54 protein-coding genes, 1 tRNA gene, 2 pseudogenes and 2 other annotated features (1 of these 59 running past the window's edge) are annotated in these 57671 nt (G+C 42.3%); of the genes and pseudogenes, 47 read left to right on the top strand and 10 right to left on the bottom strand.

All coding sequences use genetic code 11. From position 1 onward, the window contains the following. The 6 genes from cysS to ACYQ5K_RS14310 form a co-directional block, all read left to right on the top strand. On the top strand, window positions 1–226 hold the final stretch of the coding sequence (gene cysS / locus ACYQ5K_RS14335) for a cysteine--tRNA ligase (protein WP_459777812.1). The gene continues 1181 nt to the left of window position 1, outside the view; the window shows 226 of its 1407 coding nt (coding positions 1182–1407); its start codon lies beyond the left edge, outside the window; the stop codon is at window positions 224–226. After that, the gene (locus ACYQ5K_RS14330; RefSeq protein ID WP_173687854.1) at window positions 211–678 is read left to right on the top strand and encodes a Mini-ribonuclease 3; all 468 of its coding nucleotides are present in this window, start codon (window positions 211–213) and stop codon (window positions 676–678) included. The genes cysS and ACYQ5K_RS14330 overlap by 16 nt, the downstream gene beginning before the upstream one ends. Window position 679: 1 nt before the next feature. Beyond that, window positions 680–1429 (top strand): 23S rRNA (guanosine(2251)-2'-O)-methyltransferase RlmB, encoded by a 750-nt coding sequence (rlmB, locus tag ACYQ5K_RS14325; protein WP_173687855.1) that lies wholly within the window; start codon window positions 680–682, stop codon window positions 1427–1429. A 12-nt stretch (window positions 1430–1441) separates the two neighbouring features. Next, window positions 1442–2080 (top strand): RNA polymerase sporulation sigma factor SigH, encoded by a 639-nt coding sequence (sigH, locus tag ACYQ5K_RS14320; protein ID WP_173687856.1) that lies wholly within the window; start codon window positions 1442–1444, stop codon window positions 2078–2080. A gap of 72 nt (window positions 2081–2152) precedes the next feature. Then, window positions 2153–2225: transfer RNA gene (locus tag ACYQ5K_RS14315), tRNA-Thr, on the top strand. Between the two features lie 203 nt (window positions 2226–2428). After that, the gene (locus ACYQ5K_RS14310) at window positions 2429–4093 is read left to right on the top strand and encodes a glutamine--tRNA ligase/YqeY domain fusion protein (protein WP_173687857.1); all 1665 of its coding nucleotides are present in this window, start codon (window positions 2429–2431) and stop codon (window positions 4091–4093) included. Window positions 4094–4245: 152 nt separating this feature from the next. On the opposite strand, the gene ACYQ5K_RS14305 is transcribed toward ACYQ5K_RS14310, so the two are convergent. Beyond that, window positions 4246–4575: a hypothetical protein gene (locus tag ACYQ5K_RS14305; protein ID WP_195230636.1), complete on the bottom strand. Its 330-nt coding sequence runs from the start codon at window positions 4573–4575 to the stop codon at window positions 4246–4248. A gap of 249 nt (window positions 4576–4824) precedes the next feature. Here ACYQ5K_RS14305 and cls point away from each other — a divergent pair, with 249 nt between their 5' ends. Both cls and ACYQ5K_RS14295 read left to right on the top strand, forming a co-directional pair. Beyond that, entirely contained in the window at window positions 4825–6411 is a 1587-nt protein-coding gene (gene cls, locus ACYQ5K_RS14300; RefSeq protein WP_195230634.1) for a cardiolipin synthase, read from the top strand. A 219-nt stretch (window positions 6412–6630) separates the two neighbouring features. Further along, on the top strand, window positions 6631–7914 hold the full coding sequence (locus tag ACYQ5K_RS14295) for an adenylosuccinate synthase (protein WP_173687860.1): 1284 nt from the start codon (window positions 6631–6633) through the stop codon (window positions 7912–7914). An 83-nt stretch (window positions 7915–7997) separates the two neighbouring features. On the opposite strand, the gene asnA is transcribed toward ACYQ5K_RS14295, so the two are convergent. Then, the gene (gene asnA, locus ACYQ5K_RS14290) at window positions 7998–9008 is read right to left on the bottom strand and encodes an aspartate--ammonia ligase (RefSeq protein ID WP_173687861.1); all 1011 of its coding nucleotides are present in this window, start codon (window positions 9006–9008) and stop codon (window positions 7998–8000) included. Window positions 9009–9371: 363 nt separating this feature from the next. Here asnA and ACYQ5K_RS14285 point away from each other — a divergent pair, with 363 nt between their 5' ends. Beyond that, window positions 9372–9530 carry a hypothetical protein gene (locus ACYQ5K_RS14285; protein WP_173687862.1) on the top strand — a complete coding sequence of 53 codons (159 nt, stop codon included), beginning with the start codon at window positions 9372–9374 and terminating at the stop codon, window positions 9528–9530. Between the two features lie 4 nt (window positions 9531–9534). Here ACYQ5K_RS14285 and ACYQ5K_RS14280 read toward each other — a convergent pair whose 3' ends face one another. Beyond that, complete coding sequence (locus tag ACYQ5K_RS14280) at window positions 9535–9756, bottom strand: hypothetical protein (RefSeq protein WP_055260855.1); 222 nt, start codon at window positions 9754–9756, stop codon at window positions 9535–9537. A gap of 136 nt (window positions 9757–9892) precedes the next feature. Here ACYQ5K_RS14280 and ACYQ5K_RS14275 point away from each other — a divergent pair, with 136 nt between their 5' ends. The 11 genes from ACYQ5K_RS14275 (at window position 9893) to ACYQ5K_RS14225 (ending at window position 20929) form a co-directional block, all read left to right on the top strand. Beyond that, window positions 9893–10402 carry an SEC-C metal-binding domain-containing protein gene (locus ACYQ5K_RS14275; protein WP_022220547.1) on the top strand — a complete coding sequence of 170 codons (510 nt, stop codon included), beginning with the start codon at window positions 9893–9895 and terminating at the stop codon, window positions 10400–10402. A 70-nt stretch (window positions 10403–10472) separates the two neighbouring features. Continuing rightward, window positions 10473–10682: a binding site (T-box leader), on the top strand. Window positions 10683–10732: 50 nt separating this feature from the next. After that, window positions 10733–11596: an aldo/keto reductase gene (locus tag ACYQ5K_RS14270; protein ID WP_173687865.1), complete on the top strand. Its 864-nt coding sequence runs from the start codon at window positions 10733–10735 to the stop codon at window positions 11594–11596. 37 nt (window positions 11597–11633) lie between these two features. After that, a complete protein-coding gene (gene thrS, locus ACYQ5K_RS14265; protein WP_173687866.1) occupies window positions 11634–13565 on the top strand; it encodes a threonine--tRNA ligase in 1932 nt (643 codons plus the stop codon). A 76-nt stretch (window positions 13566–13641) separates the two neighbouring features. Continuing rightward, the gene (locus ACYQ5K_RS14260) at window positions 13642–13962 is read left to right on the top strand and encodes a DUF1540 domain-containing protein (RefSeq protein ID WP_173687867.1); all 321 of its coding nucleotides are present in this window, start codon (window positions 13642–13644) and stop codon (window positions 13960–13962) included. Window positions 13963–14214: 252 nt separating this feature from the next. Then, window positions 14215–14361: a hypothetical protein gene (locus ACYQ5K_RS14255; RefSeq protein ID WP_173687868.1), complete on the top strand. Its 147-nt coding sequence runs from the start codon at window positions 14215–14217 to the stop codon at window positions 14359–14361. A gap of 37 nt (window positions 14362–14398) precedes the next feature. Then, window positions 14399–15781, top strand: a complete 1383-nt coding sequence (locus tag ACYQ5K_RS14250) for an AI-2E family transporter (protein ID WP_173687869.1) — start codon at window positions 14399–14401, stop codon at window positions 15779–15781. A gap of 6 nt (window positions 15782–15787) precedes the next feature. Further along, a complete protein-coding gene (metA, locus tag ACYQ5K_RS14245; protein WP_173687870.1) occupies window positions 15788–16714 on the top strand; it encodes a homoserine O-acetyltransferase MetA in 927 nt (308 codons plus the stop codon). Window positions 16715–16828: 114 nt separating this feature from the next. Next, window positions 16829–17458 (top strand): cyclodeaminase/cyclohydrolase family protein, encoded by a 630-nt coding sequence (locus tag ACYQ5K_RS14240; protein ID WP_173687871.1) that lies wholly within the window; start codon window positions 16829–16831, stop codon window positions 17456–17458. A gap of 25 nt (window positions 17459–17483) precedes the next feature. Next, entirely contained in the window at window positions 17484–18356 is an 873-nt protein-coding gene (locus ACYQ5K_RS14235; RefSeq protein WP_173687872.1) for a bifunctional 5,10-methylenetetrahydrofolate dehydrogenase/5,10-methenyltetrahydrofolate cyclohydrolase, read from the top strand. A gap of 390 nt (window positions 18357–18746) precedes the next feature. Continuing rightward, entirely contained in the window at window positions 18747–20069 is a 1323-nt protein-coding gene (locus tag ACYQ5K_RS14230) for an MATE family efflux transporter (protein WP_173687873.1), read from the top strand. Between the two features lie 8 nt (window positions 20070–20077). Then, entirely contained in the window at window positions 20078–20929 is an 852-nt protein-coding gene (locus ACYQ5K_RS14225) for an AraC family transcriptional regulator (RefSeq protein WP_173687874.1), read from the top strand. Window positions 20930–21048: 119 nt separating this feature from the next. Here the strand turns inward: ACYQ5K_RS14225 and ACYQ5K_RS14220 are convergent, their stop codons facing one another. Further along, on the bottom strand, window positions 21049–22053 hold the full coding sequence (locus ACYQ5K_RS14220; RefSeq protein WP_173687875.1) for a LacI family DNA-binding transcriptional regulator: 1005 nt from the start codon (window positions 22051–22053) through the stop codon (window positions 21049–21051). A gap of 270 nt (window positions 22054–22323) precedes the next feature. Between ACYQ5K_RS14220 and ACYQ5K_RS14215 the strand changes: the two genes are divergently transcribed. From ACYQ5K_RS14215 to ACYQ5K_RS14180, 8 genes and pseudogenes are all read left to right on the top strand, one after another. Next, the gene (locus ACYQ5K_RS14215; protein WP_173687902.1) at window positions 22324–23568 is read left to right on the top strand and encodes an extracellular solute-binding protein; all 1245 of its coding nucleotides are present in this window, start codon (window positions 22324–22326) and stop codon (window positions 23566–23568) included. A 12-nt stretch (window positions 23569–23580) separates the two neighbouring features. Beyond that, a complete protein-coding gene (locus ACYQ5K_RS14210) occupies window positions 23581–24960 on the top strand; it encodes a carbohydrate ABC transporter permease (RefSeq protein ID WP_173687876.1) in 1380 nt (459 codons plus the stop codon). 2 nt (window positions 24961–24962) lie between these two features. Next, the gene (locus ACYQ5K_RS14205; RefSeq protein WP_173687877.1) at window positions 24963–25835 is read left to right on the top strand and encodes a sugar ABC transporter permease; all 873 of its coding nucleotides are present in this window, start codon (window positions 24963–24965) and stop codon (window positions 25833–25835) included. A gap of 8 nt (window positions 25836–25843) precedes the next feature. Continuing rightward, window positions 25844–27781 carry a type I pullulanase gene (pulA, locus tag ACYQ5K_RS14200; RefSeq protein ID WP_173687878.1) on the top strand — a complete coding sequence of 646 codons (1938 nt, stop codon included), beginning with the start codon at window positions 25844–25846 and terminating at the stop codon, window positions 27779–27781. 20 nt (window positions 27782–27801) lie between these two features. Then, on the top strand, window positions 27802–29757 hold the full coding sequence (locus tag ACYQ5K_RS14195) for an amylo-alpha-1,6-glucosidase (RefSeq protein WP_173687879.1): 1956 nt from the start codon (window positions 27802–27804) through the stop codon (window positions 29755–29757). A gap of 1 nt (window position 29758) precedes the next feature. Beyond that, window positions 29759–31513 carry a glycoside hydrolase family 13 protein gene (locus ACYQ5K_RS14190; protein ID WP_459777811.1) on the top strand — a complete coding sequence of 585 codons (1755 nt, stop codon included), beginning with the start codon at window positions 29759–29761 and terminating at the stop codon, window positions 31511–31513. A 20-nt stretch (window positions 31514–31533) separates the two neighbouring features. Continuing rightward, window positions 31534–31647: pseudogene (locus ACYQ5K_RS14185) on the top strand (alpha-amylase family glycosyl hydrolase); the annotation flags it as partial. Next, window positions 31625–32361: pseudogene (locus ACYQ5K_RS14180) on the top strand (transposase); the annotation flags it as partial. The pseudogenes ACYQ5K_RS14185 and ACYQ5K_RS14180, both read left to right, overlap by 23 nt. A gap of 156 nt (window positions 32362–32517) precedes the next feature. Here ACYQ5K_RS14180 and ACYQ5K_RS14175 read toward each other — a convergent pair. Further along, the gene (locus tag ACYQ5K_RS14175) at window positions 32518–32865 is read right to left on the bottom strand and encodes a helix-turn-helix domain-containing protein (protein WP_173687881.1); all 348 of its coding nucleotides are present in this window, start codon (window positions 32863–32865) and stop codon (window positions 32518–32520) included. Between the two features lie 123 nt (window positions 32866–32988). On the opposite strand from ACYQ5K_RS14175, the gene ACYQ5K_RS14170 reads away from it, so the two are divergent. The 7 genes from ACYQ5K_RS14170 (at window position 32989) to ACYQ5K_RS14140 (ending at window position 39945) form a co-directional block, all read left to right on the top strand. Beyond that, window positions 32989–33282: a hypothetical protein gene (locus tag ACYQ5K_RS14170; RefSeq protein ID WP_173687882.1), complete on the top strand. Its 294-nt coding sequence runs from the start codon at window positions 32989–32991 to the stop codon at window positions 33280–33282. 71 nt (window positions 33283–33353) lie between these two features. Beyond that, window positions 33354–33604, top strand: a binding site (T-box leader). 174 nt (window positions 33605–33778) lie between these two features. Then, entirely contained in the window at window positions 33779–34798 is a 1020-nt protein-coding gene (locus ACYQ5K_RS14165) for an ABC transporter substrate-binding protein (protein WP_459777810.1), read from the top strand. A 30-nt stretch (window positions 34799–34828) separates the two neighbouring features. Beyond that, on the top strand, window positions 34829–35716 hold the full coding sequence (locus ACYQ5K_RS14160; protein ID WP_173687884.1) for an ABC transporter permease: 888 nt from the start codon (window positions 34829–34831) through the stop codon (window positions 35714–35716). Further along, window positions 35703–36476: an ABC transporter ATP-binding protein gene (locus tag ACYQ5K_RS14155; protein WP_173687885.1), complete on the top strand. Its 774-nt coding sequence runs from the start codon at window positions 35703–35705 to the stop codon at window positions 36474–36476. Before ACYQ5K_RS14160 ends, ACYQ5K_RS14155 begins: the two co-directional genes overlap by 14 nt. Before the next feature lie 339 nt (window positions 36477–36815). Then, window positions 36816–38948: an anaerobic ribonucleoside-triphosphate reductase gene (gene nrdD / locus ACYQ5K_RS14150; protein WP_459777809.1), complete on the top strand. Its 2133-nt coding sequence runs from the start codon at window positions 36816–36818 to the stop codon at window positions 38946–38948. Continuing rightward, window positions 38949–39446 carry an anaerobic ribonucleoside-triphosphate reductase activating protein gene (nrdG, locus tag ACYQ5K_RS14145; RefSeq protein WP_173687887.1) on the top strand — a complete coding sequence of 166 codons (498 nt, stop codon included), beginning with the start codon at window positions 38949–38951 and terminating at the stop codon, window positions 39444–39446. Further along, window positions 39430–39945 (top strand): dCTP deaminase/dUTPase family protein, encoded by a 516-nt coding sequence (locus tag ACYQ5K_RS14140; protein WP_173687888.1) that lies wholly within the window; start codon window positions 39430–39432, stop codon window positions 39943–39945. The genes nrdG and ACYQ5K_RS14140 overlap by 17 nt, the downstream gene beginning before the upstream one ends. A 330-nt stretch (window positions 39946–40275) precedes the next feature. Here the strand turns inward: ACYQ5K_RS14140 and ACYQ5K_RS14135 are convergent, their stop codons facing one another. Then, window positions 40276–41634: a spore germination protein gene (locus ACYQ5K_RS14135; RefSeq protein ID WP_173687889.1), complete on the bottom strand. Its 1359-nt coding sequence runs from the start codon at window positions 41632–41634 to the stop codon at window positions 40276–40278. A gap of 255 nt (window positions 41635–41889) precedes the next feature. On the opposite strand from ACYQ5K_RS14135, the gene ACYQ5K_RS14130 reads away from it, so the two are divergent. Next, the gene (locus ACYQ5K_RS14130; RefSeq protein WP_173687890.1) at window positions 41890–42756 is read left to right on the top strand and encodes a DegV family protein; all 867 of its coding nucleotides are present in this window, start codon (window positions 41890–41892) and stop codon (window positions 42754–42756) included. A 157-nt stretch (window positions 42757–42913) separates the two neighbouring features. Here ACYQ5K_RS14130 and ACYQ5K_RS14125 read toward each other — a convergent pair whose 3' ends face one another. After that, window positions 42914–45082 (bottom strand): TaqI-like C-terminal specificity domain-containing protein, encoded by a 2169-nt coding sequence (locus ACYQ5K_RS14125; RefSeq protein WP_459777808.1) that lies wholly within the window; start codon window positions 45080–45082, stop codon window positions 42914–42916. A 115-nt stretch (window positions 45083–45197) separates the two neighbouring features. On the opposite strand from ACYQ5K_RS14125, the gene ACYQ5K_RS14120 reads away from it, so the two are divergent. Continuing rightward, entirely contained in the window at window positions 45198–45320 is a 123-nt protein-coding gene (locus tag ACYQ5K_RS14120; RefSeq protein WP_459777807.1) for a hypothetical protein, read from the top strand. A 140-nt stretch (window positions 45321–45460) separates the two neighbouring features. Here ACYQ5K_RS14120 and ACYQ5K_RS14115 read toward each other — a convergent pair whose 3' ends face one another. Continuing rightward, window positions 45461–46477, bottom strand: a complete 1017-nt coding sequence (locus ACYQ5K_RS14115) for a sugar kinase (protein WP_195230628.1) — start codon at window positions 46475–46477, stop codon at window positions 45461–45463. A gap of 53 nt (window positions 46478–46530) precedes the next feature. On the opposite strand from ACYQ5K_RS14115, the gene ACYQ5K_RS14110 reads away from it, so the two are divergent. The 7 genes from ACYQ5K_RS14110 to ltrA all read left to right on the top strand — a co-directional run bounded on the left by ACYQ5K_RS14110 (window position 46531) and on the right by ltrA (window position 53740). After that, window positions 46531–47061 (top strand): IclR family transcriptional regulator, encoded by a 531-nt coding sequence (locus tag ACYQ5K_RS14110; protein ID WP_195230627.1) that lies wholly within the window; start codon window positions 46531–46533, stop codon window positions 47059–47061. A gap of 77 nt (window positions 47062–47138) precedes the next feature. After that, complete coding sequence (gene dgoD / locus ACYQ5K_RS14105) at window positions 47139–48287, top strand: galactonate dehydratase (RefSeq protein WP_195230626.1); 1149 nt, start codon at window positions 47139–47141, stop codon at window positions 48285–48287. Window positions 48288–48302: 15 nt separating this feature from the next. Then, entirely contained in the window at window positions 48303–49310 is a 1008-nt protein-coding gene (dctP, locus tag ACYQ5K_RS14100; RefSeq protein ID WP_195230625.1) for a TRAP transporter substrate-binding protein DctP, read from the top strand. Between the two features lie 20 nt (window positions 49311–49330). Then, entirely contained in the window at window positions 49331–49843 is a 513-nt protein-coding gene (locus ACYQ5K_RS14095) for a TRAP transporter small permease (protein ID WP_459777806.1), read from the top strand. Further along, the gene (locus ACYQ5K_RS14090) at window positions 49840–51123 is read left to right on the top strand and encodes a TRAP transporter large permease (RefSeq protein WP_195230622.1); all 1284 of its coding nucleotides are present in this window, start codon (window positions 49840–49842) and stop codon (window positions 51121–51123) included. The genes ACYQ5K_RS14095 and ACYQ5K_RS14090 overlap by 4 nt, the downstream gene beginning before the upstream one ends. 21 nt (window positions 51124–51144) lie before the next feature. Next, window positions 51145–51813: a bifunctional 4-hydroxy-2-oxoglutarate aldolase/2-dehydro-3-deoxy-phosphogluconate aldolase gene (locus ACYQ5K_RS14085; protein ID WP_195230621.1), complete on the top strand. Its 669-nt coding sequence runs from the start codon at window positions 51145–51147 to the stop codon at window positions 51811–51813. 532 nt (window positions 51814–52345) lie between these two features. Continuing rightward, the gene (gene ltrA, locus ACYQ5K_RS14080) at window positions 52346–53740 is read left to right on the top strand and encodes a group II intron reverse transcriptase/maturase (protein ID WP_195230620.1); all 1395 of its coding nucleotides are present in this window, start codon (window positions 52346–52348) and stop codon (window positions 53738–53740) included. A gap of 77 nt (window positions 53741–53817) precedes the next feature. On the opposite strand, the gene ACYQ5K_RS14075 is transcribed toward ltrA, so the two are convergent. Together ACYQ5K_RS14075 and ACYQ5K_RS14070 are read right to left on the bottom strand one after the other, a co-directional pair. Further along, a complete protein-coding gene (locus ACYQ5K_RS14075) occupies window positions 53818–54114 on the bottom strand; it encodes a winged helix-turn-helix transcriptional regulator (RefSeq protein ID WP_195230619.1) in 297 nt (98 codons plus the stop codon). A 154-nt stretch (window positions 54115–54268) separates the two neighbouring features. Further along, a complete protein-coding gene (locus tag ACYQ5K_RS14070) occupies window positions 54269–55108 on the bottom strand; it encodes an aldo/keto reductase (protein ID WP_195230618.1) in 840 nt (279 codons plus the stop codon). A 210-nt stretch (window positions 55109–55318) separates the two neighbouring features. On the opposite strand from ACYQ5K_RS14070, the gene ACYQ5K_RS14065 reads away from it, so the two are divergent. From ACYQ5K_RS14065 to ACYQ5K_RS14055, 3 genes are all read left to right on the top strand, one after another. Beyond that, on the top strand, window positions 55319–55891 hold the full coding sequence (locus ACYQ5K_RS14065) for a LysR family transcriptional regulator (RefSeq protein ID WP_195230617.1): 573 nt from the start codon (window positions 55319–55321) through the stop codon (window positions 55889–55891). 27 nt (window positions 55892–55918) lie between these two features. After that, window positions 55919–56107, top strand: a complete 189-nt coding sequence (locus ACYQ5K_RS14060) for a hypothetical protein (RefSeq protein WP_459777805.1) — start codon at window positions 55919–55921, stop codon at window positions 56105–56107. Window positions 56108–56252: 145 nt separating this feature from the next. Continuing rightward, complete coding sequence (locus ACYQ5K_RS14055; protein WP_195230614.1) at window positions 56253–57413, top strand: MFS transporter; 1161 nt, start codon at window positions 56253–56255, stop codon at window positions 57411–57413. Window positions 57414–57671: the final 258 nt, after the last annotated feature.

Here is a 57671-nt window from a genome sequence, read left to right as displayed (position 1 = left end):
CCAGAGCCTGCTTGACAGAATCGTAAAACTGGGTGATGTCCTGGGACTGATCCTGGATAAAAAGGAAGAGCTTCTGGATGCAGATATTGAAAAATTGATCGAAGAGCGTCAGGCTGCAAGAAAAGCAAAAGATTTTGCAAGAGCCGATGCGATTCGTGACGAGCTTCTGGAAAAGGGAATTATCCTGAAGGATACCAGAGAAGGAGTACAATGGAAAAAAGCGTAGAATTTGAAATCGCTGACTATATAAGAGAAGTGCTTGAAATGAAAGAGGTGGAGCCGGAAGGCTATTCACCTCTTACTCTGGCTTATATAGGGGACAGCATTTATGATCTGATCATCAAGACAAAGGTGATCAGCGAAGGCAATAAACAGGTGAAAAAATTACATCAGGAGACAAGCAGTATGGTGCAGGCGTCTGCCCAGTCAGAGATGATGCGTGTTCTGCAGCCACTTCTTACCGAAGAAGAGCATGCCGTTTACCGAAGAGGAAGAAATGCCAAATCGGTGTCTCCGGCAAAGAACCAGTCACTGACCGATTACCGCCGTGCGACCGGATTTGAAGCGCTGATGGGATGGCTTTATCTGAAAAGAGAATGGAAGAGAATGGCAGATCTGGTCAAGATTGGTCTGGACCATTTAAGCGAATGTGAAGAAGAAAAGAATCAGGAGAAATAGAATGGAAGAAAAGAAAATGAACAGTCAGCAGATCGAGGGAAGAAATGCGGTAATGGAAGCATTCCGCTCCGGAAAACCGATTGACAAGGTCTATATCCTTGACGGATGTCAGGACGGACCGATCAGAAGTATCGTAAGAGAAGCAAAAAAGCATGATACGATCCTGAATTTTGTAACCAAAGAACGTCTGAACCAGATTTCAGAGACCGGAAGACATCAGGGCGTCATTGCGCAGGCGGCGGCTTATGAGTATGCGCAGGTGGAAGATATGCTGGAGCTTGCAAAACAGAAAGGAGAAGATCCTTTCCTGATCCTTCTGGACAATATTGAGGATCCGCATAATCTCGGCGCGATCATCCGTACTGCCAATCTTGCGGGCGCGCATGGTGTGATCATTCCGAAGCACCGCGCAGCAGGTCTTACTGCAACCGTTGCAAAGACATCAGCTGGTGCGCTGAATTACACACCGGTAGCAAAAGTTACCAATCTGGTGAAAACCATGGAAGAACTGAAGGAGAAGGGACTCTGGTTCGTCTGCGCAGATATGGATGGGGATGTGATGTACCGCGTGAATCTGAAAGGACCAATTGGTCTGGTGATCGGAAACGAAGGCGAAGGTGTCGGACGTCTGGTAAAAGAAACCTGTGATATGACGGCGTCCATTCCGATGAAGGGAGATATTGACTCCCTGAATGCGTCTGTGGCAGCAGGTGTCCTTGCTTATGAGATCGTGCGTCAGCGCATGAGTTAGGAAAAACGGAGAATGAAAATGGATCTGGGGAAAATGACAGATGAGCAACTGATCGAACTGCTTCGGGAAGGTAAGACCGAGATCACGGATTATCTGATGGAAAAATACAAAGACATGGTACGCAAACAAGCGCGTGCCATGTATCTGTGGGGTGGAGAAAATGACGATCTGATCCAGGAGGGGATGATCGGTCTTTTTAAAGCGGTGCAGGATTATGATCCGAAAGAAGGTGCAAGCTTCTCAAGTTTTGCCGGACTGTGTGTGTCACGCCAGATGTATACGGCGATCAAGGCTTCACAGCGGAAAAAACATCTGCCGCTGAATTCCTATGTGTCGATTTACGCATCTGCCAGTGACAATCCGGAGGAGAACGGCCTTTCCATAGTAGATACGATCGAAGCGGGGAAAGAGAGTAATCCGGAGCTGATGATCCTTGGAGAAGAGTATACGAATGCGTTTGAAGAGGAGCTGAAAGAAAAATTAAGTAAGCTGGAGCGAAAGGTGCTGTATCTTCATCTGCAGGGAATGGAGTATCTGAAGATCGCAGAATTTATGGACAAAAGTCCAAAGACGATCGACAATGCCCTGCAGCGGATCAAAACCAAAGCACGTCGGCTTCTGGAAGAAAAACGCCGGTCTGAAAAAAAGTAAAAATAAAAATTTAAAAATATTGACAAGCAAAGCAGTGATGTGCTATATTAAATGAGTCGCGAAAATGCGCAGGCTGCCTTGGCTCAGTCGGTAGAGCGTCGCCTTGGTAAGGCGGAGGTCGGCGGTTCGATTCCGCTAGGCAGCTTATTTAAGAAGCAGAGTTGTATTTCCGGTTGGAGATTACGATGTCTGCTTTTTTTGTACTTGTTCATGTATAGAAAGTGTGATAAACTAAAGAACATGAATCAAAAGTTGTCTACAGGGCAATGATTGAGATACATGACATGAAAAAGACTGCCACATACCGGCAGATTTTGAAGTAATAGAGAGACGCGAGGAGGAACTTCAATGGCAGAAGAAGCTGTATCAAAGAATTTTATAGAACAGGAAATTGAAAAAGATCTTGCAGAAGGCGTATACGATCACGTATGTACCCGTTTTCCACCGGAACCGAACGGATATCTTCACATCGGACATGCAAAGTCCATCCTTTTAAACTACGGACTTGCACAGAAATATAATGGAACATTCCATATGCGTTTTGACGATACCAACCCGACAAAAGAAAAGACAGAGTTCGTAGAATCCATCAAAGCTGACATCAAGTGGCTGGGTGCTGACTGGGGAGATCACCTTTACTTTGCATCCGATTATTTTGATCAGATGTATGAGTATGCGATCAAGCTGATCAAGAAAGGTAAAGCTTATGTCTGCGACCTGACAGCAGATCAGATCCGTGAGTACCGGGGAACGCTGACAGAGCCGGGAAAAGACAGCCCGTACCGTGACAGAAGTGTGGAAGAGAACCTGGAGCTTTTTGAAAATATGCGTGCAGGCAAGTATGCAGACGGAGAGAAGGTTCTCCGTGCGAAGATCGATATGGCATCACCGAATATTAACATGAGAGATCCGATCCTCTACCGTGTAGCCCGTATGACACATCACAATACCGGTGACAAGTGGTGCATCTACCCGATGTATGACTTTGCACATCCGATCGAGGATGCGATCGAAGGAATCACACATTCTATCTGTACACTGGAATTTGAAGACCACAGACCGCTTTATGACTGGGTAGTAAGAGAATGTGAATTTGCAAATCCACCGCGTCAGATCGAATTTGCAAAATTATACCTGACGAACGTAGTTACAGGAAAGCGTTATATCAAGAAACTTGTAGAAGATAAGATCGTAGACGGATGGGATGATCCGAGATTGGTTTCCATCGCAGCACTTCGTCGCCGTGGATTCACACCGGAATCTATCAAGATGTTCGTTGACCTGTGCGGAGTTTCCAAAGCACAGAGCTCTGTAGATTATGCAATGCTCGAGTACTGCATCCGCGAGGATCTGAAGCTTAAAAGAGCACGTATGATGGCAGTCCTTGATCCGATCAAGCTTGTGATCGATAACTATCCGGAAGGACAGATTGAATATCTGGATGCACCGAATAATCTTGAGAATGAAGAACTCGGAAGCCGTCAGCTTCCGTTTGGAAGAGAGCTTTATATTGAGAGAGAAGACTTTATGGAAGAGCCTCCGAAGAAATATTTCCGTCTGTTCCCAGGCAATGAAGTGCGTCTGATGAATGCTTACTTTGTAACCTGTACCGGATTTGAAAAGGATGAAGACGGTAATGTAACTGTTGTACATTGTACTTATGATCCGGAGACAAAGAGTGGTTCCGGATTCACAGGAAGAAAAGTAAAAGGGACAATCCACTGGGTAGAGGCAAGTACAGCACTTCCGGCAACCGTAAGACTGTATGAGAACCTGATCGATGAAGAAAAAGGTGTTTATAATAAAGAAGATGGTTCCCTGAACCTAAATCCGAATTCTCTTACAGAGAAAGAAATCTTTGTAGAATCAAACTTTGCAGATGTAAAAGCATATGAAAGCTTCCAGTTTGTGCGTCAGGGATATTTCTGCGTGGATTCTCATGATTCTTCCAAGGAACATCTGGTATTTAACAGAATCGTTTCGCTGAAGAGTTCATTCAAGCTGCCAAAATAAAGAAAGCAGTCTTGATCAGAATTTAATTGCAAATAATGTGTCAGTCGACAGTTTTTGAAAAGAAATGGCAATGAAAAACCCGGTAAGAATGAAAAATTCTTCCGGGTTTTGGTTTTATGCAGAAAATGATAAGCTGTAAGAAAAGTTCTTTCTTAAACTTCTTCTGAAACCGGATCGGATTCTTCGGAATCAGTTTCCGGTGTCTGGGAAGCGGCTTCTGGTCCGGCTTCTGCATCGTCAGTTTTTTCTTCAGACTCTTCAGAGGTTTCTTCTTTTGCAGAAGCTGGTGTAAGAGTTGTGTAACCACGCTCTGGCACTTCGCCAAGATCATCATCCAGTTCAAAATCGTCATCTTCAAAAGCATCATCGAACTCGTCTTCCGGTTCTTCATTATGTCGGTTCTTTAACCAGTAATATGCACCGGCACCAGCTGCGCCTGCGGCAGTCAGTCCGAGCAGGATTTTACCAAATTTTTTAGCCATGTGCTGCTCCTTTCTTAATCTCAGACTGTCAGATATGGCAGATGAGATAGTTCGTCATGAAATATAGTATACATGAATAATTTTATTGTAATACTTTTGTTTGAAAAGGGGAAGTAAAATATTTATAAAAGTGGTGGAAAAACAACAAAAATAAGGAAGTGTTGCATGATTATAAAGAGCTGGAATGTTGTGAAAGAATAAAAATTGTGTTACGATATAAAATAGTATCTAAAGAGAGGAAGACCGCGAATGAGAGAATTTACAAAATATCATGATACCAGCAAGTCAGTTAAAGAACGTGCCAAGACCAAAGTATTTGGTGCAGTGTACAGTCATACCGCGATTATTCTTCTGCTGATTCTTCTTCAGATTGGTATTATGGTTCTCACTTTTACATATCTGGGAAATTATAGTACCTATATGAATGGAGTGATATCGCTTCTTTCTTTTATCACAGCGATTTATATTTTCAATGAAAAAGGGAATCCGGCGTTTAAGATGACGTGGATCCTGTTTGTGTTCCTTGTCCCGGTGGTCGGAGTTGGATTTTATCTGTTTACAAAAGCAGGGATCGGAACCAAATATCTGGGTGCCAGACTGGAGAAGCTTCGAGTGGAGACTGAACCTTATATGCAGCAGAATGAATATGTCGTCCATGCGATGAAAGGTGGAAGGGTTGCAAACGCCAATTTGTCACATTTCCTTTATAACCAGGTGGGATTTCCGACTTATGGGAACTCACAGGCACAGTATTTTCCACTGGGAGATGACAAATTTCCGGTTCTGATCGAGGAATTGAATAAGGCAGAAAAATTTATTTTCATGGAATATTTTATTATCGGAGAAGGATATGTGTGGGACACTGTCCTGGATGTCCTGCGTAAAAAGGTGAAAGAGGGCGTGGAAGTACGCCTGATGTATGACGGAACCTGCAGCATCAGCCTTCTGCCGTATGAATATCCGAAGCAGCTCAGGGAATATGGAATCCAGTGCAAGGAATTTGGACCGATCGTACCCATCCTTTCTACCAGTCAGAATAACCGGGATCACCGGAAAATCTGTGTGGTTGACGGAAAGGTTGCATTTACCGGAGGTGTCAATCTAGCAGATGAATATATCAACAAAAAAGTCCGTTTCGGACACTGGAAAGACACAGCAATCAAAATTGAAGGAGATGCCGTGCAGAGTTTTACCATGATGTTCCTGCAGATGTGGAATATTACGGAGAGACAGCCGGAGGATTATGCAAAGTATCTGACAGAAAAGCAGCCGGGATTCAGCCGCAAAGATGGTTATATCATCCCATACGGAGACAGTCCGTTCGATCATGAAAATGTAGGAGAAGAAGTGTATTTCCACATTCTGAATCATGCGAAGAAGTATGTGCATATTATGACACCGTATCTGATCCTGGACAATGAGATGATTGATGCGCTGACAAGAGCTGCAAAAGGTGGAATAGAAGTGCAGATCATTATGCCACATATTCCGGATAAGCCGTATGCATTTTACCTCGCAAAGACCTACTATGAAGAACTGATCGCAGGTGGGGTACAGATTTATGAGTACACGCCTGGATTTGTCCATGCGAAAGTGTTTACATCGGATGATGATACTGCGACGGTAGGAAGTATCAACCTGGATTACCGTAGTCTTTATCTGCATTTTGAGTGCGGCGTTTTCATTTACCGCAATCAGGTTGTGCGTGATATTGAAAAGGACTTCCAGGATACACTGGCAAAATGCCAGAAGGTGACGATGACAGAAGTGAAAAACCGCAGTACATTTGTGAAAATATACGGTCAGGTTTTAAGACTTGTGGCTCCTCTGATGTAGTCGTGTATCCGGAAAGAAGAAAAATAAGAAAAAACGTGAAAAATTAGGGAAGTGGCTGAAAATAAGAGTGTACTTTTCAGTTGAAATGTAGTATAATTCAATCGGTGTCTTTATAAGGGACATTGATTATATTTATAAGTAGGAGTTATCCCGATGAAAAGAGGGATGACACTGTGGAGGTATTTCACAGATAGCCAAGAACACGCAGGAGGATTTATTATGGTTAAAGCAGTAGTAGGTGCGAACTGGGGAGACGAAGGAAAAGGTAAGATCACAGATATGCTTGCCGAAAAAGCAGATATTATCATTCGTTTCCAGGGTGGAGCAAATGCCGGACATACAATTATCAATGATTACGGCAAATTCGCTCTTCATACATTACCGTCAGGAGTTTTCTACGGACATACAACCAGTATCATCGGCAATGGTGTCGCTGTAGATATCCCGGTTCTTTTCAAGGAAATCCAGTCAATCATTGACAGAGATGTTCCGATGCCGAAGATTCTGGTGTCAGACCGTGCACAGATGGTGATGTCTTATCACAAGAATTTTGATGCATATGAGGAAGAGAGACTGGGCGGCAAGTCGTTCGGATCTACAAAGTCTGGTATTGCACCGTTCTATTCAGATAAGTATGCAAAGATTGGTTTCCAGATCAGTGAGCTTTTCGAGGATGAAGCAGAGCTGAGAGATAAGGTAAACCGTATAGCAGAACAGAAGAATGTCATGCTGGAACATCTGTATCACAAACCGTTAATCAATCCTGATGATTTATATAATGAACTGATGGAATACAAAGAAATGGTAGCACCGTATGTATGTAACGTTTCTCTGTATCTTAACGAAGCACTTAAAGAAGGTAAAGAAATTCTTCTTGAAGGACAGCTTGGAACATTAAAAGATCCGGATCATGGAATTTACCCAATGGTAACTTCTTCTTCTACACTGGCAGCTTACGGTGCGATCGGTGCCGGAATCCCGCCGTATGAGATCAAACAGATCGTTACAGTATGTAAAGCATACTCAAGTGCAGTAGGAGCAGGTGCCTTTGTAAGTGAGATCTTTGGCGAAGAAGCAGATGAACTCAGAAGACGCGGTGGAGACGGCGGAGAATTCGGCGCAACAACCGGTCGGCCGAGACGTATGGGATGGTTTGACTGTGTAGCATCCAAATATGGATGCCGTATGCAGGGAACTACAGATGTAGCATTTACTGTTGTTGACGTACTTGGATACCTGGATGAAATTCCGGTATGTGTAGGATACGAGATTGACGGAGAAGTTACAACAGAATTCCCGACAACACATCTTCTTGAGAAAGCAAAACCAGTACTCAAGACACTTCCGGGATGGAAATGCGACATCAGAGGAATCAAGAAATACGAAGATCTTCCGGAGAACTGCAGAAACTACATCGAATTTATCGAGAAAGAGATCGGATATCCGATCACAATGGTTTCTAATGGACCGGGAAGACATGATATCATCTTCAGAAATAAATAGGAATTAAAAATGAGGCAGGACTTTTTTAGTCCTGCCTCATTTTCATGGCGAATTATCAAATTGTGATAACGGTTGGTTATATATTACAGTAAGTATACTCCGCGGGATGCAGCTTCTTCGAGGATGTCGTCAGGCCAGATGGAGGACTGGACTTCTCCGATGTGGGCTTTGCGGAGATAGAACATGCAGATTCGGGACTGACCGATTCCACCTCCGACTGTGTACGGAAGTTCTCCTTTTAATAATGCCTTCTGGAAATCCATCTCGGCGCGTTCTTCACAGCCGGCTTCTTTTAACTGACGGCGGAGAGCATCTTCATCTACACGGATACCCATCGAAGAAAGCTCCAGTGCGATATCGAGAACCGGATAGTAGACGATGATGTCACCGTTCAGTTCCCAGTCATCATAGTCCGGTGCACGGCCGTCGTGACGCTGTCCGGATGCAAGAGTCTTACCAATCTGTTTGATGAATACAGCACCTTTTGCTTTGGCAAAATGGTATTCACGTTCTTTTGGTGTCTTATCCGGATACATGGTTTCCAGTTCCTGGGATGTGATGAAGCTGATCTCATCCGGAAGGAATTCTTCGATATAATTATAGCGGCGTGCCATGTATGCTTCGGTTTCTTTGAGCGCACTGTATACTTTTCCTACTGTGTATTCCAAGGTCTCCATGTTGCGTTCTTCTTTGGAAATTACTTTTTCCCAGTCCCACTGGTCAACATAGATAGAATGGATATTGTCGGTATCTTCATCGCGACGGATGGCGCTCATATCGGTATAAAGTCCTTCTCCTGAATGAAAGCCGTAGCGCTTTAAGGCGTAACGTTTCCATTTTGCAAGAGAGTGGACGATCTCAACTTCGCGGTCTTCCTGTTCTTTGATGCCAAATGCAACCGGGCGTTCTACTCCGTTCAGGTTATCGTTCAGTCCGGATTCCGGGCGGACGAAAAGAGGAGCGGATACACGCGTCAGATGCAGAGATTTGGCAAGTGCGCGTTCAAAGTGGTCTTTTACTTCTTTGATTGCCACTTCTGTCTCGCGGATCGTAAGTGGAGAATGGTAATTCTCCGGTATCTGCAAATTGTTCATGATGTTCTTCCTTTCTTACTACTCACTATGTCTAGTTTAGTGAATTGACGTGGTGTTGTCAATCATATTTCCTTAAGAAACGACTTATTTTCTTAAGAAACAACTTATGATTTTTTTAGAGAATCTCCATAGTAAGGTCACAGAATATGGCTATACTCTTAAAATGATGTTGGGTCAAGAGGTCAAAAATCCTCTTGCAAGCAAGCTTGCATCGGCTTTCTGACCTTTTGATCCTGGTATCATCATAAAAAAGTCATAAATCAGAAAATAAGAACATATATTAAAGATGTCGGGGAAATGCCGGATGAGGCTTATACCAGAAGGCAGACAGACGAAAAAACTGTAGACAGGAGGTAACAAGATATGCAGAAAGAGAAGAATATCAGCACACAGGAAGTCATTTCCATGGAAGAATATCTAAATAAGAGACAGAAGATCAGAGAACAGGAGAAAAAACGATTCGGTGGCAGATTCAGCGAAGAAAAAAGCCCTGCCTGGATGATGGCAGAGCTTTATGTATGAGATGTTAATATTCACTGTGAAAGTCGTCATCATTCCTGTGGATCAGACGATAAACCAGGATGTAGGCGTAACTCATAACCGGCACAAGAATCGTGCAGGCAACAGATGCTTTCAGAAGTCCTAATGATCTGGATTTGTCGATAAATGCAAATACCAGGGTGCTGACGTACATCAGGAACAGAAGAATTGCACAGATAAGAGCCGCAAAACGCTTGATTTTTTTCATAACAACCACCTTCGTACTGTACTTTATCTCTATTATATAGATAAAAAACAATTTCTACAAGAAAATGTTTTGCAAACAGTCGAAAAATGCTGTATGATATATGGAGTGATAAAGAACAAAAAGGAGAATTTACAGTATGAGTACATTATTAGAACAGTGGAGAGATACCGCTTACTCGAAAGAGATGGATAAAGCTTCTCTGCAGAAGTTCTGGGGAACCTATTTCCAGACTGAAAAAGAGATCTATGAAAAGCTGCTTGAGAATCCGGACGAAGAAGTAAAAGGAACTGTAAAGGAACTTGCTGAAAAATATGGCATTAATGTATTTACAATGACAGGATTCCTTGATGGAATCAATGACAGCCTGAAAGTGGCTAATCCAATTGAGACAATGGATGAGGACACTGAGGTAAGTCTTGCTTTTGATAAAGAACTGCTTTACAAGAACATGGTAGATGCAAAAGCTGACTGGCTGTATGAACTGCCACAGTGGGATAAGATCTTTACAGAAGAAAAGAAAAAAGTCCTTTACAAAGAACAGAAAAACGCACGTACAATCCACGTAGAAAAGAAAGTTTATCCAAACGATCCATGTCCGTGCGGAAGCGGTAAAAAATATAAAAAATGCTGTGGTAAGAACAAATAAGTTCTGATAGAAATTTTCAATACATTTTTTTGAACGTGTTGACAAATGAAAATCCCATGGTATAATGTTAGCAAATGCGATGAAGAGAAGAGTAGAGCGCAGAAAAATCCCAGAGAGAGAGGTCTTAGGCTGAGAGCCTCTTATTACAGAAGCGTTTGAAGACCACCTCCGAGCGGCTGTAAAACAGTCCGGCTGGATACCGTTATCATCCACAAAGAGGTCCTGGAAATCAGGACAAGCGGGGTGGAACCGCGGGTACACAAAGTAACTCGTCCTCTGCAGCAGATATTTCTGTTGCAGAGGTTTTTTATTTACAGAAAGGATGATCTAATGGAAAGTATTTACGATTGTTTCAAGCTGAACAATGATATGAAAATCCCATGCGTTGGTTTTGGAACCTACAAAGCAGCAGAAGGGAATAACGTGGAGATTTTAAAGACTGCCATAGAAGCAGGATATCGCTATTTTGATACCGCATCCTTTTATCAGACCGAAGAATTTGTAGGACAGGCGATCCGTGAAAGCAATCTTCCAAGAGAGGATTTCTTCCTTGTATCCAAGATGTGGAAAGATGAAATGGGATATCAGCAGACAAAGGATGCATTAGAAAAGAGTCTGAAAAGACTTGGTACCGATTATCTGGACATCTATCTGATCCACTGGCCAAGACCGTCGGCTGACTGTGAGAACTGGAAAGAACTGGATCTTGAGACCTGGAGGGCGATGGAAGAGCTTCAGAAAGAAGGGAAGATCCGGGGACTTGGACTCAGCAACTTCCTTCCGCACCATATTAAGAACATTCTGGAGAATGGAACGGTAAAACCAGTTGTCAACCAATTGGAACTGCATCCGGGTTATATGCAGCAGGCTGCTGTGCAGTATTGTAAAGAGCATGGTATCCAGATGCAGGCATGGAGCCCGATCGGAAGACGGCGGATTCTGGAAGATAAGCTGATTTTGGAGCTTGCAGGAAAATATCAGGTTTCACCGGCACAGCTGTGTCTGAGATTTTTACTTCAGAATGATATCATTCCGCTTCCGAAGTCATCTTCGATGGAACGGATGAAACAGAACATGGATCTGTTCCATTTTGAGATCAGCGAAGAGGATGTATCCAGACTGGCAACTATGCCACAGGCAGGATGGTCAGGAGAACATCCGGATCCGGAGCTTGCACAGAAAAATGTTGTATAATCAGAACTTATAAAATAAAGAGAGGAACAAAAAGACTATGAAAATCACATTAAAAGATGGATCAAGCAAAGAATATGCACAGAGCATGTCTGTAATTGATATTGCAAAAGATATCAGTGAAGGACTTGCAAGGGTTGCAACAGCAGGAGAAGTTGACGGAGAAGTTGTTGATTTAAGAACTGTGATCGACAAAGACTGCGAGCTGAACATTCTTACATTCAATGATGAAAAAGGAAAAGGCGCATTCCGTCATACAACATCCCACATTATGGCACAGGCGATCAAGAGACTGTACCCGGATACAAAGCTTGCAATCGGACCTTCTATTGAGGATGGATTCTATTACGATATCGACCGTGAGACTCCGCTTGTAGCAGAAGATCTGGAAAAGATCGAAGCTGAGATGAAGAAGATCGTCAAGGAAGATCTTCCGATCAAGCAGTATACAATGCCAAGATCTGAGGCAATTGCATATTTCAAAGAAAAAGATGAACCATATAAAGTAGAACTGATCGAAGACCTTCCGGAAGATTCTGTTATCAGTTTTTACTCACAGGGAGAATTTACAGATCTTTGTGCAGGACCTCACCTGATGAGCACAAAACCGGTAAAAGCATTCAAACTTACAAGCCTTGCAGGAGCTTACTGGCGTGGAAGTGAAAAAAATAAGATGCTTCAGAGAGTTTATGGTACTTCTTATCCAAAGAAAGCAGAGCTTGAAGAATATCTGCACATGATGGAAGAAGCAAAGAAGCGTGACCATAGAAAACTTGGAAAAGAACTTGGACTTTTCATGATGAGAGAAGAAGGACCAGGATTCCCATTCTTCCTTCCAAAAGGAATGGAACTGAAGAACCAGCTGCTTGATTACTGGAGAGAGATCCACAAAAAAGCCGGATATGTTGAAATTTCGACACCAATCATGTTAAGCCGCCATCTCTGGGAAACATCAGGACACTGGGATCACTACAAAGACAACATGTATACAACGGTGATCGATGATGAAGATTTCGCTATCAAACCGATGAACTGTCCGGGAGGAATTCTTGTATATGAATCTGAACCACGTTCATACCGTGACCTTCCGCTTCGTATGGGAGAACTCGGACTGGTCCACCGTCATGAAAAATCAGGACAGCTTCATGGACTGATGCGTGTAAGATGCTTTACACAGGATGATGCACATATCTTCATGACACCGGAGCAGGTACGTGATGAGATCAAAGGCGTTGTAAAACTGATCAATGAAGTTTACAGCCTGTTTGGATTTAAATACCATGTAGAACTTTCTACAAGACCGGAAGACAGTATGGGAAGCGATGAAGACTGGGATATGGCTACAGAAGCCCTTCGCGGTGCATTGGACGATCTGGGACTTCCATATGTAGTAAATGAAGGAGATGGAGCGTTCTACGGACCGAAGATCGACTTCCATCTGGAAGACTCTATCGGAAGAACATGGCAGTGTGGAACCATCCAGCTTGATTTCCAGCTTCCGCTTAGATTTAACCTTGAATATACAGGAGCAGATGGTGAGAAGCATCGTCCGATCATGATCCACCGTGTAATCTTCGGATCGATCGAAAGATTTATCGGTATCCTGATCGAGCATTTTGCAGGAGCATTCCCGACATGGCTTGCACCGGTACAGGTTAAGGTACTTCCGATTTCAGACAAATATATGGATTACGCACAGAAGGTTTTGGATGAACTGAACAATTCAGGTGTTCGTGCAGAGATTGATACACGTGCAGAGAAGATCGGATACAAGATCCGTGAAGCGCAGATGAAGAAGATCCCGTACATGCTGGTTGTCGGAGCAAAAGAAGAAGAGGACGGACTGGTATCTGTAAGAAGCCGTTTTGAAGGGGATGAAGGACAGAAGACACTGTCTGACTTCCTTGCAGCAATCAAGATGGAGATCCAGGCCAAGACAGCAAGAGAAGTAAAAAAAGAAGACGACAAATAGAGTTTCAAATAAAATCTGAATAAGAAATAAAATTTTCGGGCATAATGATACTGATTTTCAAAAAGGAGGTAACATTATGCCTGAATTAAAATGTACAGTACAGACATGTATGCACAACAAAGATTTTTATTGTGATCTGAACGCAATTACGGTGGGAGGAAAATCTGCACGGAAAGCTGCAGAGACATGCTGTGACAGCTTTGAAGAAAGAAAAGGCGGAACTTACAGCAATGTGACCGGTGAGGCGAGTCCGACAAGCAAGATCGACTGCAAGGCCACGGAGTGCCAGTATAATAAGAAATGCCAGTGCCATGCAGGAAAGATCAGTGTGGAGGGCAGCCAGGCATGCAGCTGTGATGAGACAGAATGTGCAACTTTCAGTTGTGGATGTGCGTAGATGAGATTGATGGGTGTGGGAGAGTTTCTCCTGCACCTGTTTTTGTTTGTGAGGAAGGGACGAAGAAAATGGAAAACAAATCGATGGGGCTTCATTGCACTAACCACTCCAAGGAGCCTCTGAAAGCGAGAATTGTGTCAGCAATGGCTTCCACAATTCTCTGAGTCTCCTTTACGTAGTGCAAAAAGTAAGCCCCATCGATTTGTTTTCCATTTTCTTCTGGCTTTTCAAGACAAAAGAGAGTTGAATGATTTGGGAGGAGAATGGTTTCCACAGCCATCTTCGGGCTGTGGAGATGCAAGTGGGAGTGTGATTCAGAAAAGATGGAGTAAGATTGAGAGAAAAGGTGTGAAAAGGATGGTTGGGGAGGTTGACGGGGGTGTCAGAAAGAAGGTATAATAAAAAATAGACTTTTGAAGAAAGACAGGGAAATTAAATGGAAAAAAAAGACAATGTAGAGAAAGGGGTTTCGGAGAAGCCGGAAGCGAAGAAATCTGCAGCGTATTATGAGAAGCGTCCGGAATTTGGTAACAGAGGACCATCAAAGATTTTGCTGCATTTCAGGAAGGGGCTTACCTTTTTTCTTGTAATTGCGGCTTGTGTGATCTTTTATTTTCTTCTACTCCGAATAGAGGATATATCAGTAGATGTCAGTAAAGTAATTGATGTGCTAAAGCCGATCCTATACGGAATGGTGATCGCATATTTGCTGAATCCGATCGTAAAGCAGATTGACCGGTGGCTGATTCCACAATTAAAAAAGAAAATGTCTCTGGAAAAGGCGAAGAAAGTTTCGCGTAGTGTCGGTGTTTTTGCAGCGTTGGTTATGCTGCTTGCTTTGATTCTGGCACTGTGCAATATGCTGATTCCGGAACTTTATAAAAGTATCCGTGACATGGTTCAGACTCTGCCGGGACAGATCAGTGATATGGTTACGAAGATCACAAGTATCCAGAAAGATACCAGTCCGGCCGGAGTCATGGTACGTAACCTGTTAGAAAAGGGATCGGATGCGTTACAGAACTGGATCAAACAGGATCTTTTAACCAAGGTTAATGAAGTGATGTCAAACCTGACGGTTGGGATAATCAATTTTGTCAGTGAGATCCTGAATTTTCTGATTGGTCTTATTGTATCAGTCTATATTCTGTTCAGTAAGGAAACTTTTTCCGCACAGAGTAAAAAGATCGTCTATGCAGTGTTCCGTACAGATCATGCCAATATGATCCTGCATCTGACAAAGAAAAGCAATGAGATTTTCGGTGGATTTATTATTGGAAAGATTATTGATTCCATGATTATCGGAGTGCTTTGCTTCTTTGGACTTACGATCCTGAAGATGCCGTACATACTTTTGATCAGTGTAATCGTTGGTGTGACCAATGTCATTCCTTTCTTCGGACCGTATATCGGTGCTATTCCGAGTGCCGTTCTGATTTTGCTGAATGATCCGATCAAGGGCTTATATTTCCTGATCTTCATTCTTGTGCTGCAGCAGCTTGATGGAAATGTGATCGGACCGAAGATTTTGGGTAATTCGACTGGATTATCTGCATTCTGGGTTGTATTTTCAATCCTGTTCGGAAGCGGTCTGTTTGGATTTGTAGGAATGATCATGGGCGTGCCTACATTTGCAGTAGTTTATTATATTATTACAATGCTGATCAATCATTTGCTGGAGAAGAAAAAGCTTCCGCTTCAGACTTCGGAGTATGGGGAAAAGAGTTATGTGGATGATAGTGGAAGATTTGTCAGAGAAAATCCGGAAGAGAATGATACAGCGGTAAAAAATGGAGAAAATAAAAAAGAGAGGAAGTAAGCAGAAATGCCAATTCGTGTACAGAATGACCTTCCGGTAAAAGAAATACTGGAAAAAGAAAATATATTTGTAATGGATGAGAACCGTGCGGTTCATCAGGACATCCGTCCGATCAAGATCGGACTTTTGAATCTTATGCCACTGAAAGAGGATACGGAACTTCAGCTTCTGCGCTCCCTTTCCAATACACCGCTGCAGGTTGACATTGTGTTTTTGGCAGTAAAAAACCATGTTTCAAAGAATACTTCAGCGAATCACCTGAACCGGTTTTATGAGAATTTTGAAAATGTAAAAGATCAGAAATTTGACGGATTTATCATAACCGGAGCACCGGTAGAGCAGATGCCGTTTGAAGAGGTGGATTACTGGGAAGAGCTTGTAGAGATCATGGAGTGGACAAAGACGCATGTTACTTCAACGATCCATCTCTGCTGGGGGGCACAGGCAGCACTTTATTATCATTATGGTATCAATAAAGTACAGCTGGACAAAAAGCTTTTCGGTATCTTTGAACATAAGGTTATGAACCGTAAGATTCCTCTGGTACGTGGATTTGATGATGTATTTTATGCACCGCATTCCAGACATACAGATGTGCCGATTGAGAAGATCCGTGCAGATGAGAGACTGATGGTTCTGGCAGAGTCGGAAAAGGCAGGAGCATATCTTATCATGGCACAGGATGGAAGACAGATTTTTGTGATGGGACATCCGGAGTACGATCGGGTGACACTGGATCAGGAGTATAAGCGGGATCTGAGTAAAGGACTTCCGATTGAAATGCCGGAGAATTATTATCCGGACAATGACAGCACACAGAAGCCACTTCTTACATGGAGAGCACATGGTAACTGTATGTATGCAAATTGGCTGAATTACTATGTTTACCAGGCAACCCCGTATGATATGGTGGGGACACCTGATTTTCATTAGGATCCAGATAGAAGTTCAATACCGATATCCTGCCAGGCATATCAGAAAGTACTACGTTTCGGAAGAGAAATCATTTGCTATAATCGGAAAGCAAAAACAAGCGGGAGGAAAAATATGTTATTGGAGCAGAAAACAACGGATTTTTTGGAACAGCTCTCATCATCAGCACCGATTCCGGGAGGTGGCGGGGCATCGGCAGCAGTCGGAGCGTTCGCATCAGCTTTGGGACTTATGGTCGCAAATCTGACTGTCGGAAAAAAGAAATATGCAGATGTTGAAGAAGAGATTTTAGAGATAAGAGAAAAACTTGAGCAGAAGAAGCAGGATCTGGTCCGGATGGTAGATGCAGATGCCGAGGCTTTTGAACCACTGGCAAAGGCTTACAGAATGCCAAAAGAGACAGAGGAAGAACAGGCAGAGAAGGAAAAAGTTATGGAGGCTGCACTTAAAAATGCGGCAGAAGCACCACTGTGTATTATGGAAACAATTGTAGATACTATGGAGATGATCCGGGTGCTGGGGGAAAAAGGAAGCAGGCTTGCTGTCAGCGATGCAGGAGTTGCAATCCTTTTTGCACAGGCGGCTCTTGAAGGAGCTTCTCTTAATATTTTTATCAATACAAAGATGATGAAGGATCAGGAGGAAGCTGAAAGACTGAATTGTCTGGCTGATCAACTGATCGCGACAGGCAAAGAACTGAAAGAGACAACTTATGATGCTGTAATTAAGAGTATCAGACCATAACAGATAAGACAGACAGGAGAAAGACATGAGCATACAGATGCGAGGGGCTGAAGTGGCAAAAGCCATGAAAGAACAGCTGATCAGAGAAAGAGAAGAGTTGAACGCTGCGGGAGTAAATCCATGCCTTACGATCATTCGGGTAGGAGCGAAAGAAAATGATCTTGCTTACGAACGTGGAGCAAAAAAGAGAATGGAAATGATCGGAATCGAGTGCCGCGTTGCAGAACTGCCAGAGGATATTTCACAGGAAGAATTTGAGGATGCTTTCTGTAAGATCAATAAAGATCCGGAGGTTCACGGGATCCTTTTGTTCCAGCCACTTCCGGAGCAGCTCGATGTAGAGAAGATCAGACAGATGATCGACCCGGCAAAGGATATGGATGGAATGAGTCCTGTAAATCTTGCAAAAATATTCGAAGGTGACAGAACTGCTTATGCGCCTTGTACTTCTGAGGCAGTGATGCACATTATGAAGCACTATGGAATTGAACTCCAGGGGAAAAGGGTGACCGTCATCGGAAGAAGCATGGTTGTCGGAAAACCGCTTTCCATGTTGATGCTTGGACAGAATGCAACTGTAACTATCTGTCATTCGCGCACAAAAGATCTGGCGGACAGATGTCGCGAAGCAGAGATAATAGTAGCTGCGATCGGACGGGCAAAGCATATCACCGCCGATATGATCGCCGAAGGAGCGGTGGTAGCGGATGTCGGAATCAACGTACTGGAAGACGGAACCCTCTGTGGAGATGTGGACTACGAAAATGTCCGGGAAAAAGTATCTCATATCACACCGGTTCCGGGAGGAGTAGGAAACGTCACAACCTCCGTACTCGCTTCTCACGTGCTGCGTGCCGCCCGTATAGTCCAGAACGAACTCAGACAACGCAGAGTGTAACACCGCCTCTCTGTCGAACACAATACAAATGGGCGCAGAACAGTTACAACCAGTAACCTTGAGCGCCCAGGAAGAGAAAAATGGGGCTGTGAAAAAAGAAATAACTCCATAATAATTGGAAATAACTTCATAATCCGGATTTTAACCATGTGCAATTCGAGGTGGTTAGAAGTGAGGATGGATTAAACAGATTTGTTATGACGTTGATTAAATGGATTGAACAGAATATAAAAATGTAGTCTTTTTCTTTTATTCCATATAGCTCGCTTTCAGTGCTCCTCAAGATAAAGTAGAAATAGTGCAATTTTCACATGATATTATACAAGAATTACATAGAAATATATCGTATTATTGATATGGTATTCTTGAATTGTATGTGAGGAGAAAAATATGGCAGCGGAAAGAAAAACATTAACACAGCTATCTGTGCCAATATGCTTAGAAACTTTATTTTATATGCTTTCAGGTATGGTTGATACGCTTATGCTATCATCTGTAAGTGATCAGGCTGTAGGAGCAGTGGGAACAGCAAATACATATATAGGTGTTTTTATTATTATGTTCGGAGTAATATCATCGGGTATGATAGCTGTTATGTCACAAAATATCGGAGCCGGAAGACCGGGAATAGCATATCAGGCAAGACAACTTGGACTTATATTCAATGCATTGATAGGTATCGTAATGTCTGTCATTCTTGCTACTTTTTCTGATGGGATACTTAGAATCGTAAGTATTGCTCCGGCTTTGCTTGAGCCGGCTGAAATATATCTTAGGATTGTCGGAGGTGCATGTTTTTTAAATGCACTGATTCCTATTTTCTCCAGTTATTTGAGAGTGTTTGGATATACAAAGCATTCTTTGATAGGAACTGTTGTTGGAAATGTTCTTAATATAATACTTAATTCCGTATTCTTATTTGTATTCAACTGGGGGGTAATGGGAGTTGCTGTTGCCACGGTTATTTCAAGAGTTGTAAATCTTATTATTGTAGCCAGTATGGGAGCGGTGCTTATAAAAGCAAAACAGAGTCCTGAGCGAATTGCATCAAGAAAGATATTTGCGCAGATTGTTAAGATTGGTTTTCCTTCTGCGCTTGAAACAGCACTTTACAACATCGCAATGACCTTTATTGTGCGTTTTATGAATCAGATGGATGTGGATGGAATGAATGTTACAGCACGCTCATATGCTGTACAGATTGCAAATTTCTCGTATTGTGTGGGAGCTGCCCTTGCTCAGGCAAATGCAATTATGACCGGTTGGAGAATTGGAGCAAAAGAGTTTGAGGAATGTAACAGGGGAACGAGGAAAGCTGCGATATACGGTATCATCACAGCGACATGCTTTTCCGTGACATTTGCATTGGCAGGACATTTTATCGTGCATATATTTACTGATGATACACAGATGATAAATCTTGTGGTAAAGTTGTTAATAGTAGATATATTTCTTGAATTTGGAAGGGTAACAAACCTTGTATATGGTCAGGCATTAAAAACGAGTGGAGATGCACTTTTCCCGGTTATACTCGGTGTGGTATTTATGTATTTGTTTGCAGTTGGCGGCACCTATTTTCTCGGAATACACATGGGACTTCTGGCTGTAGGAGCATATATTGCTATGGCAGGTGACGAATGTGCGAGAGCTGTGGGAATGGTACTTAGATGGAAGAGCGGAAAATGGGAGAGTAAAGGTCTTATAGAAGTGTAGGAGAGATTATGTACTTTGAATTAAAGGAAAATAAACCACATGGTACAAAGGATGATCCGTTTAGTACATATCATATAAAAAATGAGGGACGATTATTTCAGATACCGGTTCATTGGCATGATGAACTGGAAATTATATATGTAAAAAGCGGTTTTTTGACTGTAAGTATATCAGGAGAAAATTATATTGGAATCCCCGGGGATGCTTTTGTCGTGTCGCCGGGGAATCTGCATTTCATGGGTTCACAGACTGGTACAGTGGATTATTTTACTTTCCTTTTTCCGTTGAAATACATATCTTTTTGTATAAATGACATGTTAGATGATAAATTACTGGAGCCGTTAAAAAATGGCCATCTGATGATAAGTCCAAGAGTAAAAGATACAGCAAAAGAACTGTGTGAGCAGTTGGTTGAAACATATATGGCAAAAAATAAGAAAACTGAGTCCAAAATAACTGCTCAGATAAAGACAAAAATAATTCTTTTACAATTTATTCTTGAAATGTGGGAGAAGGGCTTTGTAATCGAAAATGATAAAAGCGGGAGAAATACTGTAGAAAAAGAAATGATTTCATATATACAGCAGAATTTTATGGAAAAAATATCGTTAAAAGAATTTGGTGAGCAGTTTCATCTTTCGGAAAAGTATATATCACGATATTTTAAGGAACATTTTCATATTACGCTTTCGCAATATATCACACATTTACGATTAGAGCATGCAAAACAGCTGTTACAAGATACGGATACTCCTGTTACAGAGGTCGCAATGCAGAGTGGATATCAGAATGTAAGCTATTTTATCAGAAGCTTCAAAAAAACATATGGAGTTTCTCCGTTAAAATATAGAAAAAAATAAGCCGGTTATATGGTTAGAATAGGACTTGAAAAAAATATAAAAGATACTATCAAAAAAGGTTAGGGAACAACCGAAAGGGAGTTTCCTAACCTTTTTGTATAAGAATAATTAGATAAATATTATGTTACAGGAACTTCCCCTGTAGATTTTCGCTCGATTAGCTGTGCATGTAACAAAAATGTACTGATTGAAATGCCATTAAGCAGACTTGATAGCGCAAAGAACCCACTTTTCCCGAGCTCAGGTCGATCTTGTCTGATTGTAGTCAATGGAGGAGAAGTATATGCTGCAATCGGAATATCATCAAATCCGATAATACTGATATCTTCAGGAATTCTGTAGCCTAGTTGCTGACACTGGATAAGGGCTGCATTGGCAAGAGTGTCCTGACTACAGATGATAGCAGTCATTCCTTTTTCCAGAAACCGAGGCAGGTGCTTTTCCATACATTCAGACAAATAGTAAGAGCAGCCGGTAGAATTAGAAGAAGTGTTCAGTCCATGCTTATGCATGGCATGGAGGAAGGCTGCATGTCGTATCTGAAGAATCTGAGATCCAAGAGAACCGCTGAGATAGGCAATCTTACGATGCCCAAGTCCGGCAAGATAAGAGACAGCAAGTTCCATTCCCTCATCATTATCAATACCTACATAAGCGGTAGAAGGATTCCCAATAATATAGTTATCGAAAAGTACAGCAGGAGTGTGGCTGGTTTTAAAATCCTGAATCCAAGGGTCGTTCAAGGAAAAGCCGATTGCAAAAGCGCCTACGTAATCATGCTCTAACATAAAAACATCATAATGTTGGTTCCGTTGCATCTGAACGTCAACAGGTACAATTTCAACATCAAAACCGGCCGGTTCAGCCATCTGGCGGAAACCAAGCAGAATGTCATAGGCAAAATGATGAGGCTCTTCGTATTGTATATTCTCTTTTTCTATTATAATACAGATTTTTTTAACGGGTTTCTTATAACGACGAAGTTTAGTATAACCGAGGGCTACGGCAGTTTCTAAAACCTGTTTCCGTAAAGTTTCGCTGATATCAGGAGCATCATTGAGTGCTTTGGATACAGTACTCTTGGAAATCTCCATTTTATCAGCAATATCCTGGATTGTAGTCATAATTTGTGATCCTTTCATAAAGCAGGAAAATAATTCTTTTTTTATTATATACAATGATATAGTAAAAAGCAATGAACTATAGGAAAAATAAAAATTTAGGTAAGTTTCGATAATGCGAAAACATAAAATAATGCACAAAAAAGAACGAGACAAAATGTGCAAATTTAATAAAAATAAGTGGCTATTTGAAAAAAGATTGACGAAAAAATGAAAAAGACGTATATTATGCTTAACGAAACAATACGAAACAAAGGAATGAAAGGAAGAAAGATGATGAAGAGAGGACTGGCAACATTTCTAACAGGAATCATGACTGTAACTCTGGTGGCAGCAGGACTAACCGGATGTGGGAGCAGTACGGCGGATAAAGGGTCAGAAAAAGTCAGACTGATGGTATGGTCTCCATCGGAAGATCAGTCAAAAGACAGTGGCGAATGGCTTCAGACAATGTGCAATAATTTTGCAAAAGAGCACCCGGAGTGGGATATTACATTTGTCTATGGAGTAGCTGATGAAGCGACAGCCGCAGATCAGGTGGCACAGGATCCGGAAGCAAGCGCAGATGTATTTATGTATGCAAACGACAGGATTACATCGCTTACAGATGCGGATGCAGTAGCAAAATTTGGTGGAAAGTATAAAGAAGAGATTGAATCAACCAACTCGGAGGTGCTTTTAGATTCGTTGACGGTTGACGGAGAACTTTATGGTGTCCCGTTTACAACCAATACCTGGTATATGTTTTATGACAAGTCTGTATTTTCAGAGGAAGATGTGAAAAATCTGGATACGATGCTGGAAAAAGGAACAGTATCCTTCCCATTTACTAATTCATGGTATCTTCCAGCATTTTATCTGGGAAATGGATGTACTTTGTTCGGAGATGGAACAGACGAGTCAAAAGGAGTTGATTTTGCAGGAGAAAAGGCAGTGGATGTAACCAATTATGCAATTGATCTGGCAGCCAATCCAAATTTTAAAATTGATGCAGATGGATCAGGACTTGCAGGACTTCGTGATGGCAGTGTAAATGCAATGTTTACCGGATCGTGGGATGCAAATGCAATAAAAGAAGCACTTGGAGATAATATGGGAGTTTCATCGCTTCCGACTTATACAATTAACGGACAAGAGAAGCAGATGCTTGCATATGCCGGTTCAAAGGCAATCGGAGTTAATGCACATAGTGAATATATGGAACAGGCAGTTGCACTTGCTGTTTATCTGGGAGGAAGTGATGCACAGAGAGCACACTACGAGATGAGAACTGTGATTCCGTGCAATACAGAACTTTTAAAAGAAAAAGACATTGCATCCGATCCACTTGTTCAGGCACAGAATGATACCTTTAACAATACATCCATACTTCAGCCATTCGTGGCATCCATGAGTAACTGTTGGGTGCCGGTTGAGAATATGGGGAAAGGAATTCGTAACAAGAGTGTGACACATGAAAATGCTGAAGAACAGACGGAAGCAATGAACGAAGCAATGAACAGCAATGGAATCAATTAAGAGGTAAGCGGAATGAGTATATTTAAGAAAAAAATCAATGAATTTCCAACGCCATATACCTGCAAAAATGCAGTGAAAAAAGGTGGATTAGAGACTAAGCTTTCCATGGTCCTGATGGGATTTGGAAACATCGTACACGGTCAGATTATCAAAGGTCTTTTGTATCTGGCAATTGAAATTGCCTACATCGTCTTTATGGCGGTAAATGGAATCGGATTTATTGGCGGTCTTCGGACACTTGGAACTGTACAGCAGCAAGAGGTGTGGGATGAAGCAAAGCAAATTTATCTTTACACAAAAGGGGATCAGTCCGTTCTGATTCTACTTTATGGGGTGACGACAATCCTGCTGACGATTCTTATGATTTTGGTATGGAGAGGAACCCTGAAAAGTGCATATAAAGCAGAGTGTCTTCAGAAAGCAGGAATGCATGTGAATACATTTGCGGAAGATTTGAAGTCTCTTCTGCATGAGAATCTGTACCGTTTATTTATGACACCACCGACAACATTCATCTTTGTGTTTACTGTACTTCCGTTGGTATTCATGATTTGTATGGCATTTACTAATTACAGTCGTATCGGAAACCATCTGATGCTGTTTGACTGGGTAGGACTTGATAACTTCAAGACATTATTTGATTCAGGAAGTATTCTCGGAAGTACTTTCTGGTCGGTTCTTGGATGGACGATTGTCTGGGCGTTTTTTGCAACCTTCAGCAACTATATTTTCGGAATGATCCTTTCCCTTTTGATCAACAGAAAGGGAACAAGAGCAAAAGGATTCTGGAGATTTTGTTTTGTCCTTTCCTGTGCCGTACCGATGTTTGTATCCCTTTTGATCATGCGTACTATGTTACAGCCGGAAGGAGCAATCAACGTACTTCTCAGAAATATAGGACTGATTGCAAGTGATGCAAGCCTTCCATTCTTTACAGATGCAACATGGGCGAGGGTGACGGTTATTATCATCAATATCTGGGTAGGTGTGCCGTATACTCTGCTTCAGCTGACAGGAGTGCTTCAGAACATTCCAGAAGAACTTTATGAAGCTGCAAAAGTGGATGGTGCAAATGCCTTTCAGACATTTACAAAGATTACATTGCCGTACATGCTGTATGTGACAACACCATATCTGATTGTAACCTTTACAGGAAATGTCAATAACTTCAATGTCATTTATCTTCTTTCAGGAGGAGATCCGGTAACAAACCTTTCTTCAACTGCAGGTAAGACAGACCTTCTGGTTACATGGCTCTATAAACTGACAATCGACAAACAGTACTATAACATTGGTGCGGTAATTGGAATCATGACCTTTATCATTCTGGCAATTGGTGCACTTTTCACATACCGTAACAGTAAATCCTATAAAGAAGAAGGAGGATTTTAATCATGGCAGGAAAGAAATTACAATCTGCAAAAAAGAAGAAAATGATCAACAATACGATTGTACATATCGTTCTTGCGGTGCTGGCAATTATCTGGTTATTCCCGATCGTATGGGTAATCCTGACCAGTTTCCGTGCGGAAAAGGGCTCTTATGTGTCAACCTTCTTCCCAAAAGCATTTACGCTAGATAATTATGTGAAATTATTTACGGATACATCTATTTTAAATTTCCCGCAGATGTTTATGAACACACTGTTTATCGCAATCTGTTCCTGCATTTTATCTGCGTTTTATGTGCTGGCGGTATCCTACTGTCTTTCAAGACTGAAATTTAAAATGAGAAAACCGTATATGAACATGGCAATGATTCTCGGCCTGTTTCCTGGATTTATGTCCATGATCGCTGTGTACTTTATATTAAAGGCGATGGGGCTTACGGAAGGAAGTCTGATTAAGCTGGCTTTGATTTTGTGTTATTCCGGCGGTGCAGGACTGAGCTTCCAGATTGCAAAAGGATTTTTTGATACAATTCCGGTTGCAATTGATGAGGCTGCACTTTTGGATGGATGTACCAGATGGCAGATTTTCAGTAGAATCACACTGCCACTTAGTAAGCCGATCATTGTATATACAGTGCTGACATCTTTCATGGCTCCGTGGCTCGATTTCATTTTTGCAAAGGTAATCTGTAGAGCAAACTCAGACCAGTATACGATAGCTATCGGACTTTGGAAAATGTTGGAAAAAGAATATATTGACAGCTGGTACACCAGTTTTGCGGCTGGGGCAGTTCTGATTTCAATTCCAATCGCAATTCTCTTCTTGTTCATGCAGAGATACTATGTAGATGGCGTATCAGGCGCAGTGAAAGGATAAGGAAGACGATGAAGGATAAAATAGAATTAAAAAAATATTACTCTACAAAAGAATTTCTTGAAAATTATATTTATGAGGGAAATAATCTTGGTGTAGAATGTACAGAAGAAGGAACGACATTCCGTCTGTGGTCACCACAGGCGGAATGCGTTAGTTTAAACCTGTATCAGACAGGGAATGGAGGAAATGCGTACAAGCAGATTCCGATGAAAAAAGCAGAAAAGGGTGTGTGGAGTTGGAGGAGCAAAGAAGAACTTCACGGCGTTTATTATGATTATCTGATTACCCGCGATGGCGAAGAAGTTCGATCAGCAGACCCATATGCAAAGGCATGCGGAGTTAATGGATTGCGCAGCATGGCAGTGAATCTGAAAAAGACCAATCCAGAAGGATGGGAAAAAGATCAGGCACCAGAAGAAGGGCCGGAGCGAATTGTCTATGAACTTCATGTAAAAGAATTTTCGTGGGATAAAGCAGGTGGTTTTCCAGAGGAATATCGTGGAAAATATAAAGCATTTACATGCAGACATACGACTTTGAACGAGGACGGAATTCATCCGACCGGGTTGGATTATTTAAAGGAACTCGGGGTGACACACATCCAGATTATGCCGATGTACGATTACGGTTCTGTAAATGAAGCAGGCAAGGATACGGAATTCAACTGGGGATATGACCCGGTTAATTACAATGTGCCGGAGGGCTCCTATGCGACAGATGCCAGACATGGAGAGGTGAGAATCAGAGAAATGAAAGAGATGATTCAGGCAATTCATGAAGCTGGTTTTAGTGTGATCATGGATGTGGTTTACAATCATACTTATTCACTGGATTCCTGGTTTCAGAGAACTGCACCTTGGTATTTTTACCGGGTATTTCCGGACGGAACAGTATCTGACGGCTCTGCCTGTGGAAATGACGTGGCAAGTGAAAGAGAGATGTGTGCAAAATACATTTTGGAATCGGTGCTTTACTGGACAGAGGAATATCATATTGACGGATTTCGTTTTGATCTGATGGGACTTCTGGATGTAGATTTGATGAACCGGATTCGAAGTGAACTGGATCAAAGATACGGAAAAGGAAAGAAGATCATTTACGGAGAGCCATGGGCGGCAGATAAGACGGCTGTAGAAGGCAATAAAAAACTGGCAGCAAAAGAAAATATCGGACTTTTGGATGAAAATATCGGGGCGTTCTGTGACAGTACCCGAGATGGAATCAAAGGCTCTGCACTACGTGCAAAGGAAGCAGGGTTTATAAACGGGGCAGAAAGAAAAGAAGATGAAATGCTTGCAAGTGTGACAGCGTGGTGTGCAAATCCTTATCAAGCAGAAGGCTTTGAAAATGTGAAAGCACCTTCGCAGATTGTTACCTATGTATCAGCACACGACAATTATACGTTATGGGATAAATTAAAAGAGACAGTCGTAGAGAAAAATGAATGTTTGAGACTGAATAAAATGGCGGCGGCAGTCTATATGACTTGTCAGGGAACGTTATTCTTTTTATCAGGAGAAGAATTTGCCCGTACAAAAGACGGACAGGATAATACTTTTAAGGCTCCGATTTCTCTGAACCGTCTCGATTGGGAAAAGGCATGGGAAAACAAGGACCTGGTTCATTATTATCAGGGATTGATTGCACTTCGAAAACAGCTCTCTGGACTTTGTGACAAATCAAAAGACAGTTATAAACAAATCACGGATATGTGGAAAGAAAAAGATGTAGTAGGCTTTACTGTGCTCAATGATGAAGCATCAAGATGGAGTCAGGTGAAGATAATTTACAATGCAAGAAAAAGTAGTTATAAAGTGAAATTTTTGGATGACGGCTGGAAAATCTTAAGCGATGCTAATGACAGCTGGTGCTGGGAAAAAGGAGTCTGTGCAGAAAGACAGATAGAAGTTGCACCGCAGAGCGTGTTGATACTTGGACGTAAATAATGATTAAGGAGGAGTAGTACATGAAGTGGATTTATGGCAGACAGGATTGGAAAACATTAGAGAGAGGACTTGAAAACTGCTATCTTTTAACCAATGGACTGGGAGGTTTTTCGTCGCTTACGATGACCGGAGCTGTGGCAAGAAATGACCATTCGGTATTCATGGCATGTACGAAAGCTCCAAATCATAGGATAAATATGATTCATCGGATGAGAGAAGAATTGGATATCGGAGAATCAAAATATGTTCTTTCAACCCAGGAATTTGCGAATGGAACAAAAGAAGAAGGATATCGTTATCTTGCAGAATTTTCTTTTGAAATTCTTCCATCGTGGCGTTATCTGATAAATGGAGTAGAGATAGAAAAAGAGATTGTGATGGCACAGGGCAGCAATCAGATTGCAGTGAATTATCATCTGAAAAACCGTGGTCAGAAAGAGGCTGTTCTCTGTGTAACTCCGTTTTTTCAATTTGAACCTAAAGGGGAAGATTTGAAAGAAGGTAAGATATTTTCAAGACAAGAGCAAAAGATTACCGATGGAAAGTATAATCTTTTCTTTGAAACAAATGGAGAAGTAGAAGGATTTACAGAAAAGAAAGAAACGTATTTTTATCGCTATGATGAATGTGATGGAAGACGAGAAAATGGAATAGCAAGCGCAGTTTATCAGATTAATAAACAAGTAAAGCCAGGGGAAGAGACAGATTTGACAGTGATTTATTCGATGGAAAGTCTGATTGATATGGACGCAAAAAAAATATTTGATAAAATAAAAGAAGAGCAGATCCATTATCAAGAGAACCTTATAAAGACTTCAGGCTTGAAAAATAAACTGGCACAGACACTGGTTTGTAGTGCAGACAAGTTCCTTTCGAAAAGAGAGTCTACGGATGGATTGACTATTCTTGCCGGATTTCCTTTTTTTGAGGACTGGGGAAGAGATACAATGATTGCGCTTCCGGGAATCTGCATCTCCACAGGAAGATTTGAAAGCACAAAATCAATCTTGCAGACATTTGCATTTTATGAAAAAGATGGATTGATGCCAAATCTGTTCCCGGAGGGCGAGAATGAGCCACTTTATAATACTGTAGATGCGGCACTATTATTTATCAACTGCGTGTGGTTATATTATGAAAAAACTCAGGACGTCAAATTTGTAGAGGAAATGTATCCGGTAATGCAAAGAATTATTTTCGGTTACGAGAAAGGAACACATTTCAATATCCATATGGAAGAAGATGGCCTTATCAGTGCCGGAACAGGTCTGGATCAGGTGACCTGGATGGATGTGCGTGTGGGAGAGATTCTTCCGACACCAAGGCATGGGAAACCGGTGGAGATTAATGCTTACTGGTACAATGCACTTTGTATAATGCATAAGTTTTCTGAAGTTTTGAAGAAAAATGAAGAGCAGAAATATAGAGAACTCGCACAGAAGGTGAAAGAAGCTTTTGCACGAGAATTCTGGATGGAGGAAAAACACTGCCTGAAGGATGTAATTTCAGAAACAAAGGCAGATACACAGATTCGCTGTAATCAGATATGGGCGGTGTCTATGCCATTTACGATGCTGGATGAAGAGAAAGAAAGACAGATTGTAGATACGGTATTTGAAAAGCTGTATACGCCGTATGGTCTTCGTACACTAGATCCAACAGACGAGGAATTTCATGCATGCTATGGAGGAGAGATGATAAAAAGAGATCTTTCCTATCATCAAGGAACCGTCTGGACTTTCCCGATGGGCGGATATTATCTCGCTTACCTAAAAGTAAATAAAGACTCAAGAGAAGCAAAAGAGACTGTGACAAAGCAATTGGAAGTGTTGGAAAGTGCAATGCGTGAAGGATGTATTGGCCAGCTCCCTGAGATTTATGATGGAGAGATACCGGTTTCTTCAAAAGGATGTTTTGCGCAGGCATGGAGTGTAGGAGAAATCCTGCGTGTTTATGAAAAATTGGAGGAAAAATAAGATGGAGTTTACTGGGGTATACCATAAAACATTAGAGCAAATGAGTTATCCGTTGGATGAGGACAGATTAATTGTAAATATTAAGACCGGATATGATGTAAAACAGGTCTTTATTCATTACGGAGATCCTTATGAAGCAGGAATCCTGGGTGGAAAGGAAAAATGGATTGGAAAAAGAGAGGAAATTATTTATAAAAAACGTTTGCCACACCAAATCTGGTGGACAACAACGCTTTTTCCAGAATATAAACGATGTAAATATTATTTTGAACTGAGAACAGAAGAGGAAGTCTGGTATTATTTTGAAGATGGTTTTCTGACTGAAGAGCAGCTTCAGATGGATGGTCGTATGCAGCAGTGCTTTATTGTACCGTGGATGAATCCGGCAGATATAAATCGCACACCGGCATGGGTAAATGATACGATTTGGTATCAGATTTTTCCGGACAGGTTCTGCAACGGGACACCGGAAAAGAATGGAAATGATATCACGCCGTGGAGAAATCACGGAACCGTGACCAATCAGGAAAAATTCGGAGGAAATCTGGAAGGAATCCGTCAGAAACTATCCTATCTTCAGAACCTCGGAATTACCGGGATTTATTTTAATCCAATTATGGAAGCAGAATCCAATCACAAATATGATACTACAGATTACACAAAGATCGATCCGGCTTTCGGAGATGAAGAAACAATGAAGGCGCTTTGCATGGAAGCACATGAAAAAGGAATCCGCATTATGGTAGATGCAGTATTTAATCACTGCGGAAGAAAATTTGCACCATGGATTGATGTGCTGGAACATGGAAAAGATTCTTGTTATGCGGATTGGTTTATGGTGGAAGACTGGGAACAAATCGGAAAAAGAGCAGACACTAGAGACAGACGCTTTTACTCTTTTGCATTTGCAGATACGATGCCAAAGTTGAATACGAATAATGAAGAAGTAATTGAGTATTTTTGCAAGGTCTGTGAAGAATGGGTTCAAAAATTCGATATAGACGGAATCCGTTTCGATGTAGGAAATGAAGTATCACATCGGTTCTTAAAGCGTATACGAGAACATTTAAAAATGGTAAAACCGGATATTTATCTGTTAGGAGAAATCTGGCACGATGCAAGTCAGTGGCTGCAAGGAGATGAGTATGATTCCGTTATGAATTACCCATTGCTCAGCGGAATCCATGACTTTTTCCTTGATAAAACGATGAAAAAAGAGGAATTTGAATTTATGGTGAATCGTTGCTATACCATGTATATGCAGCAAAATAATGATGTACTTTTCAACCTGCTGGATTCCCACGATACGGAGAGACTTATGAATCGTTTTCATGATTTAGATAAATTTTATCAGCAGCTTGCAATTCTCTTTACGCTTCCGGGAAGCCCTTGCATTTATTACGGAACGGAAATCGCAATGGAAGGAGCCCATGACCCGGACTGCAGAAGATGTATGCCATGGAGTGAGATTGAAAGCAAAGAAAATCAGGAAAAGATTACAATGATGCGGAAACTGATTATGCTTAGAAGAAACGAGAAAATGTGCAGAAGCCCACATTTCCATTTCCCGGATACATATGAAAATGATCGATGTGTAGAATATATTAAGTTAGATGAAGATGGTAATAAAATTGAGGTCCTGTTAAATGCATCAGAGGAAGAAGTAAAGGTAAAAGGAGATGGGGAAATTCTTTTTGCCCGAGAATTTGATGGAGAGATACTTGGCGTAAACGGAACGCTCATTCGTAGAATTTAGGGAACATAAAGAAAGGAGAGGATATTCCAGGAATTATCAGCAGATTGGATTATTTGAAAAAACTTGGAATAGATGCAATCTGGCTCTCACCGGTGTATCGTTCTCCACAAGATGACGATGGATACGATATTTCCAGCCTATAATGTACAGGTCGGTGTTGCAGATGAGTACATTGCTGTTGTTGATGTAAACCAGTATTGCTCAGATATGGATTGTTTTATTCCACTAATGAACAAGTTTTATACTACATATGGCTTTTATCCGAAGTACCCAGTGGCAGATGCCGGATATGGTTCTTACAATAATTACATCTTCTGTGAGCAACATGGAATGAAAAATATATGAAGTTCCCCATGTTCAAGAAAGAGACTACTGACAAGAAGTATCATGAAGATCCATTTCGTGCAGTAAATTTTCCAATCGAGAAAGACGGGATCATGCGTTGCCCAAACGGGAAAAGATTTTATCTTCAGTATAGAAAAAACGTAAAAGGCAACAAGTATGGGCGTCAGGAAGAAGTGTATCAGTGTGAAGATTGCTCCGGCTGTCCATACGCAGAACAATGTAAAAAGACAGATAAAAACCGTACTGTCCGGATCAACCGCGAACTTACAGCGATGCATCAAGAAGTGATTGAAAATCTCGAAAGTATCCAGGGAGCACTTCTGAGGATGAACAGATCCATCCAGGCAGAAGGTACATTTGGTATCATAAAAAACGACCGTTGGTACAAAAGGATTGTCCGAAGAGGAATAAAATCTGTACTGCTCGAAGTATTTCTTGTTTCTATTGGACACAATCTTTATAAATATTACAACAAACAGAAAAAAACAGAAACTGCCGCATAGGATTCCATAATATCTTTTCTTATGGGGTAAGGGGAGTTATACACTTTTTTATAAAATATAATGATTGTTGCATCCATAAACAAAAAGGCGCATGAAAAAACTTTCGTTTTTTCACACGCCCATTTTTTTTCTCCTCTGGGGTGGCATAGACTACATTTATTTTTCGCCCATCTCTGGCGGAATCTTTTCTAACAACTGCCGGATATTGTCACGGATCAATTGTTTATAATTATCAGGAAGCGGTGTGATCATATCCAGGATCTCGGCATTGAGCGGATCCTTTGAATGAATGGAATCATCCAGATAGTCACAGATCAGATAATCAAATTTGACATCTAATGCTTCTGAAAAATTAAGCATGGTTGCAAAGGATGTTGCCTGGCTGCCATTTTCAATCCGGCTTATCGTTGTCTCATCAAGATTTAGTTTTTCTGCTAGTGCTGCCTGTGTAAGACCTGCTTTGTGACGTGCCTGCCGAACGCGTGTACCGAAATTCTTTTCCATGCTGTTTATCTCTCCTTCATAAAAGTAGTGTAGCATTTCAATTTGAAAAAAGAATGACATTATATGCAAGTTGACTTTATAAAAACGCCATGATAGGATATGATTAAAAAAGGGGGGAGAGAAATGGATTGGGAATCGTACAGAACAGATCTTGAGGCGATAAAGCTTGCGGTGAATGAATGTGAAAGACTTGGAGTGGATAAAGAAGAACTCCTCATAATCAGTATTTACCGTCTCTATGAATTTTATAAAACAGAAGACGACAGAGTCTATCTTCTGGGGGCATTATTGCATCTTAAGGCTTATCTTGAACTGGGGATGGAATATGAAAAGAACCGTAAGATCTTTTCACTGATTTTAGATAATTACGGGGTGTGTTATCAGGATATTTTTCAGGGAGCTGAGAAAATAGAGTAGAAAAATCTGAAAAATTCCAAAAATCAGGTTGACAAACAGAGAATAAAGAGGTAATATAACAACCATAGATTGTGAAACCGTTGAGAAAGAGGAGTAGGTTATCGAACGATATCACAGAGAGCAGCAGGTGGTGGGATTGCTGTATGGAGTTGATGATTGAATGGACTTTCGAGGGCAGCCTGAAATCAGACGAATGAGAGTATGGTTTGTCGGGAACCAAACCCGTTATCAATAAGGGATGTATGTTAGTACATAAAAGAGGACAGGAAACTGTTAAAGTTGAGTGGTACCGCGTTAATAGAAGATATTAGTCGCCTCAATCCGTAGAAGGATTGAGGCGTTTTTTATTTACCGGACCCCCCTTTCCTGATAAATAAAAAGCCTCCGGCAGGATGTTACATATGTATTCCTGTTGTGGTACGGCGCGGAATCAGGAAACACCTTCTCTTGAAAGCTAACAAAGAAAATTATTTATCAAGAAGAGGAGAACAAAATTATGAAAAAGAGAACAATCGCAGTATTATTAACAATGGCAATGGCAGCAGCAATGATGGCAGGATGTGGAAGCAAGTCGGATTCCAAGACAGCAGACGGAGAAAAGAGTTATACAATCGGTATTTCCCAGTTTGCAGAGCACGGATCCCTTGACAACTGCCGTGAAGGATTTTTAGAGGGCCTGAAAGAAGAAGGTATTGAGGAAGGAAAGAACCTGAAGGTTGAATACAAGAACTCGGCAGCAGATATGGGAACTGCATCACAGATCGCAAGCAGCTTTGTATCCGACAAGGTAGATCTGATCTGCGGAATCGCAACACCAAGTGCACAGACAGCATACAATGCTGCGATGGATACAGATATTCCGGTTATCTATACTGCAGTTACAGATCCGAAAGCAGCAGAGCTTGCAGATGATAAAGGGAACCCGGTTGGAGAAGTCACAGGAACCAGTGATAAACTTCCGATTGAAGCACAGCTGAAAATGATCCGTGAACTTCTTCCGGATGCAAAGAAGATCGGTATCCTCTATACAACAAGTGAGGCAAACAGCGTATCTGCAATTGCTGAATACAAAGAAAAAGTCGGTGACTATGGATTTGAACTTGTAGAAAAGGGAATTACAAATACATCAGAAATCGCACTTGCAACAGACGATCTTCTGTCACAGGTTGACTGCATCAGCAACCTGACAGATAACACGGTAGTAAGCTCACTTGCAACCATTCTGGATAAGGCAAATGCAGCAAATATCCCGGTATTCGGAAGTGAGATCGAACAGGTGAAGCTTGGATGCCTGGCAGCAGAAGGTCTTGATTATGTAGCACTTGGTAAACAGACAGGTAAGATGGCAGCAAAGGTTCTCAAAGGAGAAAAGAAAGCATCTGAAATGCCATTTGAGACGATCACAGAAGCAGGACTTTACCTGAATACAAAAGTAGCAGAAAATCTTGGAATCACAGTGGAAGATGATCTGAAAAACAGCGCGGTAGAGACATACGATTCTATCAGCGAAAACTAAATTTGAATTAGAAAAGTGAGGAGCAATGCAATGAGCTTTGCAGTATCAATTTTGGAGCAGGGACTGATTTACGGAATCCTTGCACTGGGAATTTATATAACATACAAAATTCTGGATTTTCCAGATCTGACCGTAGATGGCAGCTTTCCATTAGGAGCTGCCGTAACGGCGCTTATGATCACAAAAGGAGCGAACCCGTATCTGACACTTCCGGTTGCATTTGCGGCAGGTGTGGCAGCCGGTATCTGTACCGGACTGATCCATGTCAAATGCAAGGTAAGAGATCTGCTTTCCGGTATCATTATGATGACAGCGCTCTGGACGATCAACCTTCGCGTGGCAGGAACAGCCAATGTACCGCTGTTTTCCCAGAAGACAATCTTTAAAAATGATACACTGGATAAGCTGGTTCCGTCAGGATTTTCCGCTTACTCTACATTGCTCATCATTCTGATCATTGCGTTAATTGTGAAAATCATTCTGGACCTTTACCTGAATACCAAGTCAGGATACCTGCTCCGCGCAGTCGGAGATAACGATAAACTGGTAACTGCAATGGCAAAGGATGAAGGAAATGTAAAAATCCTGGGACTTGCAATCGCAAATGGGCTGTGTTCACTTGCGGGATGTATTTTCTGCCAGGAAGAACGTGTATTTGAAATTTCCAGTGGTACAGGGGCGATGGTAATCGGTCTTGCAAGTGTTATCATCGGAACCAGTATTTTCAAAAAAATCAGTTTTGTAAAAACAACGACAGCTGTACTGATCGGTTCTATCATTTACAAGGCCTGTGTGGCAATCGCGCTGAAGAACTTCGAACCGCAGGATATGAAGCTGATCACAGCCGTGTTATTCCTGGTAATCCTGGTGCTTAGTATGGAGAGAAAGAAGAAGGTGAAGAAGAATGCTGGAGCTTAGAAATATCCACAAATATTATAATCCGGGTACAGTCAATGAGATGTGTCTTTTTGAGGACTTCAATCTGACGATCAATCAGGGCGAATTTGTATCCGTAGTAGGAAGTAACGGTTCCGGTAAAACTTCGATGCTGAATATCATCTGCGGAAGTATTCCGGTAGAATCCGGACAGATCCTGATCGATGGAAAAGATATCACAAGGGTAAAAGAATACAAGAGAAACCAGAAGATCGGACGCGTGTACCAGAATCCATCTATGGGAACCTGCCCGTCCATGACGATCTTGGAAAATATGTCTCTTGCGGACAATAAAGGAAGGTTCTACGGACTTGGACGGGGAACGAATAAGGCACGTATTGATTATTACAGAGAGCAGCTCGCCCAGCTTGGTCTTGGACTGGAAGATAAGCTTCATGTCAAGGTAGGATCACTTTCCGGAGGACAGCGTCAGGCAATGGCACTGCTGATGTCTACGATGACACCAATCGAGTTCCTGATCCTGGATGAGCATACCGCAGCGCTGGATCCAAAGACAGCAGAACTGATCATGGAGCTGACCGATAAGATTGTAAAAGAAAAGAATCTGACAACGGTTATGGTCACACACAATCTCCGCTATGCAGTAGAATACGGTAATCGTCTGATCATGATGCATCAGGGACATTGTGTGATGGATAAGGCAGGAAAAGAAAAAGAGGATACCTCGATCGATGAGATCCTGACGATGTTCAATGAGATCAGTATTGAGTGTGGAAACTAAAAAATACAAGATTATGAATTGAAGAGATAAGCAGAAAGAAAACAGTTTCGGCTTATCTCTTTTTGTATCTTCAAAGGTTTTAGAAAAATTATTCGAGGATTTTCAAAATGAAAGACTATTGTCTGAATACAGAAGGAGAAGCCTATCTTGTATAAAATGTCAATGGATTTTCGGGAATATACCTGTAGAAGATTTGGTTGTCTGGCTGCCGGAAAATTGGTCATTTTCACAGATTGACGCTCTCAATGTGATAGTGCTAGAATAGAGGAAAACGATCAAGATATAGTATGCATTTTAAATAGAATACAATATATTGTAGTTATCAGAAAGGAGAGCAAGATGAGCTTAAACAATGTGAAAGTTGTAAAAAAAGACGGGACAAAAGAAGAATTTAACGTGCAAAAAGTCGTTGTGGCAGTCAATAAGTCTGCATATCGTGCACTGATCAAATTTTCACAGAAAGATATTGATTTTATCTGTCATTTCGTAGAAGAAAAGGTAGAAGAACTCGGAGTGAATGAGATCCGGATTCCGGAGATGCACAATATTGTAGAGGGTGCGCTTGAGAAAGTGAATCCGATCGTGGCAAAAAGTTACCGGGACTATCGGAATTACAAGCAGGATTTTGTGCAGATGCTGGACGAGGTTTATAAGAAAAGCCAGTCGATCATGTATATCGGGGACAAAGAGAACAGTAATACAGACAGTGCACTGGTGTCGACCAAGCGAAGCCTGATCTTCAATGAGCTGAACAAAGAATTATATAAGAAATTTTTCCTGACGGTGGAAGAATTACAGGCAATCAGGGAAGGATATATTTATATCCATGATATGTCAGCCCGAAGAGATACGATGAACTGCTGTCTCTTTGATGTGAAAAGCGTACTGACCGGTGGATTTGAGATGGGAAATCTCTGGTACAATGAGCCAAAGACACTGGATACGGCATTTGATGTGATCGGAGATATCGTACTGAGTGCGGCAAGCCAGCAGTACGGAGGATTTACCGTGCCGAGCGTAGATGAGATCCTGGAGCCTTATGCGAAGCGTTCCCATGAAAATCATCTGAACAAATACAGAAGCCTCGGACTTTCGGAAGAAGTAGCACAGGAGGTTGCCTGGAAGGATCTGGAAAAAGAGATGGAGCAGGGATTCCAGGGATGGGAGTATAAGTTCAACTCCGTATCCTCAAGCCGCGGAGACTATCCATTTATTACCATGACCAGCGGAACCAATATCAGCAAATACGGAAAGCTTGTCACAAAGACAATGCTGGAAGTAAGAGCAGGAGGACAGGGAAAGCTGGGACATAAAAAACCGGTACTTTTCCCGAAAATCGTGTTCCTTTATGATGAAAATTTACATGGACCTGGAAAGCCTGGAGAAGATCTTTTTGAAGCCGGAATCGAGTGCTCAAGAAAAACTATGTATCCGGACTGGCTCAGCCTTACCGGAAAAGGCTATGTGCCGAGTATTTACAAGCGCTACGGAAAGGTCATCAGTCCGATGGGATGCCGTGCATTCTTATCTCCATGGTATGAAAGAGGCGGTATGAATCCGGTGGATGAAAAGGACGAACCGGTATTTGTCGGAAGGTTCAACATCGGTGCGGTCAGTCTCCATCTTCCGATGATCCTTGCCAAATCCAGACAGGAGAACCGGGATTTCTTTGAGGTACTGGATTACTACCTGGAACTGATCCGGAAGCTTCATATCCGTACTTACGAATACCTCGGAGAGCTGCGTGCTTCTACGAATCCGCTTGCCTACTGTGAGGGTGGTTTCTATGGCGGACATCTGAAGATCCATGACAAGATCAAACCGGTGCTGAAATCGGCAACCGCTTCCTTTGGAATTACGGCGCTCAATGAATTCCAGCAGCTTTACAATAAAAAGTCTTTGGTAGAGGATGGAGCATTTGCCATCAAGACCATGGAATATATCAACATGAAGGTCAATGAATTTAAAAAAGAGGACGGCTATCTGTATGCGATTTACGGAACACCGGCTGAGAATCTGTGCGGTGTGCAGGTACAGCAGTTCCGTAAAAAATATGGAATCGTGGAAAATGTATCGGACAGGGCGTATGTGAGCAACAGTTTCCACTGCCATGTAACCGAGGATATTACACCGATCGAAAAGCAGGATCTGGAAAACCGTTTCTGGGATCTGTGTAACGGTGGAAAGATCCAGTATGTAAAATACCCGATCAATTATAACAAAGAGGCTATCAAATCACTGGTACGCCGTGCAATGGATATGGGATTTTATGAGGGCGTTAATCTGTCACTTGCCTACTGTGATGACTGTGGTCATGAAGAGCTGTCTATGGATGTGTGTCCGGTATGTGGAAGCAAGAATCTGACGAAGATTGACCGTATGAACGGATATCTGTCTTATTCGAGAGTTAAGGGAGATACCAGACTCAATGATGCCAAGATGGCAGAAATTGCGGAAAGGAAAAGTATGTAAATGCGTTACCATAATATAACAAAAGATGATATGCTCAACGGGGATGGCCTGCGGGTTGTCCTCTGGGTTGCAGGATGTGACCATTGTTGTAAGGAATGTCACAATCCGGTGACCTGGGATCCGAATGGTGGGCTTTTCTTCGATGAAAAGGCGAAGGCAGAGATTTTTGAAGAGCTGGAGAAGGATTATATCAGTGGGATCACATTCAGTGGAGGCGACCCGCTGCATTCGGCAAATGCCTATGAGGTCATGATGCTGGCAAAAGAGATTAAAGAAAAATTTCCGTCAAAGACGATCTGGCTTTACACCGGTTATGAATGGAAAGATATCAAGAATATGGATATTGTAAATTATCTGGACGTTCTGGTGGACGGAGAATTCGAGGTTGATAAGAAAGAACTGGATCTGCACTGGAAGGGCAGCGCGAACCAGATGGTCATTAACGTACCGGAGACATTAGGAAAAGGAGAAATTGTATTACATGAAGAGAATTGCTAAATTTCACAAAGTAAGTCTGGAACAGTTTATGGAAGGATGGAAGGATACCTTTGGTGAGCAGTATACAGAGGATCAGATCAAGGCTTTATATGAAGAAGTCAAACTGCCGAAGCGTGCAACAGCAGGAAGTGCCGGATATGATTTCTATGCACCGGATGATTTTGTGATCGAGCCGGGAAAGACGATCAAGATCCCGACAGGGATCCGTGTGGAAATGGAAGAAAACTGGGTACTCAAATGCTACCCGAGAAGTGGACTTGGATTCAAATTCCGTCTGCAGCTGAATAATACGGTAGGAATTATTGACAGTGATTATTTCTATTCTGATAATGAAGGTCATATTTTTGCGAAACTGACGAATGATACCAATGAGAATAAAACGGTAGAGCTTGGAAAAGGAACAGGCTTTATGCAGGGGATTTTTGTTGAGTATGGAATTACTGTGGATGACGATGCGACAGCAGTCAGAAACGGGGGATTTGGAAGTACGACGAAGTAGGGTTGTAAAAAAGAGTGACTATTGTATAGGTTGTGTTGGCGACCGGGATCAAAAAAATAGTGTTCAATTCCATTGTGCAAGGGCATTACGATGAACCTCTGAGGGCGAAAATTGTGTCAGCAAAGGCTTCCACAATTTTTGAGTTTCATCTCCATTGCACAATAAGTGAATTGAACACTATTTTTTTGATCTCAGTCGCCGGATTTACTGTATTAGAGAGGCGTTTTTTTACAAGGCTGGACTGATAACCGGTTGAGGAGATTTAGGTAGTGGTGGAAAGGTGAAGGTTATGTAGGTGTAGCCTGCAATTTTGTTGCAGGCTACAGGGGATTAGTTTAATTTTACGTTCAGGTAACTACGGCCGGAGAGGGTTTTGTTGAAGGTGATGCAGAGGACGACGATGAGACATCCGATAACAAAGCCGGGGAGGTTGAAGATGGCGGTGAGGATGAGGAGCAGGAGGCGCATGAATTTTAATGCGTAGCCTAGTTCAAAGTTGGGCTGGGTGTAGTTGGCGATGGAGACGAATGCCATGTAGAGCATGATCTCGCTGTTGAACCAGCCGGATTCGACGGAGAATTCGCCCATGACGATACCGGCAATGACGCTGAGAGGGGTGCTGAGCATACTTGGAGTGTTGAGGGCGGCAAGGCGGAGTCCGTCGATGGCAAGCTCCAGGATCAGGATCTGGAAGATCAGGGGGATGTTGACGGTATCTTCGATCAGCACGAAACGGAAGATATCCGGGATCCATGCCGGGTTCTGCATAAAGAGCAGAAAGAGAGGAACCATGAATACGGTCAGCAGTGTGATCAGTACACGGGAAATTTTCAGGTAGATTCCGGTGAGCGGTGGAAAATAGTAATCATTTGCCTCTTCGATCATATCAAAGATGGAGGTTGGCAGAACCAGTGCAGATGGGGAGGTATCAGTAAGGATGATAACTTTTCCTTCCATCAGACAGGCACAGGCTGTGTCTGGCCGTTCGGTAAATTTATATTTTGGAAATGGATTGTACCATTTGCGTTGAAAGAGAGCTTCCGCAAGAGATTGCTGGCTCATTTTCAGATCCTGGGATTTGATTTCACCCAGCTTGTTCTGGATGGTAGTCAGAAGCTCCCTGTCCACGCGGTCGGACATGTAGCAGAGAGCTACATCGGTACGGGTGGAAGCGCCGGCTTCATACATTTCCATGATCAGATGGGGATCCCGGATCCGGCGGCGCATCAAGGCAGTATTGAAGACGATGGTTTCCACAAAACCGTCACGGGAACCACGCAGGGATTTGTCTTTATCCGGTTCCTCGATGCTGCGGGACGGGTAAGTACGGCAGTCGATAGCAATAGCGGCTTCATAGCCGTCAATAAAGAGGCAGGTGACACCGGACAGCAGGTTTTTGAAAATGCTGTCAAAGTCACCGAGAATATCGACTTCTACATAGGGGATGCAGCTTGCAGAAAAGGAAGTTGCATCCTCTGGCATATCATCGGCGGAGATGTTGAGGAAGGAGTCCATAAGTTTCAGCATGGTTTCATCCTTGGTGAAACCATCAATAAAATAAAAGGCACTGTTTTGACCGCCGATGATCAGATTTCGTTCGATAATATCAAAGCTCTTTTTTACAGGAAGAGCCCGGTTCATATATCTTGTATTGTCGGTGAGAGAAGCACTGACAGTATGTTTTTCCATATTGAATCCTCCATTCAGAGATAATTTAAAGTTAAGAAAGTCTGGAATCCCGGAAATATTTTACTGCCTGGATTCTGCATAGATTTAGCATTTCACAAAAAAAGGAAAATATACCGGATTATGACAAAAGTTATAAGAAACTTAAGATTTTTTTAGCATGGGAAAAAGATTTTGCTATCTTGCGGAAAAGAGGGTATACTGTACATAATTATAAGTAATATATAAATCCCTAAAGGGATGAAGGAGGGCACACTTATGAGTGAATATATGATCATGACAGACAGCACAGTGGATTTACCGAAGGAATACCTGACCGAGGAGCTTGGGGTTCCATATATTCCTCTTACTTATCTGATCGATGGACAGTCTTATGAGGATATGATTGGACTTACCGGAGAAGAATTTTTTGCAAAGGTCAGGGCAGGATCCATGCCGACAACTTCCCAGATCAATCCGGAGCAGGCAAGAGAAGCACTGGAACCGTATCTGAAAGAGGAAAAGGATATTTTATATATTGCTTTTTCGTCAGGACTTAGCGGAACTTATAACAGTATCCGGATGGCAGCAGAAGAATTGCAGGAAGAGTATCCGGAGCGGAAGCTGATTGTAATTGATTCGCTCTGCGCATGCCTGGGTGAAGGACTTCTTGTGTACAAAGCTGTTCAGTTAAAGCGTGCGGGAAAAAGTCTGGAAGAAGTGGCTGCCTGGGTGGAGGAGAACAAGCTTCACATCATGCATAACGTTACGATTGATGATTTATTCCATTTACATAGAGGCGGAAGAGTATCTAAGGCTTCCGCGATCGTTGGAACGATGATCCAGATCAAACCGATCATTCATATGGATGAGCATGGCGAATTGAAGGTTATCGGAAAAGAGCGTGGAAGGAAAAAAGCACTGACGCATATTGTAGATATGGCAGTGAAACAGTCCGAAGGATGGGACAATGATATCGTGATGATCACACACGGTGACTGCAAAGAGGATGCGGAGTTTGTGGCAAGACAGGTGGAAAAGAAGATGGGAGTCCACAATATTCTGATCAACTGTATCGGAACAGTTATCGGATCACATACAGGTCCGGGGGTTGTGGCTGTGTTCTGTATGGGGAATAAGAGATAAGATTCTGTAAGAAGAGGAGCTCAGACCGTTTTTGGTCGCTGAAAAGGATGTCCTTGATGTTGTCAAGATGAAAGGAAGATAAGAAAAAAGCCAGAGCAGACCTGGCAACCCTGTTGTTAAATAAGGGAAGCCAGGAATATCTCTGGTTTTTTGTGTGTCAGAACAGAAATTTGTTTTCTCCATCTACTGCATGCTTAATGATATCCTGCTCTTTAGAGGTAAGATTAAATAATTTAAAAATCAATTGGTCAAGTTGTTCGTAGGCAATTTGTGCTCCCTCAGGAGGCAGTCCGTTAATTAGTGGTTCGACAGCTTGGATGATACTGTTTTGCATACCGGCATCAACATCCGGAATCGGAATATTTTCAATATGAGAACGCAATACCTTCACGGAATGAAAATCCATTTTGTAAATAAACTGTGCAACTCTGGAATTAAGGATGGCAAGAATATATTTTATATGCAGTCCTTCAAGTTTGGGGATGACCACGTTGCAGCTATTCAAAGAAAGTGTTTGTTTATCATCATAAGCAAAGACAAGCTGGCTGCTGATAAAACGATACAAAAGCTTTTCTGGCGCACGGTACATTTCTATAGGTGCTACCTGCTGAAAATTCTGTGGGTTAAACACGATATAGTTTGGGCTCGGATTAGTATGGTACTTACAGATATCGGAGCCTTTTAAAATAACTTCGTTATCTTTGGTTTTCACGGAAGAAATATATTTTTTATTATTTCCGGTTACGATTCCTAAAGCAAAATCGGCGTTTCCGGCAAGAAAAATTGTTTTAGGAGTATGCCGGATTTTTTCAAGTAGCTGATATTCTGCATCCGTTGTATGAAAGCTGAAATATTCGGCTGAAATTTTACGGTCTGTCAGAATGGTTGTGCAGTGACCACAGTCGGAAACTTCCATTCCGATTGTTGAAAGTGGCTTTCCGGTGTGAATGAGCTGTAATATAATGCAGGGACACTGGACTTTATCAAATGCGTTTCCTAAAAACTCAAGATACCGGACGGAATTGTTTTCCATAATAGCAGTACGGATCGGTGTATGTGCTTTTACATTAAGTATTGCTTCTGGAAGAATGAAAGAAAGCTGTCCGTTTATGGATAAATTACTCAGTGCTTTTTCAATAAACAAATCATAAGACTCGATATTTTTCCCTGAAGCAGTCCGATATTTTTTGCGAAGCTTTTCTTTTTCTGATTCGGAAAATTCATATCCCCATGGTGGATTACCGATGATATACTGGTAAGAAGCTTTTAAATCAGATGCAAGATAATCGGCTTCGGTTATATGCTCGTACAGAGTTTTGATAGAGAGAATGTCATATTTCAAAACCATATTCAACCGGGTAATTTTTACACTGATTGTATCGGTATCATTGCCGTAAATCTGGTCAAAGCAAACGTGTGCTGGGAGTTGCAATAAAAAATTCCCAGTCCCACAGCAGGGATCCAGAATTCTGGCATCTGATGCAATATCCAGTTTTCCGATCAGCTTTTTGACGATTTTGGTAGGCGTATAGTAGGAACCGGTTGCCTTGCGGCTGCCGATATTTTTACAGGAAATGTAAATGAGTCCAAGGATATCTTCAGCAGGTTCGTATACATAATCAAAATCAAAAAGTTGAGAATATTTTTCACAGAAATGCAGTGCTTGTTCAGAATCAGCAATCAAAGCATAGATCAGTTCGTCGTATAGAGCCAGGGTGATTTCTTTTTTTAAAAATCTGCTCAGCAACACTTTTTCGTGTTTGAAAGAAAGATCATATTTTTGGGCAAGCAAATGTAAGGCACAGTCAGCAATGAGATATTGAATCACATCTGATGAAAGTGCAATGGATTCGCCTGTTACAATTCGGAGAATCTGCTGCAACAGTTCAATGTTCTGACAGTTTTCAGAAACATAGGCACTGTAAAGGGAATTGCCACAGATAAATTTTTTGTTGCGCCTGCTTTTCAGAGATTGGTTCTTTCCGGATTGAAGTTCTGCTTTCAGCTTTTCGGCATACTGTTTTGTAAAATAAGGCTTTTTCTGATCCGTATATTCTGGAATGAGTTTGCCAAGCTTGATCCAGTTACGACCGGTTGCAGTCGAAATGGAAAGCATATCACATAATTCTTTTAAAGAGAGATAATCGGAATCTTCAGGGAAATCAGTTGTTCTTTCATCGGAAGGTTTGGTAGCAGAATCGGGGATTAACCAGATGCCGCTGACCATTTTACAACCGTCAATACGGTTGGTTTCACAGAGCTTTTGCACGCGGCGTTCGGATAAATGGAACCGCTTTGAGGTCTCTTTTACAGAAATATAATCCATAGTCATATAGACTCCTTTGACAAATAATATAATATATATTATATACGGTAACGCGAATAAAAACAATATTAATAATAAAAAGACATGTAAAGAGAAGATGTTAACAAAAGAAAATATGATTCAATTGTTATTAAAGAAAGATGTCGTTCCGGCACTTGGAACATTTTTAAAAAATCAAGAAAAGAGCCTGGAACTTCTGGCAGTGAAGAGGTTTGGGGATTATCTGGAATATAGATAAAAACGGATAGAAAAATCATAAAAGTTCAGGCTTAATGAGAGGAAAATTCATTAACCCTGAACTTTTTGCATTTCGGTAAGTCACCAAAGACTTTCCGGTTAAGAATAGAATTTAAGAAAAATGATAGTAAAGCAGGAAGCTTAACGGTTTAATTCCAGATGCTGGCTGCTTTTGTGTTCCCTGATAACGGAACAAAGTTCTTCGTAGTCAGAAGTTGGTAAGTCGCCCATGGTCGTGTTCTTGATCGCGCTGGCGGCATTCCCGAATTCCAGAGCCTTCTGGCAGTCTCCGTTTTCAGAGAGAAGACCAAATAAAGCACCGGATAAATAAGCATCCCCGCTGCCAAGACGATCGACGATGTCAATATTTTTATAAGGCTCTTCTTCGTAGAAGCAGTCCCTTTTTGCATCGTAGACCAGAGAATCGAAGGAATGTAGCTTTGGAGAGTGAACAGTTCTTCTGGTGGCTGCAACTACAGAGATTGGATAATCTCTGGTAAAGCTTTTCATAATTTCCGGCAGAGTGCCTTCCTTCAGAAAAGTCAGGCGTGCAGTGCTTTCAGAACAGAAGAAATAATCCACATATGGCAAAATCTGCTCGATCGTTTCTTTTGCTTCGGCTCCGCTCCAGAGATTGGCGCGGTAATTGACATCAAAAGAAATCTTTGCACCGCCTTTTTTGAATTGCCGGATCAGCTCGATCACAGTCTCCCGGAGAGCAGCTCCGAGAGCAAGGCTGATTCCGCTTACATGGAAGCAACGGGTATTCGTGTAAAGATCTTCCGGAATTTCGGAAAGCTTCAGTTTATTGACGGAAGTATTTTTCCGGTCATATACAACGCTTGGTTTACGAGGGGATGCACCAAATTCATAATAGTAGACACCGAGTCGTGCATCCTCTTCGGTATCATAGATCAGATAATCTGTAGAAAGTCCGCAGGCAGTAATGCAGTTGCGGATGTATTTTCCAAGATTATTTGCCGGCAGTTTGGTAATGATACCGGTGCGGAGCCCAAGAAGGGCAGCACCTGCGGCAACATTCAATTCTGCACCTCCGGCTTGCCGAAGGAAGGTATTTCCACGGACAAGCCGCTCATCGGAAGGTGCGCTCAGACGCAGCATAATCTCCCCCAGAGTCAGAAGGTCTAAAGTTTTCATTATATCTCACCTTTCTATTAGGGATCGGGCTATTTGAAGTCGGAAGCCGTTACATGCAGTGCTCTAATTCTTTTGAAGATATTACCGGAGTCCTGCAGGAGATTGTCCAGAAGTGCGGCGAGACAGTCCATTTTGGAATCCTGGACGGGGGAAATGTATTATACCTGTCAAAGGTAGATACGCTTGAGCCGGTGCGTATGTATGCGGCGATTGGGAAGCGTCTCCCGGCGTATGGAACCGGAATCGGCAAGGCACTTTTATCCGACTGCACTTATGAAGAATTAAAGCAATTATATCCGGATGGATTAAAACCTCTGACAGCCCATACAATCACCGATTTTGATGAATTGTATCGTCAGATACAGGAAATTAAGGAAAAAGCAATGGCATATGAATGTGAAGAATCCAATGAACTGATCCGTTGTATTGCAAAACCAATCTATAAGAATCAGAAGGTTGTTGCAGCAATCAGTGTAGCGGTACCAACTTTCCGTTATACGATAGAAAAACAGGAACTGATCGAGCGTCTTCTCAATGAATATGCGGTTTATGCAACGCAAATTGTAGCTTTTATGAATTTGTAGAGAGTATATCTGCAGAATCGTTTGCTTCTTTAACAACATGAGCGAATCTTCAACGTGGATATACGGAAAGGAATGTTATGAAAATTACAAAGATGAATCTCTATACGGTACCTCCGAGATGGTTATTTCTTGAAATCGAGACAGATGAAGGAATCACCGGATGGGGTGAGCCGGTCGTAGAAGGCAGAGCATCCATTGTAAAGACAGCAGTAGAAGATTTCAGTGATTACCTGATCGGCAAAGATCCGATGAAGATTGAAGATCACTGGCAGGCAATGTACCGTGGCGGATTTTACCGTGGAGGTCCGGAAGTGATGAGTGCGATTGCAGGAATCGACCAGGCACTCTGGGATATTAAGGGAAAATATTATAACGCACCGGTGTATGATCTCCTTGGTGGAAAATGCCGTGATAAACTGAAAGTCTATAGCTGGGTAGGCGGGGACAGACCATCTGATCTGTTAAATGGAATCCAGGTTCTGAAAGATTCCGGATGCACGGCAATCAAGATGAACGGTACAGAAGAGATGCATTATGTAGACGACTTCAGCAAGATTGAAGAGGTTGCAAACCGTATTGCACAGGTTCGTGAAAAATTCGGTTATGAGATAGGAATCGGGGTGGATTTCCATGGCCGTGTACATAAGACGATGGCAAAAGTACTTGCCAGAGAGCTGGATCAGTTCAAACTGATGTTTATCGAGGAACCTGTAATGGTTCAGAATAATGAAGCACTTAGAGAAATTGTAAAACATACATCAACTCCGATCGCAACCGGCGAGCGTATGTTCTCAAGATGGGATTATAAGAATCTTTTCATGGATGGATATGTGGATATCATTCAGCCGGACGTATCACATGCCGGTGGTATCAGCGAAGTGAAGAAGATCGTATCGATGGCAGAAGCCTTTGACGTGGCAGTTGCACCGCATTGTCCACTTGGACCGATCGCGCTTGCAGCATGTGTACAGATCGATGCCTGTACACCGAACGCATTTATCCAGGAACAGAGCCTTGGAATCCACTATAACAAAGGTGGAGATCTGCTGGATTATATTGAAAATAAAGATATGTTCCAGTTTGAAAACGGATTTATCCAGATTCCGGAAGGTCCGGGACTTGGCGTGGTTGTCAACAAGGAAAAAGTCCTGGAGGCAGCGAAAATCGGACACAACTGGAAGAACCCTGTCTGGAGAAACTATGATGGAACCATAGCAGAATGGTAGGATCGGAGGAGACAAATGAAAAATAGAATACTGAGTATGTTATTGATAGTTGCATGCACTGCTGGCACGATGACAGGATGCGCACTGCTCGAAAAAGAGAAGCAGCCGGATGCAAATGGAGTTCTTACGCTCAAAATTGCGCATGATTCAGCGGAAACAGTACCGGTAGCGATCGGTCTGGCGAAGTTTGAGGAACTGGTTGAGGAAAAGACCGATGGGAAAGTCCAGGTGGAAGTTTATAATAACGGACAGCTTGGAAGCACCAGCGACTACGTGGTAAATACACAACTTGGAACTCTGGATATGGCAGTGGTCAACCAGTCTGTTATGTCAAGTTATGTGGATGATGTGGCAGCAGTGGATATCCCGTATCTGATCGAGGACTACGATCATGCAGACCGTGTCTTTGAGGGAGAAACTGGTGAATATTATGCAAGCGAGATCCAGGATCTGATGGGAACCCATGTGCTTGATATCTGGGAAGTTGGATTCCGTGAACTGACCAACAGTGATCATCCAGTTAATTCTATCGATGATGTCAAGGGACTGAGAATCCGTACCATGGACAACAAGATCCATCAGGCATTCTGGAAATCCCTTGGGGCAGATCCGGTTCCGATGTCATGGAATGAAGCTTATACTGCAATGCAGCAGAAGGCAATTGACGGACAGGAAAATCCTCTGAGCATCATTCTTGGTAACAATGTAGCAGAAGTGAATAAAGAGCTTGCACTTACCGACCATGTATACAGTAGTATTTTCTTTTTGATCAGTGATAATGCATGGAATGCCCTGACCGATGAACAGCAGCAGATTTTTAAAGAATGTGCAAAGGAAGCCGGAGAGTACGAAAGACAGGAGCAGAGAGATCAGGAAGAGGATGCACTTGCCAAACTGGAAGAACTTGGAATGAAGGTAACTGAGCCGGATAAAACTGCTTTTATCGAAGCAAGTAAGAAATTCCAGGATCAGTATAAAGAACAGTACAAGACAGTTATTGACATGGTAAATGCCGCCAAATAGATGCTTAAAGGAGAAAAAGTATGTATAGAAAAATAGAGAAAGTGTTTGAAAAGGCACAGAACGTATTGCTTGTACTGACCGGAATCGCACTGGTACTGATGATGTGTGTTATCATGCTGCAGACACTGACAAGATATGTGATCTTTTACAGTCTTCCGTGGTCAGAAGAATTATCAAGATACCTGTTTGTTTTTGTAATTATGATTGGTCTGACACTGGCGATCAAGCAGGATATGCTGATCAGCATTGACCTGATCGACCGGATCCTTCCGGAGAAAATCGATAAATATGTAGATGCCATTCGAAAGATCATTGCACTGGTCGTAAGTGTGATCATCGTGATCTGCTGTACCAGACTGTACACGATCGGTATGCTGCAGAAAAGTCCGGCTATGGGAATTCCAATGATTGTCATGTACGGAACCATTTTTATCAGCTATATTTTTGCAGCAATCACACTGGTATTTAAGATTATTGATACGTTTATTGAAGCAAACAGTCCGGAGAAAAAAGAGGAGGTAGAAGAAGTATGAATTCAGCAGCAGTAGCATTGATTGTAGTTTTGATTATTGCGTTATTACTTGGCTTTCCGATCATCTGGTCACTGGCGCTTGCGAGCGTGGTTTCCATTGCCCTGAATCCGGAACTCCAGTTTGTTATCATCCCACAGAGATTATTTGCAGGAGCAGATTCCTTCTCTTTGCTTGCAGTTCCGGCGTTTATGCTTGCAGGTGATATTATGAGTAAGGGTGGTCTGTCAAAAAGACTGGTAGATTTTGCCAATGCCTTCTTTGGATGGATTTCAGGAGGGTTATCAATCGTAGCTCTTATTTCGTGTACCTTTTTTGCGGCAATTTCCGGTTCTTCCGTTGCTACAACGGCAGCAATCGGTGGGATTATGCATCCGGAAATGGTCAAAAAAGGATATCCGAGTGACTATTCAGCAGCTGTACAGGCAGTCGGTGGAACCCTTGGAATCGTTATTCCGCCGAGTATCGTATTCGTTATTTATGGAAATGTAACCGGAGCTTCCATTTCCGGTCTTCTGATGGCAGGTATCATCCCTGGAATCCTTGCAGGCGTGGCACTTTGTGTGTATGCATGGTATAAAGCAAAGAAAATGGGATGGCCAAAGGAAGATAAATTCGATGGAAAAGTTGCTTTAAAGGCAACAAAAAATGCAATCTGGGCACTTCTGATGCCGGTGGTTATTCTTGGAGGAATCTATGCCGGAATCTTTACACCGACGGAATCCGCAGTCGTAGCCGTATTCTATGGTGTGTTGGTATGTCTGTTGGTTTACAGAGAAATGAACCTGAAAAAACTCTGGGAAATCCTTAAAGGAACAGCAGTATCCACAGCCAATATCATGATGCTGGTTGTAACGGCACAGGTATTTGCTTACCTGATCACTTACTATAATATTCCGGCAGCAGTTGCAAGCGTGGTAATCAGCGTATGCCATTCCAAAGCAATCTTCCTGTTAATGACGATCCTTCTGATGGCGATTGCAGGAATGTTCATGGATAATGGTTCGATTATCCTGATCCTTGGTCCGATCCTTGCACCACTTGCAGTGATGTATGGAATCAATCCGGTTCATTACGGACTTCTGATCGTATTCGTACTTGCAATGGGACAGGTTACACCTCCGTTCGGAACCTGTATGTTTGTAGCGTGTGGAATCAGTAACAGACCGGTAGCGGGTGTGGCAAGAGCACTGCTTCCATTTATCGGAGTGGAAATCGTGTGCGCAATCTTGTTCGCATTCATTCCGGCACTGTCAACATTTTTACCGAATCTGCTTGGTTAGTTTGTAAGGGAGATGGAATTGATGAAGAACAGAGAAATTGTAAAAGAATGGATCTATGAACATAAAATCGTGGCGATCGCAAGAAGAGTAAAACCGGAGGATATGGTAAATACGGCAAAGGCTCTTTTTGAAGGTGGAATTCGTTCGTTGGAAATTACTTTTGACCAGGCATCAGACACTTGTATTGCAGACACCGCTGCTTCGATTTCACAGGTAAAAGAAGCACTTGGTGATCAGATGTGTGTTGGTGCCGGTACGGTTATGACGGTAGAACAGGCAGAGGCGGCAAAGGAAGCCGGAGCCGATTTCGCACTTGCGCCGGATACTAACGTGGATGTGATCCGTAAGATCAATGAACTTGGGATGGTATCGGTACCGGGAGCGCTTTCCCCGACTGAGATTGCCACAGCTTATCATGCAGGGGCAACCATCGTAAAATTATTCACTGCAGATACTCTGGGACTTTCTTATGTGAAAGCAGTCCGCGGACCGATCAGCCATGTACCGCTGATGGCAGTTGGCGGAGTGAGTCTCGATAATTTTAAAGATTTCCTGGACAGTGGATTTACCAGTGTGGGAATCGGATCGAATATCGTGCGGAATGATCTGATTGAAAAAGGGGAATTTGAGAAAATCAGGGAGCTTGCAAAAGCATATACAGATAAATTGCAGGAACTGAAAACTGCATAAAGAGAACAGAAATTTTTACACATTTGGATGCGTAAGAAAGTCATAAAAAAGGTTTAGCTGAACAATAAAAATTCGGCTAAACCTTTTCTTTAGTGCGCCTGGCGGCGCACGTTTCTAACTGGTGCAAGTCCAGAATCCGCCCGGTAGTGGGAAGGATATAGCCGAAGGCAAGAGTGTCCATCGTGAGGTGGAATTTGAAGGAAGCTGGATGTGGGGAACCTACTAACCCACGGGCAAATCTCTGGTCTGACGAACAGAAATCACATAGAAGGCTGTGCATGAGGGTAAGGCTGCTAAGCAAGTCAAAGCCCAATAACTACACGGAATCATGTATGGTAAATGTGGCAGATGGATGGAGAGAAAGAAACGTGTGGTACCCGGGGAGGTCTGTGCGGTACGCCTTGAAAGAGGTAACCATTGCCCAAAGTAGTGCTGAACGCACAGAAGTCAGCAGAGGTCATAGTAGCCGAGAGGTGAAGGACCGAATCAGTAGGAGTCTTGAGTATGACCGAGAAAGGAGGAATGATCGTCTATGGCAGAAAACATTGAAAACAATGGCTGTTCGCAAAGAGATAATGCGGAACATGAAGGGTATGTGAAAGCGTCTAGGTCATTCAATCGGATATGGAAAGAAAGAGACAGTGCACAGCCGAGACTTTTGGAAGTGATACTGTATAAAGACAACTTTAACAGAGCGTACAAGAGAGTTAAGGCAAACAAGGGAGCACCAGGAATTGATGGCATGACCATTGAGGAGGCTCTTCCATATCTAAAGGAACATCAACAAGAGATAACCGACCGCATTTATCGTGGAAAGTACACTCCGTCTCCAGTAAGACGAGTTGAGATTCCCAAAGCAGATGGTGGTGTGCGAAAGCTTGGCATACCAACAGTGGTAGACCGTACACTTCAACAGGCAATAACCCAACAGTTAGTGCCAATCTATGAACCGCTGTTTGCAGAGGGTAGCTATGGCTATCGTCCGAACAGAAGTGCAAAAGATGCAATACTTAAGGTTAAGGAGTATGCAGAACAAGGCTATACATTTGCTGTAGTCCTTGACTTGTCAAAGTACTTCGATACTCTTAATCACGAAATTCTTATCAATCTTCTCCGAAAGAATGTAAAAGATGAACGTGTAGTACAGCTGATAAAGCGCTATCTGAAGAGCGGAGTAATGGAAAACGGAGTGGTTATTGACACAGAGGAAGGCTCACCACAAGGGGGAAATCTATCACCATTGCTGGCAAATGTCTATCTCAATGAGTTCGACCAGGAATTCCTGAAAAGAGGTGTTCCATGCATAAGATATGCAGATGACATTGTGCTTCTTGCAAAGAGCAAGCGAGCATCAGAGAGACTCTTGGAAAGCAGTATGAAATATCTTGAGGAGCGGTTGAAACTTACAGTCAACCGAGAAAAGAGCCGTACTGTCAGCGTGTTTGCAATCCGAAATTTTAAATTCCTTGGCTTTGCACTGGGAAAGAACGGAAAAGGCATTTATGTCCGAGTTCATCCGAAGTCATGGAAGAAGTTTAAGTCTAGACTGAAGGAGTTATCTTCTCGTAAGCGTTGTCAGTCAATCAAGCCAAGCCTTGAGAAAATCAAGGTGTATGCGAGGGGATGGCTTAACTACTACGGAATTGCAAGTATGAAGAACAACATAGATGACATCAACGGATGGCTCTATCACAGAATACGCGTGTGTATATGGAAACAATGGAAATTGCCCAGAACAAAGAAGAGGAATCTGATAAAAATGGGAATCCATGAATACTATGCGAACATGGCGGCAAACTGTCGAAGGGGACACTGGTATTGTGCCAATCTGACGACAGTCAAGAAAGCCATGACAAAAGAAAGACTGATAAACAGTGGCTTTTATGATTTAGCCACAGCCTATCAGTCTGTGCACGTCAACTATTGAAAGCGCCGTATACCGAACGGTACGTACGGTGCTGTGAGAGGACGGCGGTTAGTCACCGCCTCCTACTTGATTATGTATTACCCCCATTCGACCATGGAATCCAGGATTGGCTTCAGGGACTGTCCGAGATCACTTAATGCATATTCAATTCTCGGCGGCACTTCCGGGTAGACGGTCCGTGTGATCAGTCCGTCTTCTTCCATGGAGCGGAGGCTGTCGGTGAGAACCTTCTGGCTGATACCGTCCAGATCTTTTTTCAGTTCATTGAAACGCCATGGGCGGACAAGCAGGTTCCGGATGATGAAAGTTACTGGGGATACTGGTCGAAGCAGGCTATGCTTGAAGACATTGATCTGGATGTAACACCACTTCATAAAGTGCTTCTTGAGATGCTTTCCGGGAAGAAATTTTTTGTACTGAATACCAATGCGGATATGGCGGAGAGTATACGGGATATTGCGGAAAAATTGGGAAAATAAAAGATCTTACAAAAATACCAGTGCAGGTGTTTTTGACACTTACATCATTTTATAAAATCGACATAAACCACTCTACCGTTTTCGGATCATAGTGAGAGAAGAATAAGCTTTCTCCGCCGTCCAGTGCTTCAATTTCTGCCATTTCTTCTGCAGTCAGTGTGAAATCGAAGAGGTCAAAGTTCTGCTGCATACGGTCTTTGTGGACAGACTTCGGAATGATTACCACATCACTCTGAAGAAGGAAACGAAGAGCTGTCTGTGCGGCAGTTTTTCCATATTTTTCACCGATTTTTGTCAGAACCGGATTGGTGAACATATCGTTACGTCCTTCTGCAAATGGTCCCCATGATTCAATCTGACAGCCGTATTTCTGCAGGTATTCTTTCGCAACTTTCTGTTGCTGGAACACGTGTGTTTCAATCTGGTTTACAGCCGGTTTGATTTCTGCAAAATGCTGGATGTCCAGATAGCGGTCCGGTCCGAAGTTGGATACACCGATGGCGCGCAGTTTTCCTTCTTTGTAAAGTTCTTCCATAGCGCGGTAGGTTCCGTAGTAGTCACCGAATGGCTGATGGATCAAAAGCAGATCCAAGTATTCTGTCTGTAATTTCTTCATGGATTCTTCGATGGATGCCTTTGCCTTTTCGTATCCGGCATTGGTGATCCATACCTTTGTGGTCAGGAAGAATTCTTCACGCGGAAGTCCGCATTCTTTTAAGGCAGCTCCTACGCCTTCTTCGTTATAATAAGCCTGTGCAGTATCGATGCTGCGGTAGCCGACCTCGATGGCATCGAGCACACAGCGCTTTGTATCTTCTGCCGGAGTCTGGTATACACCGTATCCGAGCTTTGGCATTTTGATTCCATTATTCAAGGTTACATATTCCATAATTCTAAACCTCCATTTTTCTGAAATGAATTTTCTCCTGTTGTATCGGGACGAGCGCAGCTGTATTTTTCAACTTACGCTGTTGGAACGATCATTGGAGAAATTTATGTCTGTTTACAAATCTTACTTTACAACGCATTTCCAGAAATGTACACTATTGATATCGCAATCTGCATTTCAGAAAATGAAAAGTAAAACAGGAGGAAAGTCATGCTGGATTTATATGAGCTAAAACAATTTGCCGCGTTTGCAGATCTCGGAACCTTGTCAAAAGTGGCGGAAGAATTTCATCTTTCCACTCCGTCGATCACCCGTTCCATGCAGAATCTGGAGGAGAGCTTTGGAGTAAAATTATTTTTAAGGGGAAAGAACCGGATTGAATTAAATGAAACAGGGAAGGCAGCAGTAGGGTATGCACGGAAACTTTTACAGGAAGCGGACCGGGCTGTGGAGCAGGTGAGAGCATTTGATCTGAGGCAGAAGACGATTGTGGTCAGGTCCTGTGCGCCGGCACCGCTCTGGGAGCTTCTGAAAAAACTGAACCACACAGATCCTGGCAAGATGATATCGTCCGCAATCTGCCAGAATGAAGAGGTTCTGGTTTCATTAGGTGAAAAATCCTGTGATATTGGGATCCTGCCATTTCCGGTAGAAGGGGCGTATGAATTTATGAAGGAGAATTTGTTTGTCTGCGTTCCACCGGAGCATGAGCTTGCCCGGCAGAAGGAGCTTACTTTTGAGGAAATCAATGGATTTAATTTTTTACTGCGCACAGAACTTTGATTTTGGGATACCATGTGCCGGGAAAAGATGCCTTCCTCGAAATTTCTGGTGCAGACAGATACGGACGCATTTAACGAACTGGTGAGAGCTTCTTCGCTGCCGTGCTTTATAACAGATTATATTCAGGAAAAGGAGATGGAGGATTACGTAAGGATCCGGATTCCGATCACGGATCCAGAGGCTAAGGTGACATTTTATGTCAAAGAATTGAGCTGAAAAGCTCCTGAACGGGAGAAAATTTCAGGATGCTGTTTTTCATATGTCTTTTCATTCATGCACCAGATTGCTATAATATTTCGTTTTGCACGCTTATTTTATGGTATACTGTACTGGATATTAAATGATGCAAGGGAGAACAAACATGAATTTTTTACTGGGAATTATATACCTTTCATTTATCAGCCTCGGACTGCCGGATGCGCTTTTAGGATCTGCGTGGCCGAAGATGTATCTGGAATTTCAGGTTCCGGTCTCATACGCCGGTGCAATCTCAATGATCATTGCGCTTGGAACGATTCTTTCAAGTCTGCTCAGTGACCGGCTTACCAGAAAATTTGGCACAGGAGCAGTAACGGCAACCAGTGTTGGAATCACGGCATTTGCACTCTGGGGATTTTCCATCAGTCACAGCTTCTGGATGCTGTGCATCTGGGCGATTCCTTATGGACTTGGAGCGGGGAGTGTGGATGCTTCTTTGAATAATTATGTGGCACTACATTATGCAAGTAAGCATATGAGCTGGCTGCACTGTATGTGGGGAGTTGGGGCAACGCTTGGCCCTTATATTATGGGTGCTGCACTTACCGGTGGTGCATCCTGGAATACCGGGTACCGGATCATTTCTGTGATGCAGGTTGTCCTCACAGCGATTATTGTATTCAGTCTTCCTAAATGGAAAGGAAGAAATGTTCCCGCGGAAGAACATACAGAGAGCAAACCGCTTTCATTAAAAGAAATTTTAGCGATACCGGGAGCAAAGGCGATTATGATCTGCTTTTTCTGTTATTGTGCAGTGGAGCAGACGACCATGCTCTGGGCGAGCAGTTATCTGAATCTGGCAAAGGGTGTGGCAGCGCAGACGGCGGCTTCATTTGCCGGGATGTTCTGCATCGGTATTACGATTGGGCGTGGAATTAATGGATTTATCGCAATGAAACTGAAAGACAGCCAGATGATCCGGATGGGGCAGGCAATCATTTTTCTTGGAATTGTCGTGATGATGCTTCCGTTTGGGGATGTATTTTCATTACTTGGATTTTCACTGATCGGTCTTGGATGTGCGCCGGTTTATCCTTGTATTATTCATTCTACGCCGGAACATTTTGGAGCGGAACGCTCTCAGGCACTGATCGGGGTACAGATGGCAAGTGCATATGTTGGAACCTGCCTGATGCCACCGTTATTTGGATTGATGGCAAATCATATTTCCATTCATTTACTTCCGGTTTATCTGCTTATTTTACTGGCTGTGATGGTGTGGATGCATGAATTGTTAAATAAGACGGTAAGTGGGAAAGAGTAACGAAAATTGTATAAAAGGCATTATATGCAATCGCGTGAAAATGTGCTGAGATGTATTTTTTATAAGACAAAAGACGGGAGACAAAGTAAAAATGTCGCTCGCCTTTTGTGGATTGAAAGAGATTATTTGGAAGAGTTCAGCACTTGTAAAATTTTTTCAACATCGTAATCTGGTGCGTGTTTTAACATAATATAGCAAGAATTCTCCTTCCTCTGCAGGTGTGAACTTAAATGAAAAACTAATTTCCAGCTGTAGATT

The sequence above is a fragment of the Allocoprococcus similis genome (genome assembly GCF_054660775.1).
This window is presented reverse-complemented; position numbering and strand designations above follow the sequence as displayed.

What these genes read in the sequence shown, in the direction of transcription:
- ACYQ5K_RS14330 (WP_173687854.1), top strand. Translation starts at nt 211, where the DNA reads ATGGAAAAAAGCGTAGAATTTGAAATCGCTGACTATATAAGAGAAGTG.
- rlmB (WP_173687855.1), top strand. Translation starts at nt 680, where the DNA reads ATGGAAGAAAAGAAAATGAACAGTCAGCAGATCGAGGGAAGAAATGCG.
- sigH (WP_173687856.1), top strand. Translation starts at nt 1,442, where the DNA reads ATGAAAATGGATCTGGGGAAAATGACAGATGAGCAACTGATCGAACTG.
- ACYQ5K_RS14310 (WP_173687857.1), top strand. Translation starts at nt 2,429, where the DNA reads ATGGCAGAAGAAGCTGTATCAAAGAATTTTATAGAACAGGAAATTGAA.
- ACYQ5K_RS14305 (WP_195230636.1), bottom strand. Translation starts at nt 4,575, where the DNA reads ATGGCTAAAAAATTTGGTAAAATCCTGCTCGGACTGACTGCCGCAGGC.
- cls (WP_195230634.1), top strand. Translation starts at nt 4,825, where the DNA reads ATGAGAGAATTTACAAAATATCATGATACCAGCAAGTCAGTTAAAGAA.
- ACYQ5K_RS14295 (WP_173687860.1), top strand. Translation starts at nt 6,631, where the DNA reads ATGGTTAAAGCAGTAGTAGGTGCGAACTGGGGAGACGAAGGAAAAGGT.
- asnA (WP_173687861.1), bottom strand. Translation starts at nt 9,008, where the DNA reads ATGAACAATTTGCAGATACCGGAGAATTACCATTCTCCACTTACGATC.
- ACYQ5K_RS14285 (WP_173687862.1), top strand. Translation starts at nt 9,372, where the DNA reads ATGCAGAAAGAGAAGAATATCAGCACACAGGAAGTCATTTCCATGGAA.
- ACYQ5K_RS14280 (WP_055260855.1), bottom strand. Translation starts at nt 9,756, where the DNA reads ATGAAAAAAATCAAGCGTTTTGCGGCTCTTATCTGTGCAATTCTTCTG.
- ACYQ5K_RS14275 (WP_022220547.1), top strand. Translation starts at nt 9,893, where the DNA reads ATGAGTACATTATTAGAACAGTGGAGAGATACCGCTTACTCGAAAGAG.
- ACYQ5K_RS14270 (WP_173687865.1), top strand. Translation starts at nt 10,733, where the DNA reads ATGGAAAGTATTTACGATTGTTTCAAGCTGAACAATGATATGAAAATC.
- thrS (WP_173687866.1), top strand. Translation starts at nt 11,634, where the DNA reads ATGAAAATCACATTAAAAGATGGATCAAGCAAAGAATATGCACAGAGC.
- ACYQ5K_RS14260 (WP_173687867.1), top strand. Translation starts at nt 13,642, where the DNA reads ATGCCTGAATTAAAATGTACAGTACAGACATGTATGCACAACAAAGAT.
- ACYQ5K_RS14250 (WP_173687869.1), top strand. Translation starts at nt 14,399, where the DNA reads ATGGAAAAAAAAGACAATGTAGAGAAAGGGGTTTCGGAGAAGCCGGAA.
- metA (WP_173687870.1), top strand. Translation starts at nt 15,788, where the DNA reads ATGCCAATTCGTGTACAGAATGACCTTCCGGTAAAAGAAATACTGGAA.
- ACYQ5K_RS14240 (WP_173687871.1), top strand. Translation starts at nt 16,829, where the DNA reads ATGTTATTGGAGCAGAAAACAACGGATTTTTTGGAACAGCTCTCATCA.
- ACYQ5K_RS14235 (WP_173687872.1), top strand. Translation starts at nt 17,484, where the DNA reads ATGAGCATACAGATGCGAGGGGCTGAAGTGGCAAAAGCCATGAAAGAA.
- ACYQ5K_RS14230 (WP_173687873.1), top strand. Translation starts at nt 18,747, where the DNA reads ATGGCAGCGGAAAGAAAAACATTAACACAGCTATCTGTGCCAATATGC.
- ACYQ5K_RS14225 (WP_173687874.1), top strand. Translation starts at nt 20,078, where the DNA reads ATGTACTTTGAATTAAAGGAAAATAAACCACATGGTACAAAGGATGAT.
- ACYQ5K_RS14220 (WP_173687875.1), bottom strand. Translation starts at nt 22,053, where the DNA reads ATGACTACAATCCAGGATATTGCTGATAAAATGGAGATTTCCAAGAGT.
- ACYQ5K_RS14215 (WP_173687902.1), top strand. Translation starts at nt 22,324, where the DNA reads ATGATGAAGAGAGGACTGGCAACATTTCTAACAGGAATCATGACTGTA.
- ACYQ5K_RS14210 (WP_173687876.1), top strand. Translation starts at nt 23,581, where the DNA reads ATGAGTATATTTAAGAAAAAAATCAATGAATTTCCAACGCCATATACC.
- ACYQ5K_RS14205 (WP_173687877.1), top strand. Translation starts at nt 24,963, where the DNA reads ATGGCAGGAAAGAAATTACAATCTGCAAAAAAGAAGAAAATGATCAAC.
- pulA (WP_173687878.1), top strand. Translation starts at nt 25,844, where the DNA reads ATGAAGGATAAAATAGAATTAAAAAAATATTACTCTACAAAAGAATTT.
- ACYQ5K_RS14195 (WP_173687879.1), top strand. Translation starts at nt 27,802, where the DNA reads ATGAAGTGGATTTATGGCAGACAGGATTGGAAAACATTAGAGAGAGGA.
- ACYQ5K_RS14190 (WP_459777811.1), top strand. Translation starts at nt 29,759, where the DNA reads ATGGAGTTTACTGGGGTATACCATAAAACATTAGAGCAAATGAGTTAT.
- ACYQ5K_RS14175 (WP_173687881.1), bottom strand. Translation starts at nt 32,865, where the DNA reads ATGGAAAAGAATTTCGGTACACGCGTTCGGCAGGCACGTCACAAAGCA.
- ACYQ5K_RS14170 (WP_173687882.1), top strand. Translation starts at nt 32,989, where the DNA reads ATGGATTGGGAATCGTACAGAACAGATCTTGAGGCGATAAAGCTTGCG.
- ACYQ5K_RS14165 (WP_459777810.1), top strand. Translation starts at nt 33,779, where the DNA reads ATGAAAAAGAGAACAATCGCAGTATTATTAACAATGGCAATGGCAGCA.
- ACYQ5K_RS14160 (WP_173687884.1), top strand. Translation starts at nt 34,829, where the DNA reads ATGAGCTTTGCAGTATCAATTTTGGAGCAGGGACTGATTTACGGAATC.
- ACYQ5K_RS14155 (WP_173687885.1), top strand. Translation starts at nt 35,703, where the DNA reads ATGCTGGAGCTTAGAAATATCCACAAATATTATAATCCGGGTACAGTC.
- nrdD (WP_459777809.1), top strand. Translation starts at nt 36,816, where the DNA reads ATGAGCTTAAACAATGTGAAAGTTGTAAAAAAAGACGGGACAAAAGAA.
- nrdG (WP_173687887.1), top strand. Translation starts at nt 38,949, where the DNA reads ATGCGTTACCATAATATAACAAAAGATGATATGCTCAACGGGGATGGC.
- ACYQ5K_RS14140 (WP_173687888.1), top strand. Translation starts at nt 39,430, where the DNA reads ATGAAGAGAATTGCTAAATTTCACAAAGTAAGTCTGGAACAGTTTATG.
- ACYQ5K_RS14135 (WP_173687889.1), bottom strand. Translation starts at nt 41,634, where the DNA reads ATGGAAAAACATACTGTCAGTGCTTCTCTCACCGACAATACAAGATAT.
- ACYQ5K_RS14130 (WP_173687890.1), top strand. Translation starts at nt 41,890, where the DNA reads ATGAGTGAATATATGATCATGACAGACAGCACAGTGGATTTACCGAAG.
- ACYQ5K_RS14125 (WP_459777808.1), bottom strand. Translation starts at nt 45,082, where the DNA reads ATGGATTATATTTCTGTAAAAGAGACCTCAAAGCGGTTCCATTTATCC.
- ACYQ5K_RS14120 (WP_459777807.1), top strand. Translation starts at nt 45,198, where the DNA reads ATGATTCAATTGTTATTAAAGAAAGATGTCGTTCCGGCACTTGGAACA.
- ACYQ5K_RS14115 (WP_195230628.1), bottom strand. Translation starts at nt 46,477, where the DNA reads ATGAAAACTTTAGACCTTCTGACTCTGGGGGAGATTATGCTGCGTCTG.
- ACYQ5K_RS14110 (WP_195230627.1), top strand. Translation starts at nt 46,531, where the DNA reads ATGCAGTGCTCTAATTCTTTTGAAGATATTACCGGAGTCCTGCAGGAG.
- dgoD (WP_195230626.1), top strand. Translation starts at nt 47,139, where the DNA reads ATGAAAATTACAAAGATGAATCTCTATACGGTACCTCCGAGATGGTTA.
- dctP (WP_195230625.1), top strand. Translation starts at nt 48,303, where the DNA reads ATGAAAAATAGAATACTGAGTATGTTATTGATAGTTGCATGCACTGCT.
- ACYQ5K_RS14095 (WP_459777806.1), top strand. Translation starts at nt 49,331, where the DNA reads ATGTATAGAAAAATAGAGAAAGTGTTTGAAAAGGCACAGAACGTATTG.
- ACYQ5K_RS14090 (WP_195230622.1), top strand. Translation starts at nt 49,840, where the DNA reads ATGAATTCAGCAGCAGTAGCATTGATTGTAGTTTTGATTATTGCGTTA.
- ACYQ5K_RS14085 (WP_195230621.1), top strand. Translation starts at nt 51,145, where the DNA reads ATGAAGAACAGAGAAATTGTAAAAGAATGGATCTATGAACATAAAATC.
- ltrA (WP_195230620.1), top strand. Translation starts at nt 52,346, where the DNA reads ATGGCAGAAAACATTGAAAACAATGGCTGTTCGCAAAGAGATAATGCG.
- ACYQ5K_RS14075 (WP_195230619.1), bottom strand. Translation starts at nt 54,114, where the DNA reads ATGAAGTGGTGTTACATCCAGATCAATGTCTTCAAGCATAGCCTGCTT.
- ACYQ5K_RS14070 (WP_195230618.1), bottom strand. Translation starts at nt 55,108, where the DNA reads ATGGAATATGTAACCTTGAATAATGGAATCAAAATGCCAAAGCTCGGA.
- ACYQ5K_RS14065 (WP_195230617.1), top strand. Translation starts at nt 55,319, where the DNA reads ATGCTGGATTTATATGAGCTAAAACAATTTGCCGCGTTTGCAGATCTC.
- ACYQ5K_RS14060 (WP_459777805.1), top strand. Translation starts at nt 55,919, where the DNA reads ATGCCTTCCTCGAAATTTCTGGTGCAGACAGATACGGACGCATTTAAC.
- ACYQ5K_RS14055 (WP_195230614.1), top strand. Translation starts at nt 56,253, where the DNA reads ATGAATTTTTTACTGGGAATTATATACCTTTCATTTATCAGCCTCGGA.